Annotated in this window: 51 protein-coding genes and 1 tRNA gene (2 of these 52 only partly in view); 22 read left to right on the top strand and 30 right to left on the bottom strand. The window is 61.1% G+C overall.

The features are described from left to right. Positions 1-146, top strand: partial view of a LysR family transcriptional regulator gene (locus FFM53_RS09220; protein ID WP_138388055.1) — the 3' portion only. It extends 736 nt beyond the left edge of the window; only the last 146 of its 882 coding nucleotides appear in the window; its start codon lies beyond the left edge, outside the window; its stop codon occupies positions 144-146. Here FFM53_RS09220 and FFM53_RS09225 read toward each other — a convergent pair. From FFM53_RS09225 to FFM53_RS09240, 4 genes are all read right to left on the bottom strand, one after another. Further along, entirely contained in the window at positions 143-310 is a 168-nt protein-coding gene (locus tag FFM53_RS09225; protein ID WP_017990318.1) for a hypothetical protein, read from the bottom strand. The two genes, FFM53_RS09220 and FFM53_RS09225, sit on opposite strands and share 4 nt — an antisense overlap. Positions 311-353: 43 nt before the next feature. Beyond that, on the bottom strand, positions 354-791 hold the full coding sequence (locus tag FFM53_RS09230) for a DUF4174 domain-containing protein (RefSeq protein ID WP_138388056.1): 438 nt from the start codon (positions 789-791) through the stop codon (positions 354-356). A 94-nt stretch (positions 792-885) separates the two neighbouring features. Continuing rightward, positions 886-962: transfer RNA gene (locus FFM53_RS09235), tRNA-His, on the bottom strand. 130 nt (positions 963-1,092) lie between these two features. Then, positions 1,093-1,542: a phasin gene (locus tag FFM53_RS09240; RefSeq protein ID WP_003545621.1), complete on the bottom strand. Its 450-nt coding sequence runs from the start codon at positions 1,540-1,542 to the stop codon at positions 1,093-1,095. A gap of 213 nt (positions 1,543-1,755) precedes the next feature. Between FFM53_RS09240 and FFM53_RS09245 the strand changes: the two genes are divergently transcribed. Continuing rightward, complete coding sequence (locus FFM53_RS09245; RefSeq protein ID WP_138388057.1) at positions 1,756-5,631, top strand: ATP-binding protein; 3,876 nt, start codon at positions 1,756-1,758, stop codon at positions 5,629-5,631. A gap of 216 nt (positions 5,632-5,847) precedes the next feature. Here the strand turns inward: FFM53_RS09245 and FFM53_RS09250 are convergent, their stop codons facing one another. Beyond that, a complete protein-coding gene (locus FFM53_RS09250; protein ID WP_138388058.1) occupies positions 5,848-7,800 on the bottom strand; it encodes an acetoacetate--CoA ligase in 1,953 nt (650 codons plus the stop codon). Positions 7,801-8,075: 275 nt separating this feature from the next. Here FFM53_RS09250 and FFM53_RS09255 point away from each other — a divergent pair, with 275 nt between their 5' ends. Next, positions 8,076-9,968, top strand: coding sequence for an AsmA family protein (locus FFM53_RS09255; RefSeq protein WP_138388059.1), 1,893 nt, complete (start codon positions 8,076-8,078; stop codon positions 9,966-9,968). A 101-nt stretch (positions 9,969-10,069) separates the two neighbouring features. Here the strand turns inward: FFM53_RS09255 and FFM53_RS09260 are convergent, their stop codons facing one another. The 5 genes from FFM53_RS09260 to FFM53_RS09280 form a co-directional block, all read right to left on the bottom strand. Beyond that, entirely contained in the window at positions 10,070-10,888 is an 819-nt protein-coding gene (locus FFM53_RS09260; protein ID WP_129417975.1) for an ABC transporter permease, read from the bottom strand. 3 nt (positions 10,889-10,891) lie between these two features. After that, entirely contained in the window at positions 10,892-11,803 is a 912-nt protein-coding gene (locus FFM53_RS09265) for an ABC transporter permease subunit (protein ID WP_129417974.1), read from the bottom strand. Between the two features lie 4 nt (positions 11,804-11,807). Continuing rightward, positions 11,808-12,950 (bottom strand): ABC transporter ATP-binding protein, encoded by a 1,143-nt coding sequence (locus tag FFM53_RS09270; RefSeq protein WP_138334327.1) that lies wholly within the window; start codon positions 12,948-12,950, stop codon positions 11,808-11,810. An 89-nt stretch (positions 12,951-13,039) separates the two neighbouring features. Then, the gene (locus tag FFM53_RS09275) at positions 13,040-14,137 is read right to left on the bottom strand and encodes a polyamine ABC transporter substrate-binding protein (protein WP_064652534.1); all 1,098 of its coding nucleotides are present in this window, start codon (positions 14,135-14,137) and stop codon (positions 13,040-13,042) included. A gap of 125 nt (positions 14,138-14,262) precedes the next feature. Beyond that, a complete protein-coding gene (locus tag FFM53_RS09280; protein WP_138388060.1) occupies positions 14,263-15,672 on the bottom strand; it encodes a helix-turn-helix domain-containing protein in 1,410 nt (469 codons plus the stop codon). 190 nt (positions 15,673-15,862) lie between these two features. On the opposite strand from FFM53_RS09280, the gene aceA reads away from it, so the two are divergent. The 12 genes from aceA (at position 15,863) to FFM53_RS09340 (ending at position 27,367) form a co-directional block, all read left to right on the top strand. Continuing rightward, a complete protein-coding gene (aceA, locus tag FFM53_RS09285) occupies positions 15,863-17,152 on the top strand; it encodes an isocitrate lyase (protein ID WP_138388061.1) in 1,290 nt (429 codons plus the stop codon). Positions 17,153-17,173: 21 nt separating this feature from the next. Continuing rightward, entirely contained in the window at positions 17,174-17,410 is a 237-nt protein-coding gene (locus FFM53_RS09290; RefSeq protein WP_003545603.1) for an SMc00767 family acetate metabolism repressor, read from the top strand. A gap of 293 nt (positions 17,411-17,703) precedes the next feature. Then, the gene (locus FFM53_RS09295; protein ID WP_138388062.1) at positions 17,704-18,843 is read left to right on the top strand and encodes a GNAT family N-acetyltransferase; all 1,140 of its coding nucleotides are present in this window, start codon (positions 17,704-17,706) and stop codon (positions 18,841-18,843) included. 66 nt (positions 18,844-18,909) lie between these two features. Beyond that, on the top strand, positions 18,910-19,692 hold the full coding sequence (locus FFM53_RS09300) for a MurR/RpiR family transcriptional regulator (protein WP_245484625.1): 783 nt from the start codon (positions 18,910-18,912) through the stop codon (positions 19,690-19,692). Positions 19,693-19,849: 157 nt separating this feature from the next. Beyond that, positions 19,850-20,515, top strand: a complete 666-nt coding sequence (locus tag FFM53_RS09305; protein WP_246413152.1) for an N-acetylmannosamine-6-phosphate 2-epimerase — start codon at positions 19,850-19,852, stop codon at positions 20,513-20,515. An 18-nt stretch (positions 20,516-20,533) separates the two neighbouring features. After that, positions 20,534-21,547 carry a Gfo/Idh/MocA family protein gene (locus FFM53_RS09310; protein ID WP_138388064.1) on the top strand — a complete coding sequence of 338 codons (1,014 nt, stop codon included), beginning with the start codon at positions 20,534-20,536 and terminating at the stop codon, positions 21,545-21,547. A gap of 59 nt (positions 21,548-21,606) precedes the next feature. Next, complete coding sequence (locus FFM53_RS09315) at positions 21,607-22,899, top strand: ABC transporter substrate-binding protein (protein ID WP_138388065.1); 1,293 nt, start codon at positions 21,607-21,609, stop codon at positions 22,897-22,899. Between the two features lie 53 nt (positions 22,900-22,952). Continuing rightward, a complete protein-coding gene (locus tag FFM53_RS09320) occupies positions 22,953-23,825 on the top strand; it encodes a carbohydrate ABC transporter permease (protein WP_138334335.1) in 873 nt (290 codons plus the stop codon). Then, a complete protein-coding gene (locus tag FFM53_RS09325; RefSeq protein ID WP_138334517.1) occupies positions 23,825-24,634 on the top strand; it encodes a carbohydrate ABC transporter permease in 810 nt (269 codons plus the stop codon). The genes FFM53_RS09320 and FFM53_RS09325 overlap by 1 nt, the downstream gene beginning before the upstream one ends. After that, positions 24,631-25,731, top strand: a complete 1,101-nt coding sequence (locus tag FFM53_RS09330) for an ABC transporter ATP-binding protein (RefSeq protein WP_138334336.1) — start codon at positions 24,631-24,633, stop codon at positions 25,729-25,731. The genes FFM53_RS09325 and FFM53_RS09330 overlap by 4 nt, the downstream gene beginning before the upstream one ends. A gap of 11 nt (positions 25,732-25,742) precedes the next feature. Beyond that, a complete protein-coding gene (gene nagB, locus FFM53_RS09335; RefSeq protein WP_138334337.1) occupies positions 25,743-26,498 on the top strand; it encodes a glucosamine-6-phosphate deaminase in 756 nt (251 codons plus the stop codon). Then, complete coding sequence (locus FFM53_RS09340) at positions 26,495-27,367, top strand: ROK family protein (protein WP_138334338.1); 873 nt, start codon at positions 26,495-26,497, stop codon at positions 27,365-27,367. Before nagB ends, FFM53_RS09340 begins: the two co-directional genes overlap by 4 nt. Positions 27,368-27,410: 43 nt before the next feature. Here the strand turns inward: FFM53_RS09340 and FFM53_RS09345 are convergent, their stop codons facing one another. Beyond that, the gene (locus tag FFM53_RS09345; RefSeq protein WP_138388066.1) at positions 27,411-28,280 is read right to left on the bottom strand and encodes a LysR family transcriptional regulator; all 870 of its coding nucleotides are present in this window, start codon (positions 28,278-28,280) and stop codon (positions 27,411-27,413) included. A gap of 90 nt (positions 28,281-28,370) precedes the next feature. On the opposite strand from FFM53_RS09345, the gene FFM53_RS09350 reads away from it, so the two are divergent. Then, positions 28,371-28,607 (top strand): hypothetical protein, encoded by a 237-nt coding sequence (locus FFM53_RS09350; protein ID WP_138388067.1) that lies wholly within the window; start codon positions 28,371-28,373, stop codon positions 28,605-28,607. On the opposite strand, the gene FFM53_RS09355 is transcribed toward FFM53_RS09350, so the two are convergent. The 4 genes from FFM53_RS09355 to FFM53_RS09370 all read right to left on the bottom strand — a co-directional run bounded on the left by FFM53_RS09355 (position 28,580) and on the right by FFM53_RS09370 (position 35,008). Beyond that, positions 28,580-30,427 (bottom strand): methyl-accepting chemotaxis protein, encoded by a 1,848-nt coding sequence (locus FFM53_RS09355; protein ID WP_131628178.1) that lies wholly within the window; start codon positions 30,425-30,427, stop codon positions 28,580-28,582. The genes FFM53_RS09350 and FFM53_RS09355 overlap by 28 nt on opposite strands. A 231-nt stretch (positions 30,428-30,658) precedes the next feature. Further along, positions 30,659-33,190, bottom strand: a complete 2,532-nt coding sequence (locus FFM53_RS09360; RefSeq protein WP_138388068.1) for a methyl-accepting chemotaxis protein — start codon at positions 33,188-33,190, stop codon at positions 30,659-30,661. A 313-nt stretch (positions 33,191-33,503) separates the two neighbouring features. Next, positions 33,504-33,647: a hypothetical protein gene (locus tag FFM53_RS09365; RefSeq protein ID WP_012756101.1), complete on the bottom strand. Its 144-nt coding sequence runs from the start codon at positions 33,645-33,647 to the stop codon at positions 33,504-33,506. Between the two features lie 140 nt (positions 33,648-33,787). Further along, complete coding sequence (locus tag FFM53_RS09370; RefSeq protein ID WP_138388069.1) at positions 33,788-35,008, bottom strand: BaiN/RdsA family NAD(P)/FAD-dependent oxidoreductase; 1,221 nt, start codon at positions 35,006-35,008, stop codon at positions 33,788-33,790. Positions 35,009-35,096: 88 nt separating this feature from the next. On the opposite strand from FFM53_RS09370, the gene FFM53_RS09375 reads away from it, so the two are divergent. The 5 genes from FFM53_RS09375 (at position 35,097) to edd (ending at position 42,062) form a co-directional block, all read left to right on the top strand. Further along, positions 35,097-36,533: a glutamine synthetase family protein gene (locus tag FFM53_RS09375; RefSeq protein WP_138388070.1), complete on the top strand. Its 1,437-nt coding sequence runs from the start codon at positions 35,097-35,099 to the stop codon at positions 36,531-36,533. Between the two features lie 10 nt (positions 36,534-36,543). Next, positions 36,544-37,842, top strand: a complete 1,299-nt coding sequence (locus tag FFM53_RS09380; RefSeq protein ID WP_138388071.1) for an NAD(P)/FAD-dependent oxidoreductase — start codon at positions 36,544-36,546, stop codon at positions 37,840-37,842. A gap of 134 nt (positions 37,843-37,976) precedes the next feature. Next, on the top strand, positions 37,977-39,452 hold the full coding sequence (gene zwf, locus FFM53_RS09385; RefSeq protein ID WP_003556617.1) for a glucose-6-phosphate dehydrogenase: 1,476 nt from the start codon (positions 37,977-37,979) through the stop codon (positions 39,450-39,452). 10 nt (positions 39,453-39,462) lie between these two features. Next, the gene (pgl, locus tag FFM53_RS09390) at positions 39,463-40,161 is read left to right on the top strand and encodes a 6-phosphogluconolactonase (protein ID WP_138388072.1); all 699 of its coding nucleotides are present in this window, start codon (positions 39,463-39,465) and stop codon (positions 40,159-40,161) included. Between the two features lie 77 nt (positions 40,162-40,238). After that, entirely contained in the window at positions 40,239-42,062 is a 1,824-nt protein-coding gene (gene edd, locus FFM53_RS09395; protein WP_138388073.1) for a phosphogluconate dehydratase, read from the top strand. Positions 42,063-42,143: 81 nt separating this feature from the next. On the opposite strand, the gene FFM53_RS09400 is transcribed toward edd, so the two are convergent. The 6 genes from FFM53_RS09400 to FFM53_RS09425 all read right to left on the bottom strand — a co-directional run bounded on the left by FFM53_RS09400 (position 42,144) and on the right by FFM53_RS09425 (position 49,227). After that, positions 42,144-42,497 (bottom strand): hypothetical protein, encoded by a 354-nt coding sequence (locus tag FFM53_RS09400; RefSeq protein WP_003545591.1) that lies wholly within the window; start codon positions 42,495-42,497, stop codon positions 42,144-42,146. A gap of 176 nt (positions 42,498-42,673) precedes the next feature. Further along, a complete protein-coding gene (locus tag FFM53_RS09405) occupies positions 42,674-43,762 on the bottom strand; it encodes an ABC transporter ATP-binding protein (protein ID WP_138388074.1) in 1,089 nt (362 codons plus the stop codon). A gap of 50 nt (positions 43,763-43,812) precedes the next feature. Then, positions 43,813-45,465 (bottom strand): beta-galactosidase BglA, encoded by a 1,653-nt coding sequence (gene bglA, locus FFM53_RS09410; protein WP_138388075.1) that lies wholly within the window; start codon positions 45,463-45,465, stop codon positions 43,813-43,815. A 34-nt stretch (positions 45,466-45,499) separates the two neighbouring features. After that, positions 45,500-46,663, bottom strand: a complete 1,164-nt coding sequence (locus FFM53_RS09415) for a carbohydrate ABC transporter permease (protein ID WP_138334350.1) — start codon at positions 46,661-46,663, stop codon at positions 45,500-45,502. A 1-nt stretch (position 46,664) separates the two neighbouring features. After that, positions 46,665-47,678 (bottom strand): carbohydrate ABC transporter permease, encoded by a 1,014-nt coding sequence (locus FFM53_RS09420; RefSeq protein ID WP_138334351.1) that lies wholly within the window; start codon positions 47,676-47,678, stop codon positions 46,665-46,667. A 187-nt stretch (positions 47,679-47,865) separates the two neighbouring features. Next, positions 47,866-49,227, bottom strand: coding sequence for an ABC transporter substrate-binding protein (locus tag FFM53_RS09425; RefSeq protein WP_138334352.1), 1,362 nt, complete (start codon positions 49,225-49,227; stop codon positions 47,866-47,868). A 308-nt stretch (positions 49,228-49,535) separates the two neighbouring features. Between FFM53_RS09425 and FFM53_RS09430 the strand changes: the two genes are divergently transcribed. Then, the gene (locus tag FFM53_RS09430; protein ID WP_138388076.1) at positions 49,536-50,561 is read left to right on the top strand and encodes a LacI family DNA-binding transcriptional regulator; all 1,026 of its coding nucleotides are present in this window, start codon (positions 49,536-49,538) and stop codon (positions 50,559-50,561) included. Positions 50,562-50,673: 112 nt separating this feature from the next. Here the strand turns inward: FFM53_RS09430 and folD are convergent, their stop codons facing one another. The 9 genes from folD to flhA form a co-directional block, all read right to left on the bottom strand. After that, on the bottom strand, positions 50,674-51,573 hold the full coding sequence (folD, locus tag FFM53_RS09435; protein WP_138388077.1) for a bifunctional methylenetetrahydrofolate dehydrogenase/methenyltetrahydrofolate cyclohydrolase FolD: 900 nt from the start codon (positions 51,571-51,573) through the stop codon (positions 50,674-50,676). Positions 51,574-51,693: 120 nt separating this feature from the next. Beyond that, entirely contained in the window at positions 51,694-53,466 is a 1,773-nt protein-coding gene (locus FFM53_RS09440; protein ID WP_138388078.1) for a GumC domain-containing protein, read from the bottom strand. A 156-nt stretch (positions 53,467-53,622) separates the two neighbouring features. Then, complete coding sequence (locus FFM53_RS09445; RefSeq protein ID WP_138388079.1) at positions 53,623-54,462, bottom strand: WecB/TagA/CpsF family glycosyltransferase; 840 nt, start codon at positions 54,460-54,462, stop codon at positions 53,623-53,625. Positions 54,463-54,856: 394 nt separating this feature from the next. Further along, entirely contained in the window at positions 54,857-55,396 is a 540-nt protein-coding gene (locus FFM53_RS09450) for a hypothetical protein (protein ID WP_138388080.1), read from the bottom strand. Continuing rightward, positions 55,396-55,761, bottom strand: coding sequence for a hypothetical protein (locus tag FFM53_RS09455; protein ID WP_003556590.1), 366 nt, complete (start codon positions 55,759-55,761; stop codon positions 55,396-55,398). The genes FFM53_RS09450 and FFM53_RS09455 overlap by 1 nt, the downstream gene beginning before the upstream one ends. A gap of 124 nt (positions 55,762-55,885) precedes the next feature. Continuing rightward, positions 55,886-56,449, bottom strand: a complete 564-nt coding sequence (locus FFM53_RS09460) for a rod-binding protein (RefSeq protein ID WP_138388081.1) — start codon at positions 56,447-56,449, stop codon at positions 55,886-55,888. Positions 56,450-56,481: 32 nt separating this feature from the next. Then, entirely contained in the window at positions 56,482-56,895 is a 414-nt protein-coding gene (locus FFM53_RS09465; RefSeq protein WP_003545570.1) for a hypothetical protein, read from the bottom strand. 7 nt (positions 56,896-56,902) lie between these two features. Then, a complete protein-coding gene (locus FFM53_RS09470; RefSeq protein WP_138388082.1) occupies positions 56,903-57,655 on the bottom strand; it encodes a flagellar biosynthetic protein FliR in 753 nt (250 codons plus the stop codon). Then, on the bottom strand, positions 57,652-57,671 hold the 3' portion of the coding sequence (gene flhA, locus FFM53_RS09475) for a flagellar biosynthesis protein FlhA (RefSeq protein WP_138388083.1). Its footprint extends 2,068 nt past the window's final position; only the last 20 of its 2,088 coding nucleotides appear in the window; its start codon lies off the right edge, out of view — the gene reads right to left on this strand; its stop codon occupies positions 57,652-57,654. Before flhA ends, FFM53_RS09470 begins: the two co-directional genes overlap by 4 nt.

Below are 57,671 nucleotides of genomic sequence, written 5' to 3' on the forward strand. Positions count from 1 at the left end.
AACTCCAGCGCATTCTGCCGGAGGTTTCGATCCGGCGCGCCTACTGGACGACTTATCACGAAACGGCGCGCGACCTCATGCGCGTCAGGACCGTCGCCGATTTTCTCCAGGAACTCGTCAGCGCCGAGCGGCACATTTTCCTTTAAGTCTCGAAAGTGTGCTTTGCCGGCTCGTCGTTCTCGTCAGGATTGGGAACCGGTGCTTCGTCAGGCAGCCTGTCCGGCTCCGGTTCCTTGATCGGAGGTACCGGCTTCCAGCCGGGCCCGGGCATCGGCGGCTGGTCGGGAATGGGTTCGTTGGGCACGGACATGACCGCCTCCCTTTCATGATTTCAGTTTACGCGACGTTCGGGGCTATTTGTCCGGCTTCAGCGATTCGGCAGCACGCATCGGCATGCTATCGATGATGGCGAAGAGCTCGCCATCGGTAATCGGCTCGCTGGCCTTGAGCTTGACGGTGCCGTCCTTGCCGAGAAGGAAAGCGGCGAATTCGCCGACCTCCGGCGCCTCGAGATCACGGCGGATGGCCTCACCGTCGAGGCCGTCAGCCGCACCGAAGAGTGGTCGAACGCCGGCGCCGGAAATCTTCAGCACCACCAGGTCGCGATCATCGAGGGCTGAGCGATCGGCCAGCAAGTGATTTTCCTGCCGGGCGGCGCGGGAATTATCCCTGTCGGCGAAAACAACGAAGACGCGGTTCTTCCACTGGAACTGGGCGAGGCTTTCGACCGGCGCATAAGCGCTGTTGGTCACGTCGATCTTGGTCGCACCGTAGAGCAGGGTCTTCGACATGCATATTCTCCCGTTAACATGGAGAACGGCCCCGGCGCGACATGGGTTCCATCGAAACGATAGGAACCAGGTTTTCATTCTGATCGTGGGGAGATGGTACGGTTGGGGGGTCTCGAACCTCCGACCTCAGGTGCCACAAACCTGCGCTCTAACCAACTGAGCTACAACCGCATATATCGCGCTTGGCGCGACGGGGGTCACATACGAGGACTTGGCGAGGAATTCAAGTCCCATTCCTCGTCAATATACAAAAAGGCTGGACGCGAGGTCCAGCCTTTTATCTCCGATCGGTAAGGACCGATCAGGCAACCTTGAAGGAAGCCATGGCCTTTTCGGCGGCGTCCTTGGAGGGCTTTGCGAGCTTTTCGGCCACCTGCTTGGTGGTTTCCTGGATCGACTTGGCCTGCTCGACGGTGAGTTCGGCCTGCTTGCGGATGAACGAGGTCTGCAGCTCGAAGAATTCGGCCGGCGACTTGACGCCGAGCAGCGCTTCGAAGTGCGACAGCGAGTTCTCGGAATTGATGCGCAGGATGTCGATCGCCTTCAGGCCGATCTCGACCGAGCCGGCCTGTGCCGTCTGGACGGTGGCTTCGAGCGTCTTGCCGGCTTCCTCGCCAGCGGTCTTCAGCTTGGCATAGGCATCCTTCGACTGCTGAGCGCCCTTTTCGGCGAATTCACGGAAAGATTCCGTGAACTTGGATGGGTCGAAAGAAGCAATTGAAAAAACGTCGTCGGTCTTTATGGTAGCCATGGGTCGCATCCTTTGGGTTGAGGCAGCCGCTGCCTGCGTTAGTTGGATGATGCTTATATAAGACATTTCATTGTGCATTGCAACAATTATTGTGCAGTGCACAAGACGTTAACCTTTCCGGCCGAAAACCCCCTCCTCTTCTGGACCGGCATGCGCCCCGCAGTTATTAATAAGCCGTTAATCTAAGAAGGCCGACAGCGACAAGGTTCGAACATGCCCGCAGTCCAATATCCGTTCATCGATATCGCCGTGCATGCACGGGTGCGGGAACGCTTTTCACGCGGCGAGGCCATGGTGCTGTTTTCGGCCGATCTTGCGCGCCTGCTCTGGGCGAACGGTGCGGGTGCGGAGCTTTTCGGCCATTCGGCAGTCTATGACCTGCTCGATCAGGGGGTCGACCGCACCGACATCACCTTCCGCCAGCTGGAAACCGCCGCGCGCCAGCTGACCGATATCGGTGACAACAGAAGCCTGATGATCCGCATCGCCAAGGGCTTCCAGCGTGCACAGGTGCAGGCGGCGGCCGAACTGATCCGCCTTTCCCAGGGCGAAAAGGCCATCCTGTTTTCGGTGCCGGTCTCGGCAAAGCCACTCGCGGCCGGCGCATCGGCCGCCCAGATGCTGCAGGGGCTCGATGATCCCGACACGCATATGGCGGTGATCGGCGCCAATGGCGAGGTCATCGCGGCTTCGCCGGGCTTTGCCTCGCTCGGGATCTCCGAGCAGACGGCAAAGACCTTGATCAACCTTGCCGGCGCGCATCCCGACCGATTGGTGAAACGACCTGTCGCCACCGCCAGAGGCAATCTTCCGGCCGCGGTCGGCAAGCTCAGCGACGATCCGGCGCTCAATCTGCTGTTTGCGGTGGAGACCGCGATCGGTCATCTCGACCCGCTGGACGCGCCCGCGCTCGATCCAGTCGATGCGCCCACGCTCGAGCCGGTCGATACGTCCGCACAGGAAGAAAGCGTGCCGCCGGCCGAAGTGCTTCAGGACGAACCTGTCGCCGCCGCAGGCTTCACCGAAATCATCGACGCGGTCTCGGGGATCGAAGAGGTCGAGGAGGCTCTCGAGGAGATCGCCGGCGAAAGCGAACAGCCAGCCGAGACAGTCGCGGCATCCGCAGACGAGGCGATTGAAGAGACGAATCCTGCCGCGGATGCGGAGCCGGAGAGCGACGGCGGCATGATCGATCGCAGCGCGGATGAGACCACCGAGCCCGCGGCGGTCATCGAGGACGATGTGATTTCCATTGCGGAGACGGTGGAAACGGCGACGGCGGCGGAACCGCCTGTTGAGGCCAACGAAACGCCTATCGAAGACACGCCGGAAGCGGTCCACGAAGAGCCAGCCATTGAAACGCCTGTGGTCGCCGATGCCACCCCTGCCCCTCAGCTTGAGGCTGAGCCCGGCTTCGTCTTCAGACCGAACAGCCGCGCTACGCGCTTCGTCTGGAAGATCGACGCCGAAGGCCGGTTCAACGAAGTCAGCCACGAATTTGCCGAGGCCGTCGGTCCGCATGCGTCCGACATCATCGGCTCTGCCTTCGGCGATGTCGCCGCCCTCTTCAATCTCGATCCTGACGGCAAGCTTTCCGAGGCGCTGGCCCGCCGCGACACATGGTCGGGCAAGACGATCCTCTGGCCGGTCGAAGGCACCAGCCTCGTCGTTCCGGTCGATCTGGCGGCACTGCCGACCTATACCCGCAACCGCGACTTCGATGGTTTCCGCGGCTTCGGCGTCGTCCGGCTTTCCGATGCGCAGGAAGATCCGCTTGCGCTTGGCCTGACGCTCGGCCCTGATGGTATCGGCCATGATGCAGCGAGCCTCGGCCCACCCGCCGAGACCAATGCCGAGGTGGTACGCGAAGCGGAGACAGCGCTCGAAAATCCCCTGATCGAACCCGCGCTGACGCAAGAGGTCGAGGATCAGCCGTCGCAGACGGAGCCAGCGCCGCAAGAGCCAGCGCCGGAAGAGCCAGCGCCGGAAGAGATTGCCACCGAGCAGGCGACCATCGAGACACCTGCCCAGGAAATTGCTGCAGAAAAGGTGGAAGGCAGCGCCGATGCCGGCGACGTTTCCGCCGCCGAGCCGGTAGCGGAACTTCCGCAAGAACCGCCGGCACTTCGCATTTCGGAAACGCCCAATCGCCGCTTCTCCGACAAGATCGTTCAGCTCCACAACAGCGGTGCCGGGCTGACGGCCGCCGAACACGCCAATTTCCGCGAGATCGCCAAACGCCTCGAAGCCTTCGGCGCCAACAAGGACGAGCCTGCCGCCCCGGCGCCGATGGAACCCAACGCCACCGAAACCTCCAGTTTCGAAGAAGCATCCGGACCCGAAGCGTTCGAGACCGAAACACCCACCACCGACCAGGCGGACATACCGTCGGTCGAGGAGATCGCGTCGCAGGAGGCGATCTTCGAGAATGCCGTCGAGGCGGAGCGCGAAGATGATGACGCCGCCGAAGAACCGGCTGTCATCGCCGAGGACGACGCAACGGAAGGGCTTGAGGAGACGGCCAGCCAGATCGAGGTTCTCACCAGCTTCATCCCGCCGCGCATCAAGATGACGGACGGGCTTTCGGTGGGAACGGTCGACCAACTGCCTGTTGCCGTGCTCATCCATATCGGCGATGCGCTGATCCATGCCAATCCGGAATTCATGCGGCTGACGGGCTACGGCACGCTCGACGCATTGCGCGAAGTGGGCGGCATCGAAGCCCTGCTTCAGCGTCGCGAACTCGAGGAGAAGGCCGCAGGCTCCGGCACCATGATGCTCGTCAAGGCCGATGATACGCTGGCGCCGGTGACCGCGCGGCTGCAATCGGTGCGCTGGGAAGACGCCAACGCCCTGATGCTGGCGCTGATGCCGGTGGAAGGCAAGGAAGATGGCCGCGGCGACGTAAACCGGTCCGAGGCCCGCTCCGAAGGCCGCCCCGAGCGGATGGTCGAGAAGGTCGCCAAGCTTCAGGTCGAAGTGGAAGAATTGCGCTCGATCCTGGAAACGGCGACCGACGGCGTCGTCGTCATCGGCATCGAGGGCGACATCCGCTCGATGAACCGGTCGGCCAGCGCGCTTTTCAATTACGACGAACAGGAGACGCGCGGCAAACCCTTCGTCATGCTGTTTGCCCATGAGAGTCAGAAGGCAGTCATCGACTATCTGAACGGCCTCTCCGACCATGGCGTGGCAAGCGTGTTGAACGACGGGCGCGAAGTGATCGGCCGTGAGGCCGCCGGCGGCTTCGTGCCGCTGTTCATGACGATGGGCCAGCTCACCTCCTCCAACGGCTATTGCGCCGTCATCCGCGATATCACCCAGTGGAAGCGCACCGAGGACGAGCTGCGCAACGCCAAGGGTGCGGCCGAAACCGCCAACGCCCACAAGACCGATTTCCTCGCCCGAGTCAGCCACGAGATCCGCACGCCGCTCAATGCCATCATCGGCTTTTCCGACATGATGGCCGGTGAGCGCTTCGGGCCGATCGGCCATCCGCGTTATATCGAATATGCCAACGATATCGGCCGCTCCGGCCGGCATGTCCTCGATATCGTCAACGACCTGCTCGACATTTCGAAGATCGAGGCCGGCGAGATGGATCTCGATTTTGCCGCCGTCGGCCTCAATGAGGCGGTCTCCGAGGCCGTGGCTCTGGTTCAGCCGCAGGCGAACAGCCAGCGCGTCATCATCCGCACGGCGCTGTCGCATGCAGTACCCGAGGTCGTGGCGGATCTGCGCTCGATCAAGCAGATCGCACTCAACATCCTGTCGAACGCCATCCGTTTCACCCCGTCAGGCGGGCAGATCGTCGTTTCGACGTCCTATGAGGCGAATGGCAGCGTTGTGTTGAGGGTCCGCGATACCGGCATCGGCATGACGCGCAGCGAGCTCGACCAGGCGATGAAGCCGTTCCGGCAGGTCTCCTCGACCCAATCGCGTCATCGCGGCGATGGCACCGGGCTCGGCCTGCCGCTGACCAAGGCGATGGTGGATGCCAACCGGGCGACCTTCTCGATCAATTCGGCGCCGAACGAGGGCACGCTCGTCGAGATCACCTTCCCGTCGCAGCGGGTGCTGGCCGGTTGATAAAGAAAAGGCAGCCAAGAGGCCGCCTTTGAAATTTGGTGCTGTTCAACAAGAGCTCAGTCGATCGACGTCATGTTTCGGAGGCCGGAAGGCCCCAGGCCGCATCGTTCATGTGCGGCCCCCAAGTTAGCTTCACCTTTGACAAACCTTTCTTAACGAAAGGTTTCCATGACAGGAAATTGATCAAGGGTGAAAGCTCGTAATCTACGATCGCTGTCAATCCTTCAGCTCGCTTAGCCCGGCGAAGAGCCCCAGAGCCTCTGGATTGGCAAGCGCTTCCTGGTTCTTCACCGGCCGGCCGTGAACGACCTCGCGCACGGCAAGCTCGACGATCTTGCCGGATTTGGTGCGGGGAATATCGGCAACCGCGATGATCTTCGCCGGCACGTGCCGCGGCGAGGCGCCGGTGCGGATGCGGGTCTTGATCGCCTTGACGAGATCCTCGGTCAACGTCACATCCGGGGCAAGGCGAACGAAGAGGATGACGCGCACGTCGTCGTCCCAGTCCTGGCCGATGCAGAGCGCCTCGACCACCTCCTCCATTTGCTCCACCTGATTGTAGATCTCGGCCGTGCCGATGCGAACGCCGCCAGGATTGAGCGTCGCATCCGAGCGGCCGTGGATGACAAGGCCGCCATGCTCCGTCCATTCGGCGAAATCGCCGTGGCACCAGACATTGTCGAACCGGTCGAAATAGGCGGCGCGATATTTGGCGCCATCGGGGTCGTTCCAGAACATCACCGGCATCGAGGGGAAGGCCTTGGTGCAGACCAGTTCACCCTTCTCTCCGCGCACCGGCTTGCCGTCATCGTTCCAGACGTCGACCGCAAGGCCGAGGCCGGCCCCCTGGATCTCGCCGCGCCAGACCGGCTGCAGCGGATTGCCGAGCACGAAGCAGGAGACGATATCGGTGCCGCCTGAGATCGAGGCGAGCTGTACGTCTTCCTTGATGCCCTCGTAGACGAAGGTGAACCCTTCCGGCGACAGCGGCGAACCGGTGGACGTCATCAGCCGCAGGCTGGAGAGATCGTGGCTGACGCGCGGCGTCAGCCCGCCTTTGCGCACCGCGTCGATATATTTCGCCGAGGTGCCGAAGATGGCGAATTTCTCGGCCTCGGCATAGTCGAACAGCACGTTGCCATCGGGGGCGAAGGGCGAGCCGTCGAACAGGCAGAGCGTCGCGCCGCTGGCGAGACCGCTGACCAGCCAGTTCCACATCATCCAGCCGCAGGTGGTGAAATAGAACAGCTTCTCGCCCGCCTGCAGGCCGCAATGCAGCCGTTGCTCCTTGAGGTGCTGCAGCAGCGTGCCGCCGGCCGAATGCACGATGCATTTCGGCACGCCTGTCGTGCCCGACGAAAAGAGAATGTAGAGCGGGTGCGAAAAGCCAAGCTGCGTGAACTCGACCTCCCTTGCCTCATAGGGCGCGACAAAGGCCTCAAGCGTTAAAGCCCCCGGCGTCTTACGCGCCACGGCCTCCGCGTCGCCGGCATAGTGGACGATGACCGTGGGCACACCCAGATTTTTTGCGACCGTGGCGACCTTGGCGCCGACATCCTGCAGCTTGCCGGAATACCAATAGGCATCGCAGGCGATGAACAGCCTTGGTTCAATCTGGCCGAAGCGGTCGAGCACACCCTGCTCGCCGAAATCAGGCGAACAGGACGACCAGATGGCGCCGATCGAGGCGGCGGCGAGCATGGCGGCGACAGTCTCCGGCATGTTCGGCATCATCGCGGCGACACGGTCGCCTTTGCCGATGCCGAGTGCTGCGAAGGCCTGCTGCAGCTTCGAGACCAGCACGCGCAGCCGGTCCCACGACCAGCGGTCCTCGGCCTTGTCCTCGCCGCGGAAGATGATCGCATCGCCCTCACCGCGGCCCGACAGCAGGTTTTCGGCGAAGTTCAGCGTCGCATCGGGAAAGAAGCGGGCTTCCAGCATGCGGTCGCCATTGGCAAGCACCTCTGCGCCACGCTCTCCCTTGACGCCGCAGAAATCCCAGACGGTCGACCAGAAATTCTCCCGCTCGGCCACCGACCATGCATGCAGATCCTCAAAGCCTGAAAGAGAAAGCCCGAAATCGGCATTGCAGCGCTCCATGAAGGCATGGATCGGGCTTTTTGCAACGGCATCCGCCGAGGGCACCCAAAGTGGTCTGTTATCCTGCATTCAATCCTCCTCCCCAATGCCGTCCTTATATCATGCTGCATTGCATTATAAAGCGCGGAACCGACGCGATCCGACGCCCAGAGTATGATGTCGAAAAGTGTGAGCGATTTTCGGACGACATCATGCTCCAACTAGTTAATTGAAAGTGTTACAGCGTCCTTTGCGCGTCTGAAAAGACGCGCGGCGCTGTAGGGATTTGCATATGCCTGATATTTCCTATATCCGGCGAAATCAGCGCATAACGGGATGACCGGCTGAATTTGCCGGCGGAGATCATGAGCACGTCAAGACATCGCAGGTGGCGCAGGAAGATCGGACCCGTTTCGCGCTGGCTTCCGGCCTTCGCCCGCCTGTCGACGGTGTTCCTGCTGATCGCGCTGGCGCTTTTCGTGGCGCTCAGAGTTGCCGCCCCCTATCTCATCTCGACCGGTTTCGTGCGCTCCGGCATCGAGGACACGCTGTCCAAATGGACCGGCTACCATGCCGAGATCAAGGGGAGTCCGGTTCTCGAATTCTGGCCGACGCCACGCATCACGCTGAACCAGATCACCATCCGCCAACCGCGCGAAAGCGGTGACAAGCTGCTCGGCAGCATTGAAAGCCTGTCGGCCGATTTCAGCCTCATCGACGCGTTGAGAGGCCGGACGAGTTTCCATGAATTCCACCTGGTGCGCCCCAACCTGGCGCTGACGCGCGACGAAAAAGGGCTGATCGACTGGAGTTATGCCGGCCTGCTCGCACGGGCGATCAGCGGCGTACGTTACGAAAACGGAGCTGAGGTGCTCGATCCCGATCTCGATGCCGAGATCGGCGCGGTGACCGTCGAGGACGGCACGCTTGTGGTCACCGACATCAAGTCCGCCACGACCTATCATTTCGACAGCGTCACCGCCGATATCGCCTGGCCGAGACTATCCGGCGCGATCTCGGCGGTGGTCATCGCCCGTATCAACGGCGAGGACCTGAAGGTCGATTTCGCCTCGCGCCAGCCGCTGCTCGCCTTTGCCGGCAGGAATGCCGAGACACGGACGTCGCTCACATCAAACCTTTTGACCGCCCACTTCCAGGGCATTGCCAGCATCGCCAGCCTTTCGGCCTTTTCCGGCAATATCACCGCCAGCATTCCCGATGTGCCCGCACTTCTGACATGGTCGGGCAGATCGATCCCCGGCATCGCAACCCTGAAGAGCGCCTCGCTGGAATCCGACATCATGTCGTCGGGCAACGGGCTGCGCTTCAACAATCTCAGCCTCTCGCTGAACGAAGCGAGCGCCACCGGGGTGATGGACCTTTTCACCCAACCCGGCAAACGACCGAAAATCGGCGGCACGCTCGCCTTCGATCAGATGAACCTCAAGCCCTTCCTCGACGCCTTCGCGCTCAGGCTCGCAGCCGGCGAGGCGGAGGAAATCTCCGCCGGCATCAGCGGACCGCTGCGGGTGCTGGATGTCGACGTCAGGCTTTCGGCGCGGCGCGCGCAGATGGGTCTCTTCGAGCTCTCCGATGTCGGCGCCAGCATGATCGTTGCCGGCGGCGAGGCGAAATTCGATATTGGCGACAGCCAGTTCGAAGGCGGTGAAATGACCGCGCATCTGGAAGCGACGCAGCGCGATTTCGACGGCGGCGGCAAGCTGCAGCTGTCGATCCGCAATGCCGATTTCGCAGCCCTTGCCGAGCGCCTGCAGCTGAAGGGTCCGCTGCCGCTTGCAACCGGATCGCTCGATCTCGACCTGCAGTCGCCGAAGGCGATCTGGACGACCGGTCTTGCCGATGTCACCGGCAGGCTGCACTTCTGGACGGGGGAAGGCACGATTCCCGGCATCGATGCTGCAGCCCTCCGGACGCAGGCGGCCGAAAAACCGTTCTTTCCGCTGAGCGCGGCGGCAGGCGGCGCCTTCGCCTTCAACCAGCTCAACCTTCAGGCCGATTTCGCCAACGGCTCCGCCGAAATGCACGACGCCCGCATCGCCGGCGCCACACAGACGCTGACGCTTTCAGGCGTCATCACCTATCAGTCGAACGGGCTGGCGCTTTCCGGATCGCTGGCGGCAACCGATCCGGCCAAGGCGGCGGAGCTGCCGCTTCTGCCGTTCTTCATCGGCGGTTCCTGGCCGAACCCGGTGATCTCGCCGGTTCCGCTTTTCGGCAATACGCCTCAGGCGCAATAGAGCATTTCCGTTTTCTTCGAATTCGGCAATGCTCTATCTCTTTGTTTTCACGCAAATCCGGACGGAAAACCGCTTCGCACTTTTCCTGGAATTGCTCTAGCTCAAGCGCCGGCGGCTGCCGCACGCTCGTCCCGCTGGCGCTGAATTTCACGGCGCTTGGTGACGACCGAGGCGCAGATGACACCAACGGTCACGATCGCGATCAGGATCGTGCACACCGCATTGATCTCAGGCGTCACGCCGAGGCGCACTTGGCTGTAGATCCTCATCGGCAGCGTGGTGGCGCCCGGCCCCGATGTGAAACTGGCGATCACCAGATCGTCGAGCGACAGGGTGAAGGCAAGGATCCAGCCGGAGAGCACAGCCGGCGCGATGATCGGCAGGGTGATCTCGAAGAAAGTCCGCACCGGCGGCGCGCCGAGATCCTGCGCCGCTTCCTCGATCGATTGATCGAAGCTCAACAGGCGCGACTGCACGACGACGGCGACGAAGCACATGGTCAGCGTCGTATGCGCCAGCGTGATGGTCCAGAAGCCGCGGTCGAAGCCGATCGCGACGAAGAGCAACAGCAGCGACAGGCCGGTGATGACGTCGGGCATGACGAGCGGCGCGTAGATCATGCCCGAAAACAGCATGCGGCCGCGAAAGCGCGTGTAGCGCACCAGCGTCAGCGCCGCCATCGTGCCGAGGATGGTTGCGGCCGTTGCCGACAGCAGGCCGACACGGATCGTCACCCAGGCGGCGTCGAGCAGGCCCTGGTTCGAGAGCAGCGAGACATACCACTTGGTGGAGAAGCCGCCCCAGACGGTGACGAGCTTCGATTCGTTGAAGGAGAAGATCACCAGCAGCACGATCGGCAGGTAGAGAAAGGCAAAGCCGAGCGTGACGGAGATGATGTTGAAACGGGTCCATCTCAGCATGACTTATTTCCCCCGCTCTTCGGCCTTGGCCTGGGCGTTCTGGAAGAAAACGATCGGGATCACCAGGATCATCAGCAGGATCGTTGCTACCGCCGAGGAGACCGGCCAATCGCGGTTGGCATTGAATTCGTTCCAGAGCGTCTTGCCGATCATCAGCGTCTGCGAACCGCCGAGCAGGTCGGGAATGACGAATTCACCGACGGCGGGAATGAAGACCAGCATGCAGCCGGCCACCACGCCAGGGATCGACAGCGGAAAGGTGACGCGCCAGAAGGCCTTGATCGGCGTGCAACCAAGATCCTGCGCCGCCTCGATCAGCGTACCGTCCATCTTTTCCAGAGCAGAATAGAGCGGCAGCACCATGAAGGGCAGATAGGAATAGACGATGCCGATATAGACGGCGGTATTGGTGTTGAGGATGATCAGCGGGCTGTCGATGATGTGCAGCGACAGGAGAAGCTGGTTGAAAAGCCCTTCCGGCTTCAGGATCGCGATCCAGGAATAAACGCGGATCAGGAAGCTTGTCCAGAACGGCAGGATGACCAGCATCACCAGCGTCGGGCGGATGGTGCGCGGCGCCTGTGCCATGCCATAGGCAATCGGATAGGCGATCAGCAGCGTGAGGAAGGTGGAGATCCCGGCAATCACCACGCTCGAGACATAGGCATTGAAATAGAGCGAGTCCTCGGTGAGGTAGCTGTAGTTGTCGAAGGAGAGCTCTCCGATCTTGCTCCAGAGCCCGGCCCAACCGTCGGCAAGCGAGAAGACGGGCTCGTAAGGCGGCATGGCGATTGCCGTCGTCGACAGCGAAATGCGGAAAACGATGAAGAAGGGCGCCAGGAAGAAGAGCAGCAGCCAAGTATAGGGGATGGCGATGACGAGGCGATTGTAGAGGCCGGACGTGAGCTTGCCCATGATGTCAATCCTTCAGCAGAATGCCGGCGTTCTCATCGAAGGAGACCCAGACTTCCTGATCGTAGGTGAAGGGGTCGTCGACGGAGCGCTGCGCATTGAGGGACGAGGCCTTGACGACAGTGCCGCTCTGCAATTTTACATGGAAGACGGTCATGTCGCCGAGATAGGCGATGTCCCAGAGTTCACCCCTGGCGGCGTTGACCGAAGCGTTGGCGGGAGGCGTGCGCCCGACCCGCATCTTTTCCGGCCGGATGGCGAAGCCGACGGCGCTGCCGGCCGAAGGTGTCTCGGCGGCGGCGACGCGCACGCTGAATCCGCTGTCGATTGATATCTCGATGGTACCGTTGCCCGATGAGGCGACCTTGCCGTCGAAGATGTTCACGTCGCCGATGAAATCCGCGACGAAGCGGGAATTCGGCGCCTCGTAGATCTCCGCCGGCGTCGCCACCTGCACGACCTTGCCGTGGCTCATGACGGCGATGCGGTCGGCCATGGTCATCGCCTCTTCCTGGTCGTGGGTGACGACGACGAAGGTGAGGCCGAGGTTCTGCTGCAGGTCCATCAGTTCGAACTGGGTTTCCTCGCGCAGCTTCTTGTCGAGTGCGCCGAGCGGCTCGTCGAGCAGCAGCACCTTCGGGCGCTTGGCAAGCGAACGGGCCAAGGCCACGCGCTGGCGCTGGCCGCCGGAAAGCTGGTTCGGCTTGCGGGAGGCGAACTGCTCCAGCTTGACCAGCTTCAGCATCTGCGAGACACGCTCGGCCATCTCGTCCTTCGACATGCCGTCCTGCCTCAGGCCGAAAGCGATATTCTTCTCGACCGTCATGTGCGGGAAAAGCGCATAGGACTGGAACATCATGTTGACCGGCCGCCTGTAGGGCGGCGTGCCGGCCATGTCGGTGCCGTCGAGAACGATTTCGCCCGAGGTCGGCTGCTCGAAACCGGCGAGCATGCGCAGCAGCGTCGACTTGCCGCAACCCGAAGCGCCGAGCAGCGCGAAGAACTCGCGGTGGTAGATGTTCAGCGACAGATCGTCGACGGCGGTAAAATCGCCAAAGCGCTTGGTGACATTCTTGAAAGCAATGAAGGGTTTTGCAGACGGATCGGTCCAAGGCGCAAAAGCGCGGCGGATATTGCCGAGAGACTTCATATTATTCCCCGAAATACAAGGTTCTGCCGGCCTCCACCCCGGCCGGTAATTGAAAGGCCCGGACGTTTCCGTCCGGGCCCAAGGCTGAATTACTGGCCGGTGACGACCTTCGTCCAGAGGCGCGTCCCCAGACGCTGCGTTTTCGGATCCCACGGCTTGACCGTGAAGAGGTTCTTCATCACCTCTTCGGTCGGATAGATCGCCGGGTCTTCCAGAATCTCCTTGCTGACGAACTGCTGCGAAGCCTTGTTGCCGTTGGCGTAGAAGGTGTGGTCGCTCGCCTTGGCGATGACCTCAGGCTTCATCATGTAGTTCAGGAACTCGTGGGCTTCCGCGACATGGGGCGCATCGGCGGGGATCGCCATCATGTCGAACCACATCTGGGCGCCCTGCGAGGGGATCGAATAATTGACCTCGACGCCGTTCTTGGCTTCGGCCGCACGGTCGCGAGCCTGCAGCATGTCGCCGGAATAGCCGAAGGCGATGCAGATGTCGCCGTTGGCAAGCGCATTGATATATTCGGACGAGTGGAACTTGCGGATATTGGGGCGGACGGCCGTCAGCAGCTCTTCGGCCTTCTTGAAATCCTCAGCCTTTGTGGAGTTGGGGTCGAGGCCGAGATAACGGAACGCCGTGGAGATGACGTCCTTCGGTGTGTCGAGAACGTAGATGCCACAATCCTTGAACTTTTCGGCGACCTTTGGATCGAAGATCACTTCGAGGCCGGGCTTGACATCGGGACCGAGGATTTCAGCGACCTTCTTGACGTTGTAGCCGATGCCGTCCGTGCCCCACATATAATCGACCGCGTGTTCGTTACCGGCGTCATATTCGGCGGTGCGCTGCTGGATCACATCCCACATGTTGGAAATGTTCGGCAGTTTCGACTTGTCGAGCTTCTGGAAAACACCGGCCTGGATCTGGCGCTGCAGGAAGTCGGCTGTGGGAACGACGACGTCATAACCCGTGCCGCCGGCAAGCAGCTTGGTTTCCACGGTCTCGTTGGAATCGAAGGTGTCGTAGACGACCTTGATGCCGGTTTCTTTGGTGAAGTCGGTCAGGATGGAGTCGTCGATATAATCCGACCAGTTGTAGACGTTGACCACGCGCTCCTGCGCATAGGCCGGCGCGGCAGCAAGGAGTGCGGTAACGGCGGCGGCCGTCACGCATAGGATGGTTGACCTCATGACTTCTCCTGTTTGTTCAAAGATTCCGCACCCGGAGCATCTTTTCCCTCTGGTTTTCGACGCAGACTAAGAAGGAATTTCACAGCCCACAAGCGCAAAATCCTGCGCCCTCAATGATTTCACAATCACTGGAAATCGAAGGCGCTAAGGCCTGCCACCATCTCGTCGAGCCCGAGCGGTCTCGTCACCGGCGGCTCGGCCCGGGAAAGGCAGCCGCGCCGCTCGCAAAGGCGACAGGCCGGACCGATCGCGACCGGATCGAGCGCCATCGCCTGCCCGTAGACCACGCCCTCGCCAAGGGCAGCATCGCAGCCGATCAGGATCGCGGTGCGCCTGACCCTTTCGCCGAATTCGACGCACGGTCCCTCCAGCGTGCGGGCTACCGTCAGGAAGGATGCACCGTCAGGCATGACGACCGTTTCGGCGAGGATCTGGCCCGGCTGCAGGAAGGCGGCATGGATATTGAGCTTCGGACAGCCGCCGCCGAAACGGGCCTGCGGAAAGCCCTGGGCGCCCGCCCTGCGCAGCCGGTGGCCGGCGGCATCGATTTCGATCAGGAAGAAGGGAATGGCGGCCGCGCCTGGGCGCTGCAGCATGGCAAGGCGCGCAGCCGCATGGCCGAAAGAGACGCCGAAGCGCGCACGCAGAATATCGATATCGTAGCGCGTCGCTTTCGCCGCCGAAAGAAAGGCCTCGTAGGGCATTGCAAGTGCCAGCGCGGCGATGCGGGCAAGCTCAAAACGGGCGATGCGGCGCGCCTCGGCGGAGGAGAGCGAGAGATCGGCGAGTTCGGCATCGATTGCCGGCAGCAAAGCGAGAGTCGCGGCCTCGATTGATATCTCATGCGCACGGTCGGCCTGTGACAAGCGCTCCGAGATGAAAAGCCGCATCGAATGGCGATCGAAACGGCGGCGCAGATCCGGCATGACATGGACGGGCAAGACACGCACCGCGATGCCGCGCTCGGAACGCAACCAATCCTTCAGCCCGGCGGCAAGATCGAGGCCGCCGGGGAGCGTTGCGGCAAAGGTTTCCGCCGCCGTCTCGATCTGTCCGAAATAGCCGGACCTGCGCTCCAGCGTCTCGCGCACCTCGTCCAGCGGCAAGCGGCCGGCGGCGACCGGCGCATGCCCTTCGGCGGCCATCAGCGCCGTCAGATCGGACAGCCTTGCCGCCTGCTCGCGATAGGCGCGGTAGAGCTTGATCATGCCGCTCGCGGCATTGGGTGCGGCCTCGGCCACCTCGACCAATTCCTGATCACCCGGCAGTTCGCCGGACAGCAGCGGATCGGCAAAGACCTCCTTGAGCTGGCCGAGACTGCCGCCGGTCTGTCCCCGCAACTCTTCCAGATCGACCCTGTAGACGCTTGCAAGCTTGAGAAGCAGTTGCACCGTCAGCGGTCGCTGGTTGCGCTCGATCAGGTTCAGGTAGGACGGCGATATTTCCAGCGCCTCGGCCATGGCGGTCTGCGTCAGCGCCAGCGCATTGCGGATGCGCCTGACTTTCGGGCCTGCGAATATCTTCCGTTCCGCCATGTCACATCCTTTGACAGGCAAGGAGCGCCATATTTACAAACATTTACAAATTCACAGCGCCACTCTGTCAATCCTCCTCATCTTAACCTCTTTCCACCCCGGAAATCAAAGGTTTTTCTGGTCATAACGCACCGAATTGTCAATCTTGTCACGCAGCACCCTTTGTCGGGCTTTTAGTGAGGAGAGCAGCATGACGGATTTTTACAACCTTGTCCCAAACACATCAGCAGGCCGCTTCGACGGCATCGAGAGACCGTACTCGGCCGAAGACGTGCAGCGGCTCAGAGGCTCGGTGGCGCTCCGTCATACACTGGCCGAAATGGGGGCTGACCGGTTGTGGCGGCTCCTGCACCAGGAGGATTTCGTCAATGCGCTCGGCGCACTTTCCGGCAACCAGGCCATGCAGATGGTGCGCGCCGGGCTGAAGGCGATCTATCTCTCCGGCTGGCAGGTGGCGGCCGACGCCAATACAGCATCGGCGATGTATCCCGACCAGTCCCTCTATCCGGCCAATGCCGGTCCGGAACTTGCCAAACGCATCAATCGCACGCTGCAGCGCGCCGATCAGATCGAGACCGCGGAAGCCCAGGGACTTTCCGTCGAGACCTGGTTCGCGCCGATCGTTGCCGATGCGGAAGCAGGTTTCGGCGGACCGCTCAACGCCTTCGAAATCATGAAGGCCTATATCGAGGCGGGTGCCGCGGGCGTTCACTTCGAGGACCAACTCGCCTCGGAGAAGAAATGCGGGCATCTCGGCGGCAAAGTGCTGATCCCGACGGCCGCCCATATCCGCAATCTCGACGCCGCGCGGCTTGCCGCCGACGTCATGGGCGTTGCGACGCTGGTCATCGCCCGCACCGACGCGGAAGCGGCAAAGCTCTTGACGTCAGACATCGACGAACGCGACCAGCCCTTCGTCGACTATGATGCCGGCCGTACGGTCGAAGGTTTCTATCAGGTGCGAAACGGCATCGAGCCCTGTATCGCGCGCGCCGTCGCCTATGCGCCGCATTGCGATCTCATCTGGTGCGAGACCTCGAAGCCGGACCTCGACCAGGCGCGGCGCTTTGCCGAAGGCGTGCACAAGGTCCATCCCGGCAAGCTGCTCGCCTATAATTGCTCGCCTTCCTTCAACTGGAAGAAGAATCTCGACGAAGCGACGATCGCACGGTTCCAGCGCGAACTCGGCGCAATGGGCTACAAGTTCCAGTTCATCACGCTCGCCGGCTTCCACCAGCTGAACTACGGCATGTACGAACTGGCGCGCGGCTACCGGCAGCGGCAGATGTCGGCCTATTCCGAGCTGCAGCAGGCGGAATTCGCCGCCGAGGTCAATGGCTATACCGCTACCAAACATCAGCGCGAGGTCGGCACCGGCTATTTCGACGCCGTCTCGCTCGCCATCACCGGCGGCCGGTCTTCGACGACAGCGATGCACGGCTCGACCGAACATGCGCAGTTCAAACCGGCTGCGGAATAACTCGAAGAGGAGGAGAAGATCATGGCATCCATTACACGCGTCAGGGAACGGGCCGAGGAGCAGGCAAGCAGCATGAGCGAGGATCAGCAGACGACGATCCGCATGCTCGCCAACGACCTGCACCGGCTGAACCAATCGGTCATGAAGGCCGTCGAGGCCGGCGTCTCGGTCGAACTGGTGCGCTCGGCCCGTCATCATGGCGGCGACGGCCACTGGGGCGACCTGCTGATCCCCGTCGTCGTCACCAACCGACATTGACGAAGAGCGGCCAGTAGCGGGGCCGATGACGTCGGCCCCATTGCTCAATCAAAGCGCCTGCGCGTCAGAGAGACGCGTGGGCGCTCATCCTTTTCGAAAACTCATCCCGATCTGGGGCTTGCGCGCCGGGTCGCACGATGCGTGGTCACAGTGCCGCATCGGTTAACCTTTGCCGGATCGAAAATTAAGGGCCGTTCAGATCAGCTGCGGTGGCCCTCGACAGCTCCGCATCGCTCATATAAAAATATTTTTCAGAGTTTCAATTTTTCTGGCAATTATCACCAAGGCGAAACATGACATCACGTATTGCAGCAACACAAGATGCGGATTTCATCGTAGAGGCCTACGCAACGTCCTTCGGGTTTACGGTGCAACAGACTGAAGCCTATGTGGGCAAGGTGGGCCTCGAAAATTTCTATATCGCCGACCATGAGGATAGGCCGGCGGCGGTATTCGCTCTCATCGCCACCGGGCACTGGTTCGGTGGTAGAGCCGTGCCAGCATGCAACATTGCACATGTGGCCATTCTACCCGAATATCGCGGCCTGGGTCTCGCAGATGCCATCCTGGAGGATGCAGGTGCGATCGCTGCCAGCAGAGGCGCCCTCCTGACAACCTTGTTTGCATCAACCCGCCCCGTCTATCGAAGAGGCGGATATGAATTGGCCGGATCGGAAATTGTCTACGAAGCGGAAACGTCAGAGCTTTATAAAATCAAGGAAAAGTACCATTGCCGTCAGATGACGCTGCCTGCCGCGCTGCCGACCCTAGCCTCTATCCATGAGCGACAATGCGTGGTGGAGGCAGGTAATCTGCAGCGTAGTGCGGCACAATGGTCCCTTCTTTTGACGTGGCCGGATCCCCCGACATCCATTTACGTCTTCGACGAGGACGCTGCGTATGTGATCATCGATACGATCAATCCCGAATGTATGATCATCCGGGATTGGGCGGCGCTGTCGGGACGGGCGGCTCGGTGCATATTGCGGTTTTTGGGGACATTCTCGACCGTATACCCGCGGGTGCGGTGGCACGGTTCAGCGCAGGACAAGTTGGTTTTCGCGATGCCGGACAAGGGATGGCGTCTCGTCCATCAGGAGGAGTTTCTAATGCGGGTCCTTTCCGCAAGGGACGCGCTTCTGGCACGTGGCTACAACTCAGTGACCGAGCAGGTCACGTTGGAGATAATGAAGGGCGATCAGGTCGAGACGCTATCGCTCTCCATCGAAAACGGCTCACCGTATTGCCGAACGCATGAAGCCGGCTCACCCATCGTGAAAATCGCAAGTGAACATCTTGCAACTCTCTATAGCGGCTTTCGCTCCGCGAGTTTTCTTGCAAGAGCGGGGTGGATAAACGGTGATCGTGATGGCGTAATGGCATGCGACCGCATATTTTCCGGCCCGCCCCCCTGGGTCGGAGAACATTTTTAAGGACATGACGTGAATCCGACACCGCATATGGCTCTCGTTGCGAGCATTCGCTCACGCGCTCCGAACATGACGCGCGCGCTACAGCGTGTCGCAGATTACACGTTGGAAGACCCGCAGGCGGTGCTTTACAAAAGTATCACCGAGCTTGCAGAAGACGCGCAATCCTCGGAAGCCAGCGTGATGCGGTTCTGCCGTGAACTGGGATTCACTGGGTTCCAAAATTTCAAGCTGGCTTTGGCGCAGGAGTTGGCGACACAGAGCCAAACCAGCGTCCCGATATCAACGGGAGATCCGGTTCAGAACCTTGTGGAGACAGCAAGAACGGCCCTCGATGAAACCGAGCGGCTGCTCGACCGTAGCATAATACAAGCCGTTGCCCAGGAATTGCTGCAGGCAAAACACATCGAGATTTTTGGCGTCGCCGCTTCGGCGATCACAGCGCAATATCTGGAATACAAGCTCGCACGCCTGGGTGTGCATTCACATATCGCCCGCGACGCGCATCTGGCAACGATGGCTGCTGCCACCTCAAATCCCGCTGATGTCTATTTCCTGATTTCAAGTTCGGGCTCGACCCTCGATACAGTCAAGATTGCCGAGCTTGCGCATGCGAGAGGCGCACGCGTGATCGGGATCACCAATCGATCGAAAAGCCCGCTGGCAGCCACGTGCACGCATGTGCTGTTGGCATCCTGGCCAGAGACACCGCTTACGGGGGGCGCCTTTCCCTCGAAGATCAGCCAGTTACTGATTGTCGATGCTCTGGCGTCCTATATGACGATGGCTGAGCCGGACCGCCTTATTACCATTCTCGACACCGCCCAAAGCGTTACCGACCGTAACGTTTAAGACCCCTGCGAGCGCCCTTTTCGCCGGGTCGATTTTTTGCTCTTACGGTTTGGCGGAAATTTTCATCATAAATAATTTCTTGACGGTTTATTTCACTATGATACCGTGACCTCGAATTTGAGACGAAGGGTATTGGAACTTGAGCATCCTTGAAGCCTTGCGCGGAACACTTGCCGTTTCCTGTCAAGCGGCTGACGGCAGCCCCTTGCAGCCGACAGATCACATTGTGGCACTTGCCAAGGCGGCGGTGTTGGGCGGCGCGAAGGCGGTTCGTATCGAGGGTGTCGCAAATGTGTCCGCCGTGCGAAATGCCGTCAACGTCCCCGTCATCGGCATTACCAAGATCGAGCATCCGGATTCAGAAATTTACATCACACCTACGCTGGAAGACGTTCGCCAGCTTTGCGAGGCGGGCGCAGACATTGTGGCGTTTGACGCCACGGCAAGACCAAGACCCTGCAGCGTCGCTGCCCTTGTCGAGGCGGTGCATCAGGCGGGCCGGATCGCCATGGCCGATATCAGCACCTTGGACGAAGGGCGGGCGGCGGTTGCCGCAGGTGCCGACTTCGCGGGCACGACCCTGTCTGGATACACGCCCTATTCGCCACAGACTGAGGCGCCGGATTTTAAGCTGATGGAAGATCTTTTCCGCGCGGGCATCCCGTTTGTGGCCGAGGGCCGCATCTGGGAACCAACCGATGCACGCAGAGCCATCGAATATGGCGCAGCATTTGTCGTGGTCGGTTCTGCCATCACCCGTCCGGATGTGATCACGCGGCGGTTTGCGGATGCTGTGGCCGGTGCGCGCGCGCACAACGCCTGAATTCAATGGAGAAAGCAGATGACAAGGAAATTTCGCGTTGCCGTGATCGGAGCCGGCTTCATGGGCTCGATGCATGCTTCGATTTTCGCAAACGAACCCCGCGCTGAACTCGTCGCCGTCGTCGATAGCGACATCGGACGCGCCGCTGCGTTGGCAGGTGGGTTGCGCGGCAACGTCAAAGCCTACAGCTCCCACCTGGAACTGCTGGCTGCCGAAGAGCTTGATCTGGTCAGTATCTGCACCCCGGATCACCTTCATCTCGATCCGGCGCTCGCCATTGCGGCAAAGGGCATAAATCTCTTCGTTGAAAAACCGATCGCCTCGACCATGGAAGATGCTGCCAAGATCGTCGCGGCGTGCAAGGCGGCAGGCGTCAAGCTCGGGGTCGGCTATCTGCTTCGGTTCGACCCACGCTACTACAAGGCGCGCGAGCTGATTACGTCGGGCAAGATCGGCACGCCTATTCACATCTATGCCCGCCGCAACAGCGCCCGCACCGAAGGCCCCAAGCGCTACGGCGGCACCTTGCCGCTCGCACTGCATGTCACAGTGCATGATGTCGACATGGTGCTTTGGATGCTCGAGGGTCAGACTCCGGTTTCCGTCTACGCCCAGCAGACTGACATTCTCCTCGGATCGCTTGGCACGCAGGATACGATCGCGGCGGTCGTACGCTTCTCGGGCGGAACCGTCGTGACGTTTGAAAGCGCCTGGTCATTGCCTGCCGGCGCTCGCCACATGATCGACGCACGCATGGAACTCATCGGCACCGAGGGTTCATTCGAAGTGCAGTGCGGCGATAGCGGCCTTTATTTCGCAGACAACCAGACATCGCGCGAGATCGACACCCAGCATTGGCCGATCGTCGAAAATCGGGTTGGCGGCGACCTCAAGCTCCAGCTTGCCAGCGTTCTCGAATGGCTTGACGGCGGCCCCTCTCAGGTGGCCAGCGGCGAGGAAGCCATTCGCTCGTTGGAATTGACCCGAGCCCTCATCCGCTCGGCGGAAAGCGGCGAGGTGGAGAGACTCTAGCGCATCATCGATCAAGCAATTCAATGCAACGCATGGATAGTTCAAAAAAGGGGAATGACATGAAACGACGCCAACTACTTGCACTCACGCTTGCACTTGCGACCTCATCGGCCTTGCCGGCAATGGCTGAGAACGCCGATCAGCCCTATGCGGGAACGCATATTGCGGTTCTGATGGAAGGCCACCCGACAACCGACGGCATTCAGAAGCTGTTACCGGAGTTCACCAAGGAGACCGGCATCGAGGTGGAACTCGAGGTCATCCCGGAATCCGACATCACCGCCAAGATGCTCCTGGAGTTCTCCTCCGGCTCTGGCCGCTACGATGTCGTCCAGAACAATATCATCTATATTCCGGGCTTCGTTAAGGCCGGCTATATCGATCCACTCGACGATCTGGCGAAAAAGCTGCCCAAACATCTGGACCGCGCCGATTTCGTGCCCGGCTACCTCAACACGAATATTGTCGACGGCAAACTTTACGGCCTGCCGGTTTACGGCGAGAGCACGTTCCTGATGTATCGCAAGGATCTGTTCGAGCAATACGGTCTCACCCCGCCGAAGACTTTTGACGAGGTTATCAGCGCCGCCAAGACCATCAAGGAAAAGTCCAACGGCGAGATCGCAGGCATTACCATGCGTGGCGCCCAAGGTATCCAGAACGTCTATGTCTGGGCCGGCTGGCTGTGGGGTTACGGCGGCGAATTCCTCACCAAGGATGGGAAATCAGCCCTTGGAACGCTAGAGGCCGCCGCCTCGCTCGATGCTTTTGCAAAAGTCCTACGCGACTACGGTCCCGTCGGTGCTGCCAATTTCGGTTGGGAAGAAAACCACGTTCTGTTCCAGCAGGGCAAGGCCGGCATGACAATGGATGCAACGGTCAACGGAGCATTCAACGAGGACCCGGCTGTGTCGTCAGTGGTCGGCAAGGTTGGCTACGTGCCGGTTCCCAAACAGACCGACGCATTGAAGGGTGGCTCATCGTCCCTCGCTGTGCACAGCCTTTATATCACTTCGGCCTCCGCCCAGAAGGAAGCGGCATGGCTATTTGTGTCATGGGCAACGGCGAAGGAGCAGCAAATCAAGTCGTTTAGCATCGCGCCCAACTCCGGTGTCACGTCTGAAGCTGCGTTGAATTCGGATGAATTCAATAAGCGCTACGGAGCCTTCAAGGAAGCGATGCTGGCTTCGATCAACCAGGGCAATCCGCAATATTTGCCGACTGTCACTGCTGCGAACGAAATCATCAACAATGCTGGTATCGCCGTATCCAAGGCGCTCGCCGGCACCGCTTCGGCAAAGGACGCACTGGCGGAAGCCAACACGGCCAACGACGCAGCACTCGCCCGCTAACAAACGGGCGCCACGTCCGGATTTCCGGACGTGGCTACACTGCGGGGATCATTATGCTCAACGACGCGACAAAGCTTTTCTATCAGCCGGTGATTGCCTTTTTCGGCGCGGTCTCGGTGGTCATCACGATCTATGTCGTGTGGCTGACATTGCACAATATCAGTCTGATGCGGCCAGGGCAGGAACAGTTCATCGGGCTGGACAACTACTTGCGGCTTCTGCTCGACCCACGCGGCCTCAATGCTCTCTGGCGCACGGTCCTCTTCACGGTGGTGGCCACGACCATTGAACTGATCATCGGCCTTTTCGTCGCCTTGCTGCTCGACCGGGAATTTCATGGCAAGAGGATTGCGCGAGCTATCATGCTCGTGCCCATCGTCATGACGCCCATCGTCGTCGGGCTGACATGGCGTTTCATGTTCGACCCGTCGAGCGGTATGGCGAACTACCTCCTGTCCCTGCTTCATCTCGGTCCGGTCGATTGGCTTGGCAATCCAAACGTCGCCCTGTTCTCAGTGATGATTGCCGACATCTGGCAATGGACACCCTTTGTCGTGCTCTTGACGATGGCGTCACTGGAAGCGCTGCCGGGCGATCCGCAAAACGCCGCGCGTGTCGACGGCGCTCGGGAGTGGCAGGTTCTCTGGCACCTCACCTTGCCCGCGCTTCACCGTGCGCTTCTTGTCGTCGCCCTCATCCGCGCCATCGACAGTGTGAAGACCTTTGACATCTTCTACATCATGACCCGCGGCGGGCCAGCGCTATCGACGGAAACACTCAATCTCTACGGCTATATTTCGGCATTCACCAATTTCGACATTTCCTACGCCCTGACCGTTGCCATGGTGTTGACGATCTTCACCAATGTCGCGCTGCTGTTGCTGTACAACCTGGCCTTCAAGGCTCAAGCGCGGGGAGCCGTATGATGCGCAAAATGGCCTTCTATATCGCCATCCTCGCCCTCATCGTGGTCGTGCTGTTTCCGCTCTACTGGGTGGTCGTCACATCGGTAAAGACGACGAAGGACGCCTTTGCGATCCCACCGGTCTGGTTCTTCGAACCGACCTGGGAGAACTACCAGCGCGTTCTCAACAATGGCGTCTTCATTCGTGCCTTCATGAACAGCGTCCTTATCTCCATTACGGCAAGCGCGATATCGGTGGCGATCGGTGCGCTTGTCGCCTATGGGCTCGTGGCACAGGAAGAACCGGTGCGCCGCAGCAATGAAAAGTTCGTGCTGAGCCTCAGGATAGCACCACCCCTGATCTTCATCATTCCCACGTATTTTCTAGCCGCGCAGTTGAAATTGCTCAACAATCACTGGGTGATCATTGCGGTCTACGCCTTCATCAATGTGCCCTTTGCCATATCGCTGCTCATCACCTTCTTCGAGGACATACCAAAGGAGCTGCGCGACGCGGCAAAAGTGGACGGTGCGCGCGAACTGACAATCTTCTGGAACGTGTTCCTGCCGGTCGCCAAGGGCGGCATCGTCGCGACGATGATCCTGTGTGTGCTGTTTACCTGGAATGAGTTCTTCATCGCCCTCGTCCTGACCGGGCGGGACACCCAGACACTGCCCGTCAGCATCACCTCGTTCCTGACTTTTCAGGGGGTGCAGTGGGGACCGCTGACGGCAGCCGCAACGCTTGTCATGCTGCCGATGCTCGTTCTCGGCATGTTGGTTCAAGGCCAGGTCGTACGTGGCATGTCACTCGGAAGTATAAAAGGATGACCGGCATGATCCAGGCCAGCAAGCAGTCGCTTTCCCTACGGAAAATCACCAAATCCTATGGCCCGATCTCGGTGCTGAAAGGGATTGATGTCGAGGTCGATGAAGGCGAATTCGTCGTCCTTCTCGGCCCCTCCGGCTGCGGCAAATCCACCCTGCTGCATGCGATCGCGGGTCTGCATTCGATCGACTCGGGAGAAATCGTGATCGAGGGTCGACCAGTGACACACATCCCGACACGGGAGCGCGATGTCGCAATGGTGTTCCAATCCTATGCGCTCTACCCGAACATGACGGTTGCGCAGAACATCGGCTTTCCGCTGCGGATGCGCAAACTCTCGCGTGAGACAATTTCGCAAAGGGTGTCGGAGGTCGCACGCCTCTTGCAAATTGAACCGCTTCTCGAGCGGAAGCCGCGCGAGCTTTCGGGTGGCCAGCGCCAGCGTGTTGCCATCGGACGGGCTCTTGTGCGCGACCCGAAGATTTTCCTCTTTGACGAGCCGCTGTCGAATCTCGATGCGACGTTGCGTGTCGAGACACGCGCCGAGATCAAGAGACTGCACGAGCGCGTCGGAAAGACAATGGTCTATGTGACCCACGACCAGATCGAAGCCATGACGCTAGCGACCAGAATTGTCGTGATGAACAAGGGCGATATTCAGCAGATCGGCTCACCCTATGAGATCTATCACAAACCGGCCAACACCTTTGTGGCCCGGTTCGTCGGTTCGCCGTCCATGCAGTTTATCAGCGGCCGCCTCGTTATGGATGGGACTGCAGTGATCTTCACGGATGGAAAGGATTGGAAACTGCCTCTTCCGCTGCCAGGACTTTCCGAAGGCATTTCGGGAGACGTCATCCTTGGTTTGCGGCCGGAACACATAAAGCTGGCCCGTCACGATGAGGAGGGTCATGACGCCATCGTCGACCTGGTCGAGTCGACAGGCCCTGAGGACAACGTCACTTTATCGATCAACGGACAGAGGGCGACAGCCAGGCTGGAAACCGGGAGCACCGCCCCTGGGCAGACGATCAAGGTGCAGATAGCGGCCGAGAAAGCGTCCCTTTTCGACGCCGCGACTGGACAACGCCTGAATTGAACGGAAAAAGCATGGAAATCATCGTCAAGGATACAGTCGACGAAGCCTCTGCCATCGTCGCGGAAATTCTACTTCGGCAAGTCGAAGAAAAGCCGGACAGCGCGCTCGGCTTGCCGACGGGAGCGACGCCGCTTGGGGTGTACGCTCGTCTGATTGAGGACTTTCGAAACGGCCTTGGTTGCTACAATCGTGCCCACGCCTTCAATCTTGATGAGTATCTTGGGATTCCAGGCACCGACGCTGCATCCTATGCCTTCTACATGCGTGAAAACCTGTTCCGGCACATCGATTTCATGCAGAGAAATATCCATATTCCGGACGGTTCAGTTGCGGATGCGAGCGCGGAGGCCACGCGCTACGAAACGCAGATTGCAACGCGTGGAGGCATCGACCTGATGTTTCTCGGCCTTGGCCGCAACGCCCACATCGGCTTTAACGAACCGGGATCCCCGCATGACACCCGCACCCGGCGGGTTGCGCTGACAGCCTCGACGATGGAAGCCAATGCGCGCTATTTCGCACCGGGCTCACGCCAACCCACGCATGCCATCACGATGGGAATCGGCACTATTTTAGAATCGCGGAGAATCGTTGTTCTGGCGACCGGCATCGAGAAGGCCAGCGCAGTTGCGGCAAGCCTCGCCGGGCCAATAACAGATGCCGTTCCCGGCTCCGCGCTCGCTCGCCATGCCCATACGACCATTGTGCTGGACAGGGACGCCGCCCATGAGCTTGACCGCATACTGATGTTGGAGATTGACGCGTGACGCAGCCGGTGCTTGCCATCGATATCGGCGGAACAAAAACGATGACGGCGCTCGTGTCGGACGCCGAGGTCCTTGAGGAGATGACCGTTCCAACGCAGCGTTCTGACGGACCGGATACCTGGCTCGCCAATGCCCACGCTGCCGCAGAGCGTTGGCATGGTAAATATGATGCAATCGGCCTTGCGGTGACGGGCTTCATCCGCAATGGGCTTTGGTCCGCCATGAACCCAGAGACACTGGGGATACCCGAAAACTACCCTCTGGTCGACAAAACCTCGGCTTTGTTTGGCGTGCGCGCACTCGCAATGAACGACGCCCAGGCGGCAGCGTGGGGTGAGTATCGCTATGGCGCCGGTTCAGGCGGCGATCTTGTCTTCCTGACGGTATCGACGGGCGTGGGCGGAGGCATCGTGGTCAATGGCCGGCCCCTCGGCGGCCTTGCCGGACATTTTGGCTTGATGCAAAGTTTTGGTGATAGCTCCTCCTATCTGGAGGACCAAGTGTCCGGGCGCTGGATGCAGGCAGAAGCCGCGCGACAGGGATTTGGCGCCATGCCCGCCCCCGACATTTTTAATGCTGCGCGGAACGACGAAACTTGGGCGAAAGCGATCGTTGCACGATCGGCACGTGGGATCGCCATGCTTTGCCGGGCTATTCAACTTATACTTGACCCCGCAGAGATTGTGATCGGAGGTGGGGTCGGCCTTGCCGAAGGCTATATCGAGCTGGTTCGCGATCTCAGCATTCAAGTCCCTTCCACCATAAGATCGAACATAGTACCCGCTAAACTCGCTGCGCAGGCTGGAGTTATCGGAATTGCCGATCTTGCAAGCCGATTACTTCTCCCAGATGGTCAGGATTCGCGCTGACCAGCGGTGGGAGGATGTACGCGGATATGCGGTTAGGCGAGCTTCAGCCGCGGCTCGGTCGTTTTCCGGCGAAGAGATCGGCGTAACTTTTGATGAGCTTGGTCATGCGGTCGGCCACCGTCCGGATCTCCGGTCGGTGGCGGTCCTCGGCATTCATGACGATCCATTGCCGGTGGCGCAATTCCGGCAACTCGCCGCCCTGCCGCTGCAATTCGGGATGGAGATCGCCGACGAAACAGGGAAGCACGGTCTTGCCGGCGCCGGCGCGCACCAGATCCGGCAGCGAACGCGGCCGATTGACGGTGGCGACGATCCCTGTTGCGGCATGGGCGTGCGGCCAGCGCAGATAGGCCGATATCGCCTCTTCCTCAGCAACGGCAATCCAGCGCTCGTCGGTCTCGGCGGCGTTGCGCCTGATATAGACGGCATAGGCCACCTCTCCGAGCAGACGTGCGGCAAGATTGGCCTCCTCAGGCTCGAAGGCGCGAATACCGATATCGCTCTCACGATAGGCAAGGCTTGCCCGCGCCTCGCCAATGGTGAGCGAAATGGCGAAGGCATCGCCCGGCATGCGGATTGCGGCGAAATTCTCGGTCAGCAGCCAGGCGAGCCAGGTGCCGGCGGCGACCCTGACGATCGTGCCGCCCTCGCCGGATTGCCGCCACGCCGCCACCTTGCGGGCGGCGGCCTCCATTTCCTGCAGGTGATCGAGCAGCGCCTGGCCATCCTGGGTCAGACGGTATCCGGTCTGGCTGCGCGAAAACAATGCGCGGCCAATCTCCTGTTCGAGATCGAGCATACGCCGGCCGACGGTCGCAGGACTGAGCCCGCTTGCGGTGCTTGCCCCCGTCAGCCCGCCGAGCCGGGCCACCTGCAGGAAAAGCTGATAGGAATCCCAACTCGCATTTTTCATTGATGAAAAACATAGCGGGATTTTTCCCGTTTATAAAGAGAAATTCGACGCCTAGATCAGGTGATGTCTTACACAGGAAAGGACATTGTCATGATCGACTTGATCACTATAGCAGGCACCATCGGCTATCGGCACTATCCCCAGCGAAGCGGTTGCAAGGCGGACGAGGACAGATTCTATGCCGAGTTCGGAAACAATCGCCTCATTGGCTTTATCGCCTGGCTGACGTCGCTCGACCTCCACCTCGGAAGGCGGCGCAAGGCCGTAGCGCAATCCCGCAACCGCTGCGGCTGCGCGGTTCAGGCGACTCTTCTTGTTCCGAGATGAGCCGGTGCCGATTCTGCGACGATGCGGAAGCGCTCGATCAGCGCCATCAGCGTATCGGCTTCGCCGGCAAGCAGGCGGCTTGCCTGCGTCGTCTCGGCAACCATCGCCGCGTTCTTCTGGGTCATCTGGTCCATGGCGTTGACCGAACCGTTGACTTCCTGCAGGGCGGCCGACTGATCGCGGCTGGCAGTGGCGATGGTCTCGACATGGCCGCTGATCGCGATGATCTCCTGGCTGATCGAGGCAAGGACGCTGCCGGTCTTCTGGACCAGTTCGGACCCTGCCGTCACTTCGCGGCTCGATGTCTCGATGAGCGACTTGATCTCGCGCGCTGCATCGGCCGAACGCTGGGCGAGTTCGCGGACTTCCTGGGCGACGACGGCAAAGCCCTTGCCCGCCTCTCCGGCCCGCGCCGCCTCGATGCCGGCATTCAGCGCCAGAAGATTGGTCTGGAAGGCGATATCGTCGATCACCTCGATGATCTGTTCGATACGCTGCGAAGCCTGCTCGATGCGATCCATGGCGGCGACGGCATCGCCGACGACGGCGCCGGAGTTGTCGGCCGTCTTCTTGGTCGCAGCCACGACATTGTTGGCTTCACGGGCACGCTCGGCGGACGAACGAACCGTCACGGTGATCTCTTCCACCGCGGCCGCGGTCTCCTCGAGGTTCGCCGCCTGCGCCTCGGTGCGTTTCGAAAGCTCGCCGGCAGAGGCAGAGACGGCGCCGCTGTTGCGCTGGATCGTCGCGGCGCTGTCACGGATACCGGACAGCGTATCCTGGAGCCGCAAGAGGGAAGCGTTGAAATCGACGCGCAGCTGCTCCAGCCGGCCGACGAAGGGCGTGCCGATCGTCTGCGAGACATCGCCCTGCGACAGGCGCCCGAGGCCGGCGGCAAGCTGGTTGACGGCAAAGTCGATCTGGCCGTCGAGCGAGCGCTTGTCGGCATCGTTCCTGGCGCGCTCGGCATCGCTCAATTCGCGCTGTTCGGCAGCCTGGGTTTCCAGGTCGCGTCTTGCGCGGGCACTGTCGCGGAAAAGCGCCAAGGCCCGGCCGATGTCGCCGAACTCGTTCCTCTTTTCGACACAGGGGATCGCCCCTTCGAGATCGCCCGCGGAAATCGAGTGGACGCTGGTCGTCAGCGCCTGCAAAGGCTTCACCGACAGGCGGATCGCATAGAAGGCGAGAACGCCGACGATCAACATGACGATGGCGCCGACGCCGAGAACCAGCATCTGCAGCTCATACATGCGCTGGTAGTAGAGCTCCATCGGAATGCCGATGAAGAGAATGCCGACATTGGCGTTCGACGCGTTCTTGATGGGGAAATAACCGGTCATGAACTTGCGGCCGAAAAGCTCCGCCGGACCGTAATAAGCCTCGCCCCTGGCGAGAACCGGCTGGGCGGGGTGCTCGGCGACCAGCTTGGTGCCGACGGCGCGGTCGCCGTTTTCCTTCTTGACGTTGGTGGAGATGCGGACGTAGTCGCTGCCCTGCTTTTGAAAGATGGTCGCAACGCCGGCGATCGATTGCGCCGTGCGGTCGACCAGCGAATGGTCGGCAAGGGCGGGAATAGCGTCTTCCGTGACAGTGGAGAGCTGATTGTCCTTCAGCTCGATCTTTGCAGCCTGATCGGCCGCGCCGTAGAGGACGGCCATCGCGCGGGTGGCATCCCTGGCATCGGAGACAGCCCCGTCCATGACATGGTGGCTCAGATTGTAATAGGTCACGCCGACGATGGCGGCCGTGCTGATCGCCAGCAGAAACAGCGTGATCGCAACGATCTGGCGTACGATCGACGTAGAGAAAAGGCGCAGCATTGAGACCCCCGGGAGATAGACCAAGGTTAAATTAGACTAAAAGCGTTAAGGAAGATTCTCCGTAAATCAGGGTTGTCGGAGGTATTCATCGGTCTCGTTTTCTGACGGATCATCTCTGCGTGATGGCCGCGCGGCCGCTCGCAATCCGACCAGATCGCGATTTCTGCGGAATAAATAGAAACGGCCCCGGAAAGTCCGGGGCCGTTCGAATAAACACGGGTCGGTCGATGATCAGGCGGCGCGATAGACCGGCGCACCGGTGGCTTCGCCGTCGATCTTGAACTGCTGAATGAGCCTGCGCAGCGAACCGGCCTCGTCGGCCAGCTCGCGGCTGGCGGCAGTCGTCTCCTCCACCATGGCGGCGTTCTGCTGCGTCATCTGGTCCATCTGATTGACTGTCGCGTTGACGCTCTGCAGCGCGGTGGACTGGTCGTGGCTGGCGCGGGCGATCATCTCGACATGCTGGCTGATCGTGACGATCTGGGCGCTGATCTTGGCGAGCACCGTGCCGGTCTCCTGCACGAATTGCGAGCCGGAATTGACCTCGTTGGTCGACTTGTTGATCAGCCCCTTGATCTCCTGCGCCGCAGCGGCGGAGCGCTGGGCCAGTTCGCGGACTTCCATCGCGACCACCGCAAAGCCCTTGCCGGCTTCACCGGCGCGCGCCGCTTCGATGCCGGCGTTGAGCGCCAGGAGGTTGGTCTGGAAGGCGATCTCGTCGATGACGCCGATGATCTGCTCGATCTGGCGCGAGGCACCTTCGATGCGGCTCATCGCGTCGATCGCATTGCTGACGACGACGGCGGAATCGTCGGCGCTGCGCTTGGCCTGGCGGACGATCTGGTCGGCATCCTTGGCGCGTTCGGCCGACGAGCGGACCGTGACGGTGATCTGATCGACGGCGGCAGCGGTCTCTTCGAGCGAGGCAGCCTGCTGTTCGGTGCGCTTGGAGAGGTCCTCGGCCGACTGGGCCATCTGGTTGCCGTTGCCCTGGATCAGTTCGACATTGTCGCGGATCTGGCTCATCGTCGCCTGCAGGCGCATCATCGAACCGTTGAAATCCTGGCGCAGCTGTTCGAGACGGCCGATGAAGGGCGTTTCGATCGTCGTCGAGATATCGCCCTGCGACATGCGTTCGAGGCCGGCGGCGAGCGCATTGACCGCGAATTCGATCTGACGATCCATCTCGCGCTTTTCGGCGTCGTTGCGCTGACGCTCGTGTTCGGCGGCGGCGCGTTCCTCGTCGCTCTGCTCCTCGATGCGGATCTTCGAGATGGCATTTTCCTTGAAGATGCCGAGCGCGCGGGCCATGTCGCCGATTTCATCGTGGCGCTGCTCGCCGGAGATGCTGGTATCCAGCGCCCCTTCGGCGATGCGGCGCATGGCGCCGGTGATATGGCTGATCGGGCGCTGCAGCGTCAGCACCAAGGCAATGCCGCCGAGGATCGACAAGAGGATGCCGAGACCGGTGGTCATGACGGAGATGCTGTTTGCCTGGGTGCGCTCGGTGCCGGCCGTCTGCTTCTGCAGCTCGGCGAAATCGGTCAGCTTTTTCCAGATCTGGTCGAGCTCCTGGCGGGCCGCGGCATAGGCGGTGACGCGCTGACCGATCGTGTCGACGATCTTCGAGCCGCCGCCGGAAATGACGTCGAGCGCCGGCTGGATCGCGCCGGATATGCCTTCGGCAAAGCCCATGCCCTTGGCGCTGGTGACCAGCACCTGCATGTCCTTGCCGAGCGTGCCGGCCTGCTGCTGCAGGCGCACGAGATTTTCCTTGCTGGAGTCGGCGAGAAAGTCGGAAAGAACGATCTGAAGCGAATAGACGGAATTTTCGAGACGCCTCGTATCCTGCAGGACCGAGTTGGCCTGGGCAATCCGGCCGTCGAGCGCGGCGAATTCCTGGGTCGCGTCACGCATCTTCTGCGTTGCGGTCAGCTGCGTATAGGTCGAGGTCTGGCGGAAGCGCGAAATGAGACGGCCGAGTTCGGTGGCGGTCTCGTCGGTCGGATTGGGCGTCTGGACGATCGCCTTGATGCCGTCGATGGTCGCAGCCAGCGCGTCGATGACATTCTTCTGATTGCTCGGAACCGAGATGGCGATCAGACGCTGCGATTTGATGATCTCCGGCATCTGTTCGTTGATGAAGGCGATCTTGTCCTGCGGTGTCTGCGGCTTGCTGAAGCCGCTGGCGACGGTGCCGAGGAAATCGCCGCCCTTCAGCAGGCGGTCGGCCGTGCGAAGGGTGCTGGTGGCGGCGCTCTCGTCGCTCTGGACGGTGCTCTGCAACTGCTCGGCCTGGTAGGACACGGTGAAACGGGTGCTGATCACGCTCTTCTGGGCCGCGTCGATCTGCTCATGCAATGCCTGTTCCTGCTCGTGCAAGGCCCACAGCTTGTCGACGACGCCCGAAATTTCCTTGGTGCGGCGCGATGCCTCCGCAAGGCTGTCGCGGCCAGCGGCCTCGTCACCGACCTGGCTCAGCGTCTGGTCGAGCACGCCTTGCTGGATCTTCAGATCCGCGCTCAGTTTGTCGCGCGCCTCAGGGCTGGTGACGCGCAGGAAATCATCCATCGAACCATAGAGATCCTTGAAGCCGCTGAGCGACTGCAGAACGCTGTTGGATATTTCCATGCGGCCCTGCAGAAGTCCCGAAGCGTAGAGACCGGTCAGGCCCACCGCCGAAATGGTGACGACGAAAGGCAGAACGAAGATCAGAACCTTCGTCTTGATCCTGAAGCGGGAAAGAATCTTATCAATCAACATGGCGTTCCGGGCCTTTCATACACCACTCCTCCCGCAGGCGGCCACATGGCGCCAGCCGGGTGCACATCGAGCTGTTCTTATTTTACATTGGGGAACCCGGAAGCCAGGCGGCAGTCATTGCCAGTTCATGTCCAAACAACTTGGAGATGCCCAAATATTCGCGGGCAATTGTGTCAGATTAGATATTAATTTTCGGATAAGCAGTGATGGCGGGTTAAGCCAAGGCAGTGAAATAGTTGCAAAATTATGGGCCGCGTCGTCGCGGTGACGTGATCACCATGCCGGAACGTTTGCTCCAGGCCTGCGGACGCGATCAGATGAAGTGCGAGAGCAGCAGCGCGAGGCTGGCGGCGGTGGCGCCGGCTGCAAGCATCAGATAGCGCAGGGCGACCATCCGGGCGTTCGGCTTTGCCTCGGCAATTGCGATGGCGCGGGCGCGTCGTGCGTTTCTGTTCATGGCGAAACCTCACTTCTCTCTGACACAACAACAATCCAACAAATCGGCTTGCCGGTAAAGCTTAATTTAGGAACGACCTTACAAACCGCCAATTGAGACAGGATGGCGCACCTCTATTAAGAAGTCTTGAATCGGCTTTTCTAGGCCCATTCGCCCGCGGCAAATCCGGAGGCCCAGGCCCACTGAAAATTATAGCCGCCGAGCCAGCCGGTGACGTCGACGCACTCGCCGATGAAATAAAGGCCGGGCACGGCTTTTGCTTCCATGCTGCGGGAATCCAACGCCGCCGTGTCGATGCCGCCGAGCGTCACTTCGGCGGTGCGGTAACCTTCCGAGCCGGACGGTTTGACCGCCCAGTTCTGGACGCCGGCGGCAAGACGCAGCAGCGCCTTGTCGGGCAGGTCAGCCATGTTGCCGGAGATCTTTTCGCGTTCGACGAGAAATTGTGCCAGCCGCTTCGGCAGGATATCGCCAAGGGCTGTCTGCGGCGACTGGCGGCCATTGAGCTGTTTTGCCGTCTTCAAATGCGCCGCAATGTCGATATCCGGTTCGATCGAGACCACCACCTCGTCGCCCTCGCGCCAATAGGAAGAGATCTGCAGGATGGCCGGGCCGCTCAGCCCGCGATGGGTGAACAGCAGCGCTTCGCGGAAGGCGGTCCTGCCGTGGCGGATTTCGGCCGGGGCGGCAATGCCGGCGAGCGGCGCGATGCTTTCCAGCAGGCCGGGATCGAGCGTCAGCGGCACGAGGCCGGGTCGGGTTTCGAGCACGGCCAAGCCGAACTGCTCGGCGAGGCGATAGGCAAAGCCGGTGGCGCCCATCTTCGGGATCGACTTGCCGCCGGCGGCGACGATCAGCGACGATGCTTCACAGTGACCTTCGCTCGTCGATACACGGAAGCCGGCTTCGGTCTTTTCGACGCCTGATATTTCGGTGCCAAGATGCAGCACTGCACCGGCCATGCGCATCTCCGCCAGCAACATGCGGATGATATCTTTGGCGCTATCGTCGCAGAAAAGCTGGCCGAGCGTCTTTTCGTGCCAAGCGATGCCGTGGCGGTCGACCATGGCGATGAAATCGGCGGGCGTGAAACGGGCAAGCGCCGACTTGCAGAAATGCGGGTTGGCGGAGAGAAAATTCTTCGGGCCGGCATGGATATTGGTGAAATTGCAGCGGCCCCCGCCTGATATGCGGATCTTCTCGCCAGGCGCCCTGGCATGGTCGAGGATGACGACCGAGCGGCCGCGTTTTCCGGCACGGATGGCGGCCATCATGCCCGCCGCTCCGGCGCCGATGACGATAACGTCGCTTTTGCGCTGCAAACCCGTTTCCCCGATCAAACCCGCGTCTTCTTTTTCCATCAAAGGGCGAAAGTCAACGTTTGCCACCCCTCGCCAATTGGCAAAGTCTGGTTATGATGGCGTCACGATCAATACAAACCGGTGTGTCATGTCCCCAAAAAAGACGACGCTCAAGCCTGCCAGAAACGTACCCGCCTCGAAGAAAACTCCCCCGGAACCCGGATCCCTGCGTGGCGTTGCGAACTGGAAGGAAGCAGCGCGGTGGCTAAGGGACAGGGGCATCGAAGACATCGAATGCATCACGCCGGACCTTGCCGGCGTTGCGCGCGGCAAGATGATGCCGAGCTCGAAATTCACCTCGAACACCTCACTGGCGCTGCCTTCGGCGATCTACCGGCACACGATTTCGGGCGAATATCCCGACGAGACGGAAAGCTTCCGCTACGAACCGCGCGACAGCGACCTGAAGCTGATGCCCGATCTTTCGACGCTTTCCGTCGTGCCCTGGGAAAGCGACCCGACGGCGCAGGTGATCTGCGACATCGTCGATTCGGACGGTGGCGAAGTCCCCTATACGCCGCGCAACGTGCTGAAGCGGATCATGAGCCTCTATCATGAGCGCGGCTGGAAACCGATCGTGGCACCGGAGATCGAATTCTATCTCGTCGCCAAGAACGACGATCCCGACTATCCGCTGCACCCGCCGAAAGGCCGGTCCGGCCGCTCGATCCTCGGCGGCCAGGGCTATTCGATCGCCGGCATCAACGAGTTCGACGAGCTGATCGACGACGTCTATCATTTCTCGGAGAAGCAGGGGTTGGAGATCGATACGCTGATCCATGAAGAGGGACCGGCGCAGCTTGAGATCAACCTGCGCCACGGCAATCCGATCGAACTTGCCGACCAGGTGTTCCTGTTCAAGCGGACGATCCGCGAGGCGGCGCTGAAACACGACATCTACGCGACCTTCATGGCCAAGCCGATGCAGGGCCAGCCGGGCTCGGCGATGCATATCCACCAGTCGGTGGTCGATATCGAGACCGGCATGAACATCTTCTCCAATCCCGATGGCTCGGCTTCGAAGGAATTCTTCCACTTCATCGGCGGCATGCAGAAATTCGTGCCGAGCGCGATGGCGATGCTGGCGCCCTACGTGAATTCCTACCGGCGCCTGCAGCCCGATATGTCCTGCCCGGTCAACAATGCCTGGGGTTACGACAACCGGACGACCGCCTTCCGTGTCCCGGTCTCCGATCCGCAGGCGCGGCGCGTGGAAAACCGGCTGCCGAGCTCGGACGCCAATCCCTATCTCGCGCTCGCCGCCTCGCTCGCCTCCGGCCTGCTCGGCATCATGAAGCAGATCGAGCCGACGGCGCCGACCGAGGATTCGGCCAATGAGGGTTCGATCGACCTGCCGCGCGGCCTGCTGGAAGCCGTGGCGCTGCTCGAGGACGAACCCGCCTTCGAGGAGATATTCGGCAAGCAGTTCATCGGCCTTTATGCCGGCGTCAAGCGCGGCGAGTTCGAAACCTTCATGCAGGTGATCAGCCCCTGGGAGCGGGAATTCCTTCTGCTCAACGTGTGAGGGAAGCATCATGGCATCGCAGGAGACGTGGCAGAGCCCGATCGCGCCCGGGCTGTCCTGGTATCAGGCAACCGTCGGGGACCGCCCCACCTACCCCGCTCTCGACGGCTCGAGAACATCAGACGTCGCCATAATCGGCGGCGGCTATACCGGCCTGCAGGCCGCCTATAATCTTGCCAAATCAGGCGTTTCGGTGGTCCTGATCGAGGCCTGCCGCTTCGGCGACGGGGCGTCCGGGCGCAATGGCGGTCAACTCGGCACCGGTCAGCGATGGTGGCCGGAAGAACTTGAGGAGAAGGTCGGCTACGAACGCTCGAAGGCGCTGTTCGATCTTGCCGAGGCGGCCAAGCGCCATCTCATCGATTTCGCCCGCGAGCATCAGATCGAGATCGACTATGTGCCCGGCCAGCTCAATGTCGCACACAAGGCGAGCTACAAACGCGACTACTATGAAAATGCTGAAATCGCCGCAGAGCGCTACGGCTATCCGCATCTCAGCTTCATGGACGAGAAGGAAACGCAGGAGAGGCTCGGTTCGAAGCGTTTCCATTGCGGCGTGCGCGATGTCGGCACCGGCCACATTCATCCGCTGAAACTGCTGGTCGGGCTGGCGCGGGTCGCTGCCAATGCCGGTGCTGAAATCTTCGAGATGACCAAAGCAACGGCGATCCGCCAAAGCGGCGGCAAGGTGACGATCGAAACCGAAAGGGGGACGATCACCGCTGAGCGCGCTCTGATCGCCTGCAACGGCCATATCGGCGACCTCGAACCGGTGACGGCGAGCCATGTGATGCCGATCCGCTCCTTCATTGGCGCGACTGCCCCACTCGACGGCCATCCCGATATACTGCAAGGCGGCGAGGCCGTGGCCGATTCGCGCTTCGTCGTGCGCTACTTCCGCAAATTCGGCGACGGCCGCCTGCTGTTCGGCGGGCGCGAGGCCTATACCTCGGACAATCCGCGCGACATTTCAGAGCACATCCGCCGGCAGATCGCCGAGATCTATCCCGACCTGAAGGACATCGAGATCACCCATGCCTGGGGCGGCAGCGTCGGCATCACCTTGCCGCGGCAGCCCTTCGTGCGCGAGGTCATGCCCGGCGTCATCTCGATCGGCGGTTATTCCGGCCATGGCGTCATGCTGTCAAACTACTGTGGCAAGCTCTATGCGGAAACGGTGCTTGGAAAATCTCGCGATCTCGATCTCTTCACATCGCTCGATATTCCAGCCTTTCCCGGCGGAGCCCGGATGCGGGCGCCGTTGCTTTTCCTCGCCTTGTCGTGGTTTGCACTTCGCGACAAGTTTTAGTCCGATTGCGGATTTCCTCTTCCGGAAATTCGCTCTAAAACCAGTTCCTGAGAGATTCATTGCACTGCACACTGGCTTTTTTAAATCGATTAGATTAAAAGGGCCGCCAACCAGCCTGATTGAGAGACAAGCTCATGAGCAGCCAAATCATTCCCGTTGAGCCCTTTGATTACGTCGTTTTCGGCGGCAGCGGCGACCTTGCAGAACGCAAGCTTCTGCCCGCGCTGTATCATCGCCAGATCGAAGGCCAGTTCAGCGAACCGACCCGCGTGATCGGCGCCTCGCGCAGCCCGTTGACGCACGAGGAATACCGCAAATTCGCCAAGGACGCGCTGAACGAGCACCTGAAGAAGGGTGAATATGACGAGGCGGAGGTAGAGAAATTCTGTGCCCGCCTCTACTACGTCTCGGTCGACGCCCGCACGGATGCCGGCTGGGATCAGCTGAAAAAGCTGCTCGACGAGGGCAAGGAGCGTGTGCGCGCCTTTTATCTGGCAGTCGCGCCCGGCATCTTTGGCGACATTTCGCAGAAGATCCACGACCACAAGCTGATCACCAAGTCGACCCGCATCGTCGTCGAGAAGCCGATCGGCCGCGACCTCGCCTCCGCGCTGCAGCTCAACGACACGATCGGCCGCGCCTTCAAGGAAGAGCAGATCTTCCGCATCGACCATTATCTCGGCAAGGAGACGGTGCAGAACCTGATGGCGTTGCGTTTTGCCAACGCACTTTACGAGCCGCTGTGGAACGCCAACTACATCGACCACGTGCAGATCACCGTGGCTGAATCGGTCGGCCTCGAAGGCCGCGCCGGCTATTACGACACGGCGGGCGCACTGCGCGACATGGTGCAGAACCACATCCTGCAGCTGCTCTGCCTGACGGCGATGGAAGTACCCTCGTCGATGGATTCGGAAGCCGTGCGTGACGAGAAGCTGAAGGTGCTACGCGCGCTGAAGCCGCTCAATGCCTCCAACGTCGAGCAGGCGACGGTCCGCGGCCAGTATCGCGCCGGCGCATCGGGCACTGGCCCGGTCAAGGGTTACCTCGAAGAGCTCGAAGGCGGCGTGTCGAACACCGAGACCTTCGTCGCCATCAAGGCCGAGATCAACAACTGGCGCTGGGCCGGCGTTCCCTTCTATATAAGAACCGGCAAGCGCCTGACCGGGCGCATGTCCGAGATCGTCATCACCTTCAAGCCAATCCCGCACGCAATCTTCGACCAGGCGGCCGGACGCATCAACGCCAACCAGCTGATCATCCGCCTGCAGCCGGATGAGGGCGTCAAGCAGTCGCTGATGATCAAGGATCCGGGTCCAGGCGGCATGCGCCTGCGCAACGTCTCGCTCGACATGAGCTTCGCCCAGGCCTTCAACGTCCGCAATCCCGACGCCTACGAGCGCCTGCTGATGGACGTGATCCGCTCCAACCAGACGCTGTTCATGCGCCGCGACGAAGTGGAAGCCGCGTGGAAATGGGTGGATCCGATCCTCAAGGGTTGGGAAACGACCGGCCAGCAGGTGCAGGGCTATACGGCCGGCACCTGGGGACCGAGCCAGGCCATCGCGCTGATCGAGCGTGACGGCCGCACCTGGCATGACGAAATCTAGGACGAAATCGATGGCATCGACCCTGCATTCCTTCGCCAGCGCCGCAGACCTCGCCGGCAGTCTCGCCGACAAGGTCGCCGATACACTTTCGGCGGCGATTGCCGCCCGCGGAACGGCGTCCATCGCCGTTTCCGGCGGCTCCACGCCGAAGGTCTTCTTCCAGGCGCTTTCGACGCGCGACATCGCCTGGGACAAGGTGACGATCACGCTTGTCGACGAACGTTTCGTGCCGGCCGACAATCCGCGCTCGAACCATCTGCTGGTCGATGCCAATCTGCTGCAGAACAAGGCAAAAGCGGCACGCTTCCTGCCGCTCTATCAGGACGCTGCCTCCGCGGAGGAGGCGGCAAGGCTCGCAACCGAGAAGACCAGGGCGATCAGTTCACCCTTCGACATCGTCATCCTCGGCATGGGTGGCGATGGACACACCGCCTCGTTCTTTCCCGGCGGCAGCAATCTTGCCAAGGCGATCGATGCATCGACGCCGCGCGGCATCATCACCATGGAAGCGGAAGGAGCCGGCGAGCCGCGCCTGACCTTCACCTTCTCCAGTCTTCAGGATGCCGCACTCCTGGTTCTCCATATTGAGGGCGAAGGCAAAAAAGACGTTCTCGCCAAGGCGGAAGGCAGCGGTGACGAGGCAGAAATGCCGATCCGCGCCGTTCTGCGCCGGGCCACTTCCCCGGTCGAGATCTACTGGGCTCCCTGATCCGCCGTCATCCGGACCGAGATTCAGGCCAGAGCCGCCGAAACAGATAGAGACAACGAACAAGGCAGGGATTTTCCATGTCCGCTCACGCACGCATTTCTGCGATCACCGATCGCATCGTCGAACGCTCGAAACCAAGCCGCGAGCGCTACCTTGAACGCCTGCGCGCCGCCGCTTCCAAGGGTGTCGCGCGCTCGGTGCTTGGCTGCGCCAACCTTGCCCATGGCTTCGCGGTCTGTTCCCCCGCCGACAAGGATGCGCTCGCCGGCGACCGCATCCCCAATCTCGGCATCATCACCGCCTATAACGACATGCTCTCAGCCCACCAGCCGTTCGAGACCTATCCGGCGATCATCCGCGAGGCGGCAGCCGAGGCAGGCGGCGTGGCGCAGGTGGCAGGCGGCGTGCCGGCGATGTGCGACGGCGTCACCCAGGGACAGCCCGGCATGGAGCTCTCGCTCTTCTCGCGCGACCTGATCGCCATGTCGGCGGGCGTCGGCCTGTCGCACAACATGTTCGATGCCGCCCTCTTCCTCGGCGTCTGCGACAAGATCGTGCCCGGTCTGGTGATCGCGGCGCTCTCTTTCGGGCACCTGCCGTCGATCTTCGTTCCGGCTGGCCCGATGACCACAGGCCTGCCGAACGACGAGAAGTCGCGCGTGCGCCAGCTCTTTGCCGAGGGCAAAGTCGGACGCGCCGAACTGCTGGAGGCGGAATCGAAATCCTATCACGGTCCCGGCACCTGCACCTTCTACGGCACCGCCAATTCCAACCAGATGCTGATGGAAATCATGGGCTTCCACATGCCCGGCTCGTCCTTCATCAATCCCGGCACGCCGCTGCGCGAAGCGCTGACGCGCGAAGCCGCCAAGCGGGCGCTGGCGATCACCGCGCTCGGCAACGAATTCACGCCGGCGGGCGAGATGATCGACGAGCGCTCGGTCGTCAACGGCGTCGTCGGCCTGCATGCGACCGGCGGCTCGACCAATCATACGCTGCACCTCGTCGCCATGGCGCGGGCAGCCGGCATCCAGCTCACCTGGCAGGACATTGCCGAGCTTTCGGAAGTCGTCCCGCTGCTTGCCCGCGTCTATCCGAACGGACTTGCCGACGTGAACCATTTCCAGGCGGCCGGCGGCATGGGTTTCCTCATCAAGGAACTGCTGAAGCACGGCCTGGTGCATGACGACGTGCGCACCGTCTTCGGCCACGGTCTCCAAGCCTATACCGTCGATGCCCGACTCGGTGAAAACGGCGCCGTCCTGCGCGAGCCGTCGCCGGAAAAAAGCGTCGATCCCAAAGTGCTTTCCAGCATCGAAACGCCGTTCCAGGCGAATGGCGGGCTGAAGATGCTGCGCGGCAATCTCGGCAAGGCGGTCATCAAAATCTCCGCCGTCAAGCCCGAGCGCCACATCATCGAGGCCCCGGCAATCATCTTTCACAGCCAGCAGGAGCTGCAGGACGCTTTCAAGGAAGGTAAGCTCAACCGCGATTTCATCGCCGTCGTGCGCTTCCAGGGCCCGAAGGCGAACGGCATGCCGGAACTGCACAAGCTGACGCCGCCGCTCGGCGTGCTGCAGGACCGCGGCTTCCGCGTGGCGCTGCTCACCGACGGGCGCATGTCCGGCGCTTCCGGCAAGGTGCCGGCGGCGATCCACGTCACGCCGGAAGCGGTCGACGGCGGTCCGATCGCCCGTATTCGCGAGGGCGACATCATTCGCCTCGACGCGATCAAGGGCACGCTCGAGCTGCTCGTCGATGCCGCGGATTTGGCCGAGCGCGAACCTGTCGTCGTCGATCTCTCCGACAATGAATTCGGCATGGGCCGCGAGCTCTTCGCGCCGTTCCGTCGCGCCGTTGGACCTTCGGACCAGGGTGCGAGCGTACTCTTCCACCACTGAGCATGGTCACTGGAGACAAACAAAAACCCGCGGAGCGCAAAAGCACCCCGCGGGTTTTCTGTATCAGTCCCGTGCTATCCGTCAGGCTCGAATATCGAGAACGTAATCGCGGTGCGCCGGATGGGTGCTGTAGACGAAGATCTTGTTCAACTCCTTCTGCGTCAGCAGGCGCAGGAAGCGAACTTCCACTGTGTTGTTGGCGTTGACCTTCATCAGCAGGCAGCCGACCTTGGTGATGCGGGCATCCGGAATATCCAGATAGAACTGCTTCGGCAGGCTGAACTGGGTCAGGATCGCGAGCGTCGCGCTGCTCATCGAGATCCGGACAATGTCGCAGCGGCGCGAAGCCGCGTGCATGACGCCCTTTTCCGTATATTCGATGCGCGCGGCGTTCATAGTGTCCTCCATTTTGAACCGCGCCTCGCGGTCATACATGAAGGATTCTTCCTTGCTCAGGAAATGAGATTTTGGCTGTGACGGATTGGAAGCGGCCACCTGCTTATCCCCCTCATAAATTGACAGGGAAAAGGTAGCAGCCGATCTTTAACAGAAAGTGAGAATTCGGCCCGCCCCGCACAATTCTTAGGACTATCACCCCAAAAATGGCCGCCTCATTTCCGGTAGGTATGGCCGGTTGCGTCAAAGAGATGCAACTTCTGCCTGTCAGCGGCAAACCGCATCCTCTGGCCCTTCTTCACATCATAGATGCCGGGCAGCTTGACGACGATCGGCTCGCCCGGAACCAGGCCCTCGATATAAAGCAGGGTCACTTCACCGAGCGCTTCGACGATCGACACTTCACCTTCAAACAGGTAGTCGGCGCCATCGGCAACCCGGAGATCCTCCGGACGAACGCCGAAGCTTGCCTGCTTGCCCATTTCGGACGCATCGGTTGCCACATCGAGGGTCACCGACATGCCGCCGGTCAGCGTCACGGTCGTCTGGCTTCCGGTTCCGGCGATCGTCGCCGGAATGATGTTCATCGCCGGCGAGCCGATGAATTTCGCGACGAAGAGGTTTGCCGGGCGCTCGTAGAGGTCCAGCGGCGCGCCGACCTGCTCGATATTGCCGGCGGAGAGAACGACGATGCGATCAGCCAGCGTCATCGCCTCGACCTGGTCGTGGGTAACGTAGATCATCGTCGTATCGGCCATCTGTTCGTTCAGGCGGGCGATCTCGATGCGGGTCGCGACGCGCAGCGCGGCATCGAGGTTGGACAGCGGCTCGTCGAACAGGAAGACCTTCGGATCGCGGCAGATGGCGCGGCCGATCGCCACGCGCTGGCGCTGGCCGCCGGAAAGCGCCTTCGGCAGGCGACCGAGATATTGGGTCAGCTGCAGGCTCTCGGCCGCCGCTTTGACGCGACGAGCGATTTCCTGCTTGCTTTCGCCGGCGATCTTCATGCCGAACGCCATGTTATCGAACACGGTCATATGCGGGTAGAGCGCATAGGACTGGAAGACCATGGCGATGCCGCGCTTGGAGGGCGGCACGTCATTGACGAGATGGCCGTCGATATACATCTCACCGCCGGTGATCGCCTCGAGACCGGCGATCATGCGCAGAAGCGTGGACTTGCCACAGCCGGACGGACCGACGAAGACGATGAATTCGCCCTGCTTGATATCAAGGTCGATACCGTGGAGAACGTCCACGGAACCGTAGGATTTGCGGATATCCTTCAGCGTCAGTCCAGTCATTTCTCTCTCCCTGTGTTCCCTGGGCCTGTGTTTCCTTAGGCCTATGTTCCTTAGGCAAGACGGGCGAAATACGCCCCCCAGGCCGGAATATCGATCTTGTCGCCATAGTTGTTGCTGGTAAAGCCGTGGCCCGTCAATGCCTGCCATTCTCCCGCAGGCAGAATGACGGCGGCCTCGGTCGGGCTCATGTTGAAGATGCAAAGCAGCTTCTCGTTGCCGTATTCACGGGTGAAGACCAGGCTATCGCCCTGTTGTTCCTCGAATTCGATCTCGCCCTTGGCAAAAGCCGGGTGCAGCTTGCGGAAAGCGATGAAGCGGCGATAGTGCTCCAGCACGGAAGCCTCGTCGCCCAGCTGGACGCTGACGGCACGCAGGATATGCTCGACCGGCACCGGCAGCCAGGGCTTGACCGTCGAGAAGCCGCCCTGGGCGACCTGGCTGTCCCAGACCATCGGCGTGCGGCAGCCATCGCGGCCCTTGAATTCCGGCCAGAACTGGATGCCATAGGGGTCCTGCAGATCCTGATAGGCGAGATCGGCCTCGGTCAGCGCCAGCTCCTCGCCCTGATAGAGGCAGACGGAGCCGCGCATGGTCATCAGCAACGAGGCGTAAAGCTTGGCAAAGGCGTCGTGATCGGCGACCAGCCCGCCCCAGCGGCTGACATGGCGCATGACGTCGTGATTGGAGAAGGCCCAGCAGGCCCAGCCATCGGGTGCGGCGGCTTCGAAATCCTGCATCACCTCCTCGACACGCTCCGGCGTCAGCGGATCGGGCGCCAGGAATTCGAAGGCGTAGCACATGTGCATCTTGTCGTTGCCGGAGGTGTATTCGCCGACGATTTCAAGGCCGCGCTGGCTGTCGCCGACTTCGCCGACGGCGGCGATCGCCGGGAACTCCTCGAGAACGGCGCGAAAGCGCTTCAGGAAAGCAAGGTTTTCGGGCCGGTTCTTGTCATAGAGATGCTCCTGGAAATTATAGGGATTGACCGCCGGCGCCGTCGAGGCGTTGCGGCGTTCGGGCGCAAGCGCCGGATTGTCGCGCAGCTGCGTGTCATGAAAATAAAAATTGATGGTGTCGAGGCGGAAGCCGTCGACGCCGCGATTGAGCCAGAAGCGCACGACATCGAGCAGACGGTCCTGCACTTCCGGGTTATGCAGGTTCATGTCCGGCTGCGAGGTCAGAAAATTGTGCATGTAATATTGCATGCGCGTCGGATCCCACGCCCATGCCGAGCCGCCGAAGATCGACAGCCAGTTGTTCGGCGGCGTGCCGTCCGGTTTGGCGTCCGCCCAGACATACCAGTCGGCCTTGGCGTTGGTCTTGCTGGAGCGGCTTTGCACGAACCAGGGATGCTGATCCGAGCTGTGGGAGATGACGAGGTCAATCATCACGCGGATGCCGAGGCGATGGGCCTCGGCGATCATCGTGTCGAAATCCACCAGCGTGCCGAAGATCGAATCGACGTTCTCGTAGTCGGAAACGTCATAACCGAAATCGCGCATCGGCGAGGTGAAGAAAGGCGAGATCCAGATCGCATCGACGCCAAGGCTTGCCACATGCGGCAGGCGGGCGGTGATGCCCTTGAGGTCGCCGATGCCGTCACCGTTCGAATCTTGGTAAGAGCGCGGATAGATCTGATAGATCACCGCGCCGCGCCACCAGTCCTTGTCAGGGGTCGAGATCGATTGGGAAGCCACGTTCATGGAATATCCTGTTTGAAGTCACGTTCGGGAATGGTCAGCCTCCCTTGACCGAACCCGCCAGCAGACCGCGCACCAGGTAACGCTGAAGCCCGAAGAAGACGAGCAGCGGCACGATGATGGTGACGAAGGCTGACGCCGTCAAAATCTCCCAATTGCCACCGCGCGAGCCGAGCAGCGCGTTCAGGCTGCCGGTCAGCACGATGTGGTCCTTGTCGGTGCCGAGGAAGACCATGGCGACGAGCAAGTCGTTCCACACCCACAGGAACTGGAAGATGGCGAAGGAGGCGAGTGCCGGGAAGGACAGTGGCAAAACGATGCGGACGAAGATCTCGAAATCACTCGCGCCGTCGACGCGGGCGGATTCGATGATCTCCTTCGGCAGGCCGGCGATATAGGCCCGCAAGAGATAGATGGCGAGCGGCATGCCGAAAGCGGTATGGGCAAGCCAGATGCCGGGATAGGTCTTCGACGGCTGGCCGAGCATGTTGCCGATCTCGTTGTAGAGGCGCAGCAGCGGGATCAGCGACATCTGCAGCGGCACGACGATGAGGCCAACGACGAGCGCAATCAGCAGCCCGCGGCCGGGAAATTCCATCCAGCTGAGCGCATAGGCGGCGAAAGCGGCAATCAGGATCGGGATGATCGTCGCCGGGATCGTCACGGTCAGCGAGTTGATGAAGGACTGGCCGATACCCTCGCCTCTTAGAACCGTATTGTAGTTCTGCAGCGTGAATTCCGGCGGCGCCGAGACGGATGCATAGATGCGCTTCGGGCGTTGGTCGGGCGAAAAGGCGGTGTTCTTCACATAGCGGTAGCTGCCATCGCTGTTGATCTGCAGGGTTTCACCGTCGCCGAGATCGGCGGTCTCCCCGGCCTTAAAGGCGGCCGGCTGCTGTATGCGGTTGCCGAAGGCCTTCACCGCCCGGCCGGCCTGACCTTCCAGCACATTGCCCGAGATGACGTAGCTGGCGCCCTCTTGCTTTTGCTGGTCGGGTGTACCGAGGCGGACCGCGGCGGTTTGCGTCGAGCCGACGAAGGCCGTCCACCAGCCGGAGACGACGATCTGGTCCTTGTCGCGCAGCGCGCTGACGAAGATGCCGAGTGTCGGGATGAGCCAGATGATGACGATCAGCAGAACGGCTGCGTGAACAAAGAGACGGGCGGGGCCTATCTTGAAGTAACTTCCGATAGCGGTCATCTCAGTGGCCCTTCAATTCGCGATTGGCGCGGCGCACGTTCCAAACCATGATCGGCGTGACGGCGAGCATGATGATGATGGCGATGACCGCACTTCGGCCGGAATCACCGCCACCGCGGAACATCCAGTCGAACATCAGGTTCGCCAGCACCATCGTCTGCCACTGGCCGTTGGTCATGGTCAGCACGATGTCGAAGACCTTGAGGACGAGGATAGTGATCGTCGTCCAGACGACGGCGATGGAGCCCCAGATCTGCGGCACCATGATGCGCCAGAAGATCTGCCAGCCATTGGCGCCGTCGATGACGGCGGCTTCGATCGTCTCTTCCGGAATGCCGCGAAGAGCCGCCGACAGGATGACCATCGCGAAACCGGTCTGGATCCAGATCAGGATGATCATCAGGAAGAAGTTGTTCCAGAAGGGAATGGAGATCCACACCTCCGGCGTGCCGCCGAAGGTCTGAACGATGGCGTTCAGCAGGCCGATCTGGACATCGTTGCCGCCGCGATATTCATAGATGAATTTCCAGATGACCGAGGCGCCGACGAAGGAGATCGCCATCGGCATGAAGACGATGCTCTTGGCGATATTGCCCCACCAGATGCGATCGGTCATCACGGCGATGACGAGGCCGAAGAAGGTGCAGGCAGCCGGCACCACGGCGAGCCAGAGGATGTTGTTGAAGATCGACTGGCGGAATTCGCGGTCACCGAGCGCCCATTTGTAATTGGCGAGGCCGACGAACTGCAGACCGGCGCGGTCGTAGAAGGAGAGGATGAAGGTCGCAACCACGGGATAGACGAGGTAGACGACGAGCAGGAAGAGCGCCGGGCCGATGAACAGCCATGGCCGGACGAGCGCGCGGCGGTTCAGATTGCGCGATGCCGCTCGGATGTCGCCATCCTTCACCGGCAGAGCCATGTCCAGAATCTTATTTGAAAAATAGAAATAGGCCGAACACGCGATCACGGCGGCGAACACGACGCCCAAAGCGGACACTATCTGCAACAGCATTTCGTCCCTCCCCTGCTTCCCCTGATCTTATTCCGATCGGTTTTTAATTCTGACGGGTCGACCTCAGTCACCGTCAATCTCTTTGATTGCCTGATCACAATATATCCTGCGATGGCCGGGCTCTTTGCGAGCCCGGCCAGTCATGCAAGCCATGCCGCCGGCAAGCCGGCAGCATCGTCTTGAAGGATTACTTGATGCCGTCCCAGGCGCTCTGGATTTCGCCAGCGGCCTCTTCAGCGGACTTGCCACCGACGAAATCGACCATGCCCGTCCAAAAGGCGCCGGCGCCGATCTTGCCCGGCATCAGGTCGGAACCGTCGAAGCGGAAGGTGGTGGCCGACGTCAGGATATCGCCTTCCTTCTTCATCTGTGGGTTGGCATAGGCCTCGGTGCTGACGCTCTTATATGGCGTCAGGAAGCTCGACTGCGCCATCCAGACCTCATGGGCGATCGGGGTCTTCAGGAAGTCGATGAAGGCGCGGGCCGTCTTCGAGTCCTTGGCGATCGAGACGAGCGTGCCGGCGCCGAGAACCGGCTTGCCGAGTTCGGGATGCGAAGCAAAGGTCGGCATGTAGAAGAAGTCGGCATCCTGACCGAGCTTCGTGCCTTCAGGGAAGAAGGACGGGATGAACGAGGCCTGATGGTGCATGTAGCACTTCGGCGGAACCGCGAAGAGGCCCTTCGGGCTGTCGCGGAAATCGGTCGAGGCCACAGCTGCGACGCCGCCATCGACGTACTTCGCGTTCTTGGCGAACTTGCCGAACTCGTCGATCGCGGCAACGACGGCCGGATCGGTGAACTTCAGCTCGTTGGTCGTCCACTTGTCGTAGGCTTCCGGCGGCTGCATGCGCAGCATGATGTCCTCGACCCAGTCGGTCGCCGGCCAGCCGGTGGCGCCGCCGGAACCGAGACCGATGCACCAGGGAACGCCGCCGTCCTTGACGATCTGGTCGGTCAGGGCATGCAGCTCTTCCATGGTCGTCGGGATCTTGTAACCGGCTTCCTCGAAATTCTCCGGCACGTACCAGACGAGCGACTTTACGTCGGCCTTATACGGGAAGGCGTAGAAGGCTTCCTTGCCATCCTTGCCCTTGTAGGTGCCGTAACCGACCCAGCTGTCGCCGGCGCCGTAATTGTCCTTGATCCACTTGGAGTTGTCATCGCCGAGCGGCGTCAGGAAGCCCTTGCTGGCGAGATCGGCCAGGAGGCCCGGCTGCGGCAGAACGGCAATGTTCGGCGGCGAGCCCGCCTGCGTGTCGATGACGATCTGCTGTTCGTAGTTTTCGGAAGAAGAGTATTTGGCATCGATGCCGGTGGCTTCGGTGAAGTAGGCAAGCACGCTCATGAAGAACGCCTCGTCCTCGCCGCGCCACGGCCCGAAGATCGTCAGCGGCTGACCCTTCAGATCGGCATGCGCAGCCTTGAATTCGTCATAGCTCTTCCAGTTGAACTTGGCATCCTGCCCCGGCGCAAATTTCAGTTCGGCCGCAGATGCAGCACCGGCAAAAAGCGCTGCCACGGCAACGCCCATCAAAAATGACTTTTTCATGTGATCATCCTCCCATCACAATCCCAACCGCGCTGAATTCCCTCAATAAAGAAATTTCAAAGCGCTTTGACACCCAACTCATTCCACTTTCGGTGGAATGGAGTCAAGTCAATTCGCGAAAACCCGCTGTGAACACGCCAAATATCGCGGCATATCGCGGCGCAACAGCGCCTATCGGGAAATATGGAGCGATTTTTCTTGAGTCAAGCGCGCCAGATGATACATACTTGAAAGCGCTTTGGATGCCGCTGGGAGGCGGCAAGCCTTTTCAAAACGGCTGACGGGCGGGCTCGGAGGAAGCATAGCAGGTGAATCTCAAACAGCTATCGCAATTGCTGGGGCTGTCTCAGACGACGGTGAGCCGGGCGCTCAACGGCTATCCCGAGGTCAACGAGGCAACCCGGGAGCGCGTGCTTCAGGCTGTCAAGGAAACCGGATACAGGCCGAACAAGGCGGCGCAGCGGCTTGCGACCGGCAAGGCAGGCTCGATCGGCCTCGTCATGCCGACGGCGCCCGGCCACCAGTCCGACGTGCATTTCGGTGAATTCCTGGCCGGGCTCGGCGAAGAGGCCGTGCGCCACGATTTCCACTTCGTGATCATGCCTGCCGACCCGGATGACGAGGTGGCGGCGCTGCGCCGCCTTGCGATCAGCGGCAATGTCGATGCGCTGTTCGTTGCCTATATGCGCGGCCACGACCCGCGGCTCGCCATGCTGAAATCGCTCTCCATGCCCTATGTCGTGCACGGCCGGTCCTTCGGTTCGGAGCCGGACTATCCCTATCTCGACATCGACAATGAAGGCGCCTTCTACGATGCGACGCGGCTCTTGCTGCAGCTCGGCCATACGCGCTTTGCGCTGATGAATGGACCGATGCATCTCGATTTCGCCATCCGCAGGAAGAACGGCGTCGTATCGGCCCTTGCCGAGCGCGGGCTCACGCTCGAGGAGGGTTGCATGAGCCACGCGCTGATGACGGACGAACAAGGCCTGCTGGCGATGGAACGCTTCCTGCAATTGCCGGAGCGGCCGACGGCGATCCTCTGCTCCAGCACGGTGCTGGCGCTCGGCGCGATCCGCGCGGTCAACCAGGCCGGATTGCGGCTCGGTGAGGATATCTCGCTGATCGCCCATGACGACGTGCTGCCGTTGCTGAAACCGGAAAGCTTTTCCGTGCCGCTGACGACGACACGCTCTTCACTGCGGGCGGCGGGCGTTCGCATCGCGCAGCGGCTGATCGGCACGGTCAAGCAGGCCGGCCCCTTCCCCGACCAGGAGCTCTGGAAGACCGAGCTGATCGTCAGGGCCTCGACCGGTCCCGTTCCCCAGGCCTAGAATAGGATGATTTTAGGCCGGGTCTGCCTAAGGTCAGAATCCTGTTCTGCATCATATAGTTAGAGCATGATTTCGTCCGAAAACGCTCACACTTTTCGGCATCATGCTCTAATCAAAACTGCGGCGGTGTCTGCCCTGCCGTGCGATGGGCGGCAATGACCGTGTTGGCCATCAGCATGGCGATGGTCATCGGCCCGACGCCGCCGGGAACCGGGGTAATGGCGCTGGCGACCGCCGAGACCTCCTCGAAGGCGACGTCGCCGACGAGCCGGGTCTTGCCCTCGCCTCTTTCGGGGGCTGCCACCCGATTGATGCCGACGTCGATGACCGTTGCACCGGGCTTTACCCAATCGGCCCTGACCATCTCCGGCCGGCCGACGGCGGCCACCAGGATATCGGCGTTACGGCAGACCTCGGCCAGATTCTTGGTCCTGGAATGCGCAATCGTCACCGTCGCATTGGCGTTGAGCAGCAATTGCGCCATCGGCTTGCCGAACAGGTTGGAGCGGCCGATGACGACGGCGTTGAGGCCGGAGAGATCCTCGCCATGGGTGCGGCGGACGAAGACCATGGCGCCGGCCGGGGTGCAGGAGACCAGTCCGGTCTTCAGATCGCCGGTGGCAAGCTTGCCGGCGTTGACGACGCTCAGACCGTCGACATCCTTTTCCGGCAGGATCGACTGGATGATCGCCTCGCTGTCGAGCGGCTTCGGCAAGGGCAGCTGCACCAGAATGCCGTGGATCGACGGATCGGCGTTGAGGGCAGCGACGAGAGCTGCCAGATCCTCCTGCTTCGTGTCGGCCGGCAGCGTGTGCTGAACGGACTTGAAGCCGCACTCCTTGGCCATTCGCCCCTTGGAGCCGACATAGGCGTGGCTTGCCGGGTCGTCGCCGACGATAACGACCGCAAGGCCGGTGGTGACGCCGCTGCTCTTTTCCAGCGCCGCCGTCGCACTCTTGACCGTCTGAATGACCGATGCAGCTACGTTCTTTCCGTCGATTACTGTCGTCACGCGTCTCTCCGCCCTGTTTCGCGTCAATCTATGGATACTCGGCGAGCGTCAATTGCCCGCTAACGCCCTATCCTGTCGGAAAGCGGCAATGCAATAGCAAGCTTGCAAGGAAATGTTCGTTCAGCGCAGCGGCTGCCGCGCTTCGAGCGAATGAACACGAAGCCGGTCGCGCAGACCGGAGATTTCGGAGCGCAGCAGCTCCATTTCGTCGACCGGCGCGGGGCCCGGCACAGGCATCGAGGGCAGCGGGGCCTGCGGCCGGGATACGGGCATTTTCTCGCTTGCGGAATCGGCGACGGGCCTACGCAGCCGGAGCAGGAAAGCCGCAGCAAGGCCTATCGCAAGGCCCGCCGCGGCACCGGTCAGCGCGCGGCCGATCAGACCATCGCTTCCCGATACTGCTGTTGCCAAAGCCGGCTTCAGGAGAACGATACGACCGTCGGCGGCCGCTTCCACCGCTGCGGACGCCGCCTCTTCGAAGCGCGAGCGAGCGGCATTCGCCCTTTCGCTGAGTTCGGTCAGGCGTGACAAATCGACGCCGGTGTCCCGGCTCTGGGCGATCAGCGTGTTGCGGCGATCGTTCAGGCCCTTGCGCGCATCGACGGCGGCCTTGGCTGCGAGGTTGGCACTCTGGGCAAGACGGGTCAGCTCCTTGCCCATATTCTCCTTCAGGCCGTCGGTTTCGGCCTGCTGCTGCAAGAGGCGCGGATGGCGCGGGCCGAGCTCGGCCGAAAGCTGCGCAAGCGTCGTTTTGGCGACGGCATATTTGTCACGCCAGTCCTGCAGCGCCGGCGAAAGCATATCGGAGGGGAGCGAACCGTCGAGCACTTCGGCAAGTTTTGCGGCCTTGAGCCGGTCGGTCTGCGCCTTGGCGGCAAGGATGTTCTGGTCGGCCGCTTTCAGATCGGCATCGAGCCGGTCGATCTGGCGGCGAAGATCGATCGCCACCTTGACGTTGCCCTCGCCGCTCTTCGCCGTGAAGGCGGCAAGCTCCGCCTTGACCTCGTCATAGGTTTTGCGCAAGGCGGTATCGGTCTCGACGTTGCCGCCGGGTCCGTCTGCTGCGGACACCGCTTCGGCAAGCCTTGCGGCGACGCGCATGGATTTGCCGCTGTCGCCGGTCGTTACCCTGACGAGGACGGTGCCGGCAGCGGTATCGGGCAGTACCTCGACCGCATGTTTCAGCGTCGCTTCGGCGCGCGAGGCCGGATCGGCAGCAGCACCGGTCGCCGAAAGGAGATCGAGCGCGATGCCGAGCGCATTGGCACTGGCGCCGGCAAATTCGGGATCATGATCGAGTTTCAGGGCTGCGACCGTCGAAGCAACCACCCGCGCCGACAGCAGCCCTTTTGCCGCGGCTTGGGTGAAGGCAGCGCGGCTTGCGGCATCGCTCTTCACCGCAAAGGTCGCCTCGGCACGGTAGAGGGTCGGCGAAGCTGGCATCAGCGCCGGCAAGCCCGCGCCAATGATCGTCGTGGTGGCAACCATCATCGCAAGGCCGATCCCGCTCGCCCGACGCCGCGGCGCTACCGGCTGGGGCTCGGCGGGTCCTTCACGGACCGCGGCCAGCGGTTCGGGTGAGATCATCGGCTCGTCGGCCGGAACGCTCAGCTCTTCATCGCCCGCCGGCTCCTGAGGAAGCGGACGGCCGACGTCGTTGGCGGCCCGGAGGCGGTTACCGAGGATGGTTTCGATGCGGTCGACCAACGGTGCGGTGCGCGCCGCCCTGGCGCGCTGCTCCTCCAGCACCCGGCCGATGGCGCGCAGCAATTCGGCCTCAGGCGGCGCGATATCAGGCCGACTCGACCGGGGCGCCCCGTAGGAATTCTCATGGGGGCGCGGCCCTGCGGCTGCGCGATCCTGGAAGCTGTTTCTGGCCCTGATATCGTACATTTGCGCCACATCTCATGCACATGATGGCCGAGTTCGCTCATCCGCACGGATGCAGATGATTAAGTCACTCTAAATATTCATGGCAAAGAAATGGTTAACCGCAGCGGGCAAGAATTGCTAAGCCGCGCATCTTGTTAGACGCGCGGCGCTATAAGGTCAGCTCGCCTTCTTATGGTCCGACCGCGGCTGCAGCGCGGTGCCGTGCTCTTCCGGATGGCTGAGGATCCTTTCGCGCCGGCGGAAGCGGTAACGCAGGACATGGAAGAGAAACACCGGGATGCCGATGATGTAGCGGCGCCAGAGGCGCGTCGGCTCCTGCAGCAGGCGATAGGCCCATTCCAGGCGCATCATCCGCACCGTCCTCGGCGCGCGTGGGACGGCGCCTGAGACGAAGTCGAAGAGAGCGCCCACCGTCAGCACCAGACGTGCATGATCGGCGCGAATATGATCGTGAACCCATTTTTCCTGCAGCGGCGTCCCCATACCGACGATCAGGATATCGACCTTCTGGCGCTCAAGCTCCTCGATGACATCTGTGGGATCGACCTTGTCGAAGTAGCCGTCGGAAACGACGACGAATTCGTGCCAGGGCGTGTGCCTGCGGAAATTTTCCGCCGCCGCCTCGACGACCGAACGCTCGCCGCCGATGAGGCCGATGCGGCGCGGGGCCTCCATGAAGGTGAGGAAGGCCGGCACGAAATCGGTGCCATTCAGATTGGCGGGAAACGGCGAACCATGGGCGATCTGCGATGCGATGTTGAGGCCGATACCATCAGGCAGCACCAGATTGTGCGACATGATCCGGTAATATTCGTCGTCGCGCAGCGCCGTCAGCATGTTGTGGGCGTTGACGAAGCAAACCACGGTCTGGCCGACGGGAATGGAGGCCAGCTCGTTGATGAAAACGAGGGCGTCGTCCCAGCCGAGATCGCAGACCGGCAGATCGAAGATCGTCCGCCGCGATGCGAGCACCGCGAAGTTTGCAATCAGATTCATTCCTACCTCCTGCCGAGGGTGCTGCATGCGCCCGACATCCCGGAAAACAAGCCCATATTTCCGCACCGGAGGTCTCGAAAGGACCGGTCGCGTCCCGCCGGGACGGCGTCGCTCCGATTTCGGATAAGCGGCGCATGCCAAGCTGTGACACCTGATATAACAGGACGGTTTCAAACAACCCTTAGGAAAATTCCTTGAATTTCCATGCTCGTATAAGTCGTTTATTAACCACGCGCGCCAACGACAAACGGCGCCCTCGGGCGCAGTTTGTCGTCGATGATCGGATGATGTCTAAAGCATGTCGCGCAAAAGTGTGCAGCGGTTTTGCGACAACGACATGCTTAAAAAACAAAGACCTAAAGCGCGAGGAGCGAATGAAAGATCGCGACGCGCTTTAGTGGGCCGCTGGCGCCGGTGCTTCGGCGGCCGGTGCGGTCTCGACGATGTTGACAGGTTTGCCCACCTTCTTCGGCTGACCGGCGGAGCTTTCCTTGACCTCTTCCTTGGAGAGATAGTCGAGCTGCTCCAGCATCACGTCGGCGACGTATTCGCCGCCGAGGCGCTCGTTCATGCCCTTCTTGATCTCCTCGCGGAAGGCCTTCGGATCGAAGGATTTGATGTGGGCGATATCGACCATCTTGTTGCCGACGAGCAGACTGAAAAGCTCGTCCGTCGTCATCTCGCTCAGCGGCAGCGTCACGCCTTTCAGCATGTCCTTGTTCATCATGAACGAAACGCGGCCGAGGAAGTAACCGGTGATCGCGCCGTTGCCGATGATCGGCACCGTGATCGTTTCGCCCTTCACCAGTTCAAGAGCGCTCTGCTTGGAATCCGTTGCTGCGGGCGCCGGCGCGGTCGCCAGGTACACCGAGAAATAGACCGATGCCAAGGTGATGGCGCAAACCCAGACACCGGTGAGGACGAGCTTGATCATCAGTTTCCACGCGCGGCGAATTGTTCCTGGGAATAGGTGCCGTCGGCATCGGCGTCCTGAACTGCGTTCTTCAGGAGGTCGGCGACGGCGCGAACCGCTTCGAGATGCGCCTCGACGCGGCGGGCATTGAGAACCAGTTTCTTCTTCAGGCCGTGCAGCTGATCGAGATGGGCAGCGGCAAGCTCGGCCGGATCGGTGTCGCGGAAAAGCATCGACAGCTCGTAGAGGCAGCGGCTCTTATGCGCATTGGAGACCTTGAGATCGAACTGCGGATCATTGCCGATCCGGGTGTTCTCATTGTCGATGATCATTTCGAGGCGTCCGAGAACGGATTTGATCCTGTATTCGTTCGAAACTATTTCCATTGTACCCTCGGTTATGCGTCGCTTAGAGCATGATGCCGAAAAGTGTGCGCGGTTTTGGGACGGCATCACGCTCTAACTCTTTAATTGAGAACAGGATTCAGATTTTAGACCAACGGGCCTAAAATCATCCTGTTCTATCGGTCTTGGCTTCGGCGGTCGGCGTGCCAAAGGTCTTGCGCTGGAAGTCGTCGATCATGCTGAGCGCGGTGTTGCGGTCATCGTCGTCGGTGGAGGCATTGACGATCTTGCCTTCCTGGCGGCGCAGCTGCTCGCTGTACATCTGCTTGGCGATGCCAATGCCGTCACCCTTGGCCATGACGTTGCCGAGCTGTTCGGCCATCATGCCTTTCCAGATATCGCCGGTCGCGCCCTTGCCGTAGACGTCTTCGCTTTCGTTCGGCAGCATGGACTTGACGAAATTCTGCAGGACCATGGCCTCGAACTTCCGGTAGCTTTCCGGAACTTCCTCGGTCTTGGTGCGGTTCTGGATGTTGGCGAGGCCGCTCTTCTGGCCGACATGATCGAGAACGTCGACCGTATTGGAGAAGCCCTTGCCATTCTCGGCAAGGCTCGTTGCGGCAAAGGCCGCACGATTTGCCTTCAACTTTTCCTGGGCCGCCTGAACCTCCATGGGGTCGGCAGCTTTGACAACGTCCAGGACCAGATCACTGGGGGGCGAAATAGCCACGTTACAATCCTCTGAATTTAAGATCGTAACGACTATGGTTTTTGAAGCTTGCTGGAGGCTGGCGTTGCGAATTGCTGATCGATGACATCGTAGACGGCATTGTCATCGGCCTCGCGGCGCTCTACTTCCAGCGCTTCCTTCATGCCGTCTTCGAGGCGGTCGCCCTTGGCGCGCTCGCGCGTCAGCCGCATCTCGTGGATCTGCTGCATGCCGGTCAGCTGCTGGTCCTTGATAGTGAGCCTGCCGAATCGGTCGGCGTAATTCTGCGAGAAGGCGTGGTGGACGGGGTCCATCGAGCCGAGCGCGAGGATGACGTCGTCCATCGCCACATTGACCTCGACACGCTGGCGGCTGGTTTCGGCCAGGTCGTTCTCGGCCATTCTTTCGATATGCCGCTGCACCGAGAGCAGCCGCTTGAGCTTCTGGGAGCGCTTCTTTTCGATCATATCAGCCTCATCGCCCGATATAGATCGAGCCGAAGGACTGGCCGAACTGGCTGACCATCGCCGCAATCGAGAAATAGATCAGGAAGAGCCCGCCCATCAGCAGATAGGGCGTGGAGATGAAGTAGACCGGGATCTGCGGCGCCAGCTTGTTGATGAAACCAATCGAGACGTTGAAGATCAGGCCATAGATCAAAAACGGGCTCGACAGCCGCAGCATGATGTAGGTGGTCTGCTCCAGCGTGTCGGTAAAGGAGATCAGCGTCGCGCGCATCTGCATCATGCCGCCGAATGGCATGGTCGTGTAGGAATCGATCAGCGCGCGGAAGACGATGTGATGGAAATCCATGATGAAGAGAATCATCATGCCGGCAAAGGTAATAAAGGCCGACAGGCTGGTCTCAGGCGTATCTTCGATGACGTCGGCGGAGCCCGGCTGGGTGTAGCCGACCATCATGGCGGTGATCGAGGCGGCGAACTGCATGCCGAGCGTGTAGATCCTCGCCAGCATGCCATACATCACACCGATCAGCGATTCGCTGAAGATCAGGCCGATATAGGTTCCGGCACCGGTGTGAATGGCCGGATAGACGGTATCCCAGAGCAACGGCATGACGGCGATCGAGAGCGCGCCGGCGATGAAGACGCGCAGCTGTGCGGGCACGCGCGCCGAGGAAAAACCCGGAAGAGCCAGCACACAGCCACCGATCCGGCAGAAAACCAGAAACAGCGCGAGAACGGTCCCTTGCGGGTCTGTTATCATGAAATAGAGCCCAAAA

Origin of the sequence: Rhizobium indicum (assembly GCF_005862305.2) — a bacterium.
In the GTDB taxonomy this organism is placed as follows: domain Bacteria; phylum Pseudomonadota; class Alphaproteobacteria; order Rhizobiales; family Rhizobiaceae; genus Rhizobium; species Rhizobium indicum.

Excerpts from the sequence above, each read along its gene's own strand:
- FFM53_RS09225 (WP_017990318.1), bottom strand. The coding sequence starts at position 310 with ATGTCCGTGCCCAACGAACCCATTCCCGACCAGCCGCCGATGCCCGGG.
- FFM53_RS09230 (WP_138388056.1), bottom strand. The coding sequence starts at position 791 with ATGTCGAAGACCCTGCTCTACGGTGCGACCAAGATCGACGTGACCAAC.
- FFM53_RS09240 (WP_003545621.1), bottom strand. The coding sequence starts at position 1,542 with ATGGCTACCATAAAGACCGACGACGTTTTTTCAATTGCTTCTTTCGAC.
- FFM53_RS09245 (WP_138388057.1), top strand. The coding sequence starts at position 1,756 with ATGCCCGCAGTCCAATATCCGTTCATCGATATCGCCGTGCATGCACGG.
- FFM53_RS09250 (WP_138388058.1), bottom strand. The coding sequence starts at position 7,800 with ATGCAGGATAACAGACCACTTTGGGTGCCCTCGGCGGATGCCGTTGCA.
- FFM53_RS09255 (WP_138388059.1), top strand. The coding sequence starts at position 8,076 with ATGAGCACGTCAAGACATCGCAGGTGGCGCAGGAAGATCGGACCCGTT.
- FFM53_RS09260 (WP_129417975.1), bottom strand. The coding sequence starts at position 10,888 with ATGCTGAGATGGACCCGTTTCAACATCATCTCCGTCACGCTCGGCTTT.
- FFM53_RS09265 (WP_129417974.1), bottom strand. The coding sequence starts at position 11,803 with ATGGGCAAGCTCACGTCCGGCCTCTACAATCGCCTCGTCATCGCCATC.
- FFM53_RS09270 (WP_138334327.1), bottom strand. The coding sequence starts at position 12,950 with ATGAAGTCTCTCGGCAATATCCGCCGCGCTTTTGCGCCTTGGACCGAT.
- FFM53_RS09275 (WP_064652534.1), bottom strand. The coding sequence starts at position 14,137 with ATGAGGTCAACCATCCTATGCGTGACGGCCGCCGCCGTTACCGCACTC.
- FFM53_RS09280 (WP_138388060.1), bottom strand. The coding sequence starts at position 15,672 with ATGGCGGAACGGAAGATATTCGCAGGCCCGAAAGTCAGGCGCATCCGC.
- aceA (WP_138388061.1), top strand. The coding sequence starts at position 15,863 with ATGACGGATTTTTACAACCTTGTCCCAAACACATCAGCAGGCCGCTTC.
- FFM53_RS09290 (WP_003545603.1), top strand. The coding sequence starts at position 17,174 with ATGGCATCCATTACACGCGTCAGGGAACGGGCCGAGGAGCAGGCAAGC.
- FFM53_RS09295 (WP_138388062.1), top strand. The coding sequence starts at position 17,704 with ATGACATCACGTATTGCAGCAACACAAGATGCGGATTTCATCGTAGAG.
- FFM53_RS09300 (WP_245484625.1), top strand. The coding sequence starts at position 18,910 with ATGACGCGCGCGCTACAGCGTGTCGCAGATTACACGTTGGAAGACCCG.
- FFM53_RS09310 (WP_138388064.1), top strand. The coding sequence starts at position 20,534 with ATGACAAGGAAATTTCGCGTTGCCGTGATCGGAGCCGGCTTCATGGGC.
- FFM53_RS09315 (WP_138388065.1), top strand. The coding sequence starts at position 21,607 with ATGAAACGACGCCAACTACTTGCACTCACGCTTGCACTTGCGACCTCA.
- FFM53_RS09320 (WP_138334335.1), top strand. The coding sequence starts at position 22,953 with ATGCTCAACGACGCGACAAAGCTTTTCTATCAGCCGGTGATTGCCTTT.
- FFM53_RS09325 (WP_138334517.1), top strand. The coding sequence starts at position 23,825 with ATGCGCAAAATGGCCTTCTATATCGCCATCCTCGCCCTCATCGTGGTC.
- FFM53_RS09330 (WP_138334336.1), top strand. The coding sequence starts at position 24,631 with ATGACCGGCATGATCCAGGCCAGCAAGCAGTCGCTTTCCCTACGGAAA.
- nagB (WP_138334337.1), top strand. The coding sequence starts at position 25,743 with ATGGAAATCATCGTCAAGGATACAGTCGACGAAGCCTCTGCCATCGTC.
- FFM53_RS09345 (WP_138388066.1), bottom strand. The coding sequence starts at position 28,280 with ATGAAAAATGCGAGTTGGGATTCCTATCAGCTTTTCCTGCAGGTGGCC.
- FFM53_RS09350 (WP_138388067.1), top strand. The coding sequence starts at position 28,371 with ATGATCGACTTGATCACTATAGCAGGCACCATCGGCTATCGGCACTAT.
- FFM53_RS09355 (WP_131628178.1), bottom strand. The coding sequence starts at position 30,427 with ATGCTGCGCCTTTTCTCTACGTCGATCGTACGCCAGATCGTTGCGATC.
- FFM53_RS09360 (WP_138388068.1), bottom strand. The coding sequence starts at position 33,190 with ATGTTGATTGATAAGATTCTTTCCCGCTTCAGGATCAAGACGAAGGTT.
- FFM53_RS09365 (WP_012756101.1), bottom strand. The coding sequence starts at position 33,647 with ATGAACAGAAACGCACGACGCGCCCGCGCCATCGCAATTGCCGAGGCA.
- FFM53_RS09370 (WP_138388069.1), bottom strand. The coding sequence starts at position 35,008 with ATGGAAAAAGAAGACGCGGGTTTGATCGGGGAAACGGGTTTGCAGCGC.
- FFM53_RS09375 (WP_138388070.1), top strand. The coding sequence starts at position 35,097 with ATGTCCCCAAAAAAGACGACGCTCAAGCCTGCCAGAAACGTACCCGCC.
- FFM53_RS09380 (WP_138388071.1), top strand. The coding sequence starts at position 36,544 with ATGGCATCGCAGGAGACGTGGCAGAGCCCGATCGCGCCCGGGCTGTCC.
- zwf (WP_003556617.1), top strand. The coding sequence starts at position 37,977 with ATGAGCAGCCAAATCATTCCCGTTGAGCCCTTTGATTACGTCGTTTTC.
- pgl (WP_138388072.1), top strand. The coding sequence starts at position 39,463 with ATGGCATCGACCCTGCATTCCTTCGCCAGCGCCGCAGACCTCGCCGGC.
- edd (WP_138388073.1), top strand. The coding sequence starts at position 40,239 with ATGTCCGCTCACGCACGCATTTCTGCGATCACCGATCGCATCGTCGAA.
- FFM53_RS09400 (WP_003545591.1), bottom strand. The coding sequence starts at position 42,497 with ATGTATGACCGCGAGGCGCGGTTCAAAATGGAGGACACTATGAACGCC.
- FFM53_RS09405 (WP_138388074.1), bottom strand. The coding sequence starts at position 43,762 with ATGACTGGACTGACGCTGAAGGATATCCGCAAATCCTACGGTTCCGTG.
- bglA (WP_138388075.1), bottom strand. The coding sequence starts at position 45,465 with ATGAACGTGGCTTCCCAATCGATCTCGACCCCTGACAAGGACTGGTGG.
- FFM53_RS09415 (WP_138334350.1), bottom strand. The coding sequence starts at position 46,663 with ATGACCGCTATCGGAAGTTACTTCAAGATAGGCCCCGCCCGTCTCTTT.
- FFM53_RS09420 (WP_138334351.1), bottom strand. The coding sequence starts at position 47,678 with ATGCTGTTGCAGATAGTGTCCGCTTTGGGCGTCGTGTTCGCCGCCGTG.
- FFM53_RS09425 (WP_138334352.1), bottom strand. The coding sequence starts at position 49,227 with ATGAAAAAGTCATTTTTGATGGGCGTTGCCGTGGCAGCGCTTTTTGCC.
- FFM53_RS09440 (WP_138388078.1), bottom strand. The coding sequence starts at position 53,466 with ATGTACGATATCAGGGCCAGAAACAGCTTCCAGGATCGCGCAGCCGCA.
- FFM53_RS09445 (WP_138388079.1), bottom strand. The coding sequence starts at position 54,462 with ATGAATCTGATTGCAAACTTCGCGGTGCTCGCATCGCGGCGGACGATC.
- FFM53_RS09450 (WP_138388080.1), bottom strand. The coding sequence starts at position 55,396 with ATGATCAAGCTCGTCCTCACCGGTGTCTGGGTTTGCGCCATCACCTTG.
- FFM53_RS09455 (WP_003556590.1), bottom strand. The coding sequence starts at position 55,761 with ATGGAAATAGTTTCGAACGAATACAGGATCAAATCCGTTCTCGGACGC.
- FFM53_RS09465 (WP_003545570.1), bottom strand. The coding sequence starts at position 56,895 with ATGATCGAAAAGAAGCGCTCCCAGAAGCTCAAGCGGCTGCTCTCGGTG.
- FFM53_RS09470 (WP_138388082.1), bottom strand. The coding sequence starts at position 57,655 with ATGATAACAGACCCGCAAGGGACCGTTCTCGCGCTGTTTCTGGTTTTC.